Annotated in this window: 49 protein-coding genes and 1 pseudogene (2 of these 50 only partly in view); 32 read left to right on the top strand and 18 right to left on the bottom strand. The window is 65.5% G+C overall.

Annotation, left to right across the window (positions count from 1 at the left end):
• Positions 1-180, bottom strand: partial view of an IS1182 family transposase gene (locus ACVW17_RS35095; RefSeq protein ID WP_456756347.1) — the 5' end (the start) only. Its footprint begins 1,152 nt before the window's first position; the window shows 180 of its 1,332 coding nt (coding positions 1-180); it begins with the start codon at positions 178-180; the stop codon falls past the left edge of the window.
• A gap of 331 nt (positions 181-511) precedes the next feature.
• Here ACVW17_RS35095 and ACVW17_RS35090 point away from each other — a divergent pair, with 331 nt between their 5' ends.
• Positions 512-1,750 (top strand): ATP-binding protein, encoded by a 1,239-nt coding sequence (locus ACVW17_RS35090; protein WP_456798560.1) that lies wholly within the window; start codon positions 512-514, stop codon positions 1,748-1,750.
• Between the two features lie 142 nt (positions 1,751-1,892).
• Positions 1,893-2,114, top strand: coding sequence for a hypothetical protein (locus ACVW17_RS35085; protein ID WP_456756152.1), 222 nt, complete (start codon positions 1,893-1,895; stop codon positions 2,112-2,114).
• Here ACVW17_RS35085 and ACVW17_RS35080 read toward each other — a convergent pair.
• Positions 2,062-3,033: a LysR substrate-binding domain-containing protein gene (locus tag ACVW17_RS35080; protein ID WP_456798559.1), complete on the bottom strand. Its 972-nt coding sequence runs from the start codon at positions 3,031-3,033 to the stop codon at positions 2,062-2,064. The genes ACVW17_RS35085 and ACVW17_RS35080 overlap by 53 nt on opposite strands.
• 86 nt (positions 3,034-3,119) lie before the next feature.
• Between ACVW17_RS35080 and ACVW17_RS35075 the strand changes: the two genes are divergently transcribed.
• On the top strand, positions 3,120-4,172 hold the full coding sequence (locus ACVW17_RS35075; RefSeq protein ID WP_456798558.1) for a YeiH family protein: 1,053 nt from the start codon (positions 3,120-3,122) through the stop codon (positions 4,170-4,172).
• A gap of 13 nt (positions 4,173-4,185) precedes the next feature.
• On the opposite strand, the gene ACVW17_RS35070 is transcribed toward ACVW17_RS35075, so the two are convergent.
• The gene (locus tag ACVW17_RS35070) at positions 4,186-5,199 is read right to left on the bottom strand and encodes a formamidase (RefSeq protein WP_456798557.1); all 1,014 of its coding nucleotides are present in this window, start codon (positions 5,197-5,199) and stop codon (positions 4,186-4,188) included.
• A gap of 283 nt (positions 5,200-5,482) precedes the next feature.
• Here ACVW17_RS35070 and ACVW17_RS35065 point away from each other — a divergent pair, with 283 nt between their 5' ends.
• Positions 5,483-6,160 carry a cysteine hydrolase family protein gene (locus ACVW17_RS35065; RefSeq protein WP_456798556.1) on the top strand — a complete coding sequence of 226 codons (678 nt, stop codon included), beginning with the start codon at positions 5,483-5,485 and terminating at the stop codon, positions 6,158-6,160.
• A 188-nt stretch (positions 6,161-6,348) separates the two neighbouring features.
• Here ACVW17_RS35065 and ACVW17_RS35060 read toward each other — a convergent pair whose 3' ends face one another.
• From ACVW17_RS35060 to ACVW17_RS35045, 4 genes are all read right to left on the bottom strand, one after another.
• Positions 6,349-7,173: a carbohydrate ABC transporter permease gene (locus tag ACVW17_RS35060; protein ID WP_456798555.1), complete on the bottom strand. Its 825-nt coding sequence runs from the start codon at positions 7,171-7,173 to the stop codon at positions 6,349-6,351.
• Complete coding sequence (locus tag ACVW17_RS35055) at positions 7,170-8,108, bottom strand: carbohydrate ABC transporter permease (protein ID WP_456798554.1); 939 nt, start codon at positions 8,106-8,108, stop codon at positions 7,170-7,172. Before ACVW17_RS35055 ends, ACVW17_RS35060 begins: the two co-directional genes overlap by 4 nt.
• On the bottom strand, positions 8,105-9,427 hold the full coding sequence (locus tag ACVW17_RS35050; RefSeq protein WP_456798553.1) for an ABC transporter substrate-binding protein: 1,323 nt from the start codon (positions 9,425-9,427) through the stop codon (positions 8,105-8,107). Before ACVW17_RS35050 ends, ACVW17_RS35055 begins: the two co-directional genes overlap by 4 nt.
• Before the next feature lie 171 nt (positions 9,428-9,598).
• Positions 9,599-10,453, bottom strand: a complete 855-nt coding sequence (locus tag ACVW17_RS35045) for a VOC family protein (protein ID WP_456798552.1) — start codon at positions 10,451-10,453, stop codon at positions 9,599-9,601.
• Positions 10,454-10,583: 130 nt separating this feature from the next.
• Here ACVW17_RS35045 and ACVW17_RS35040 point away from each other — a divergent pair, with 130 nt between their 5' ends.
• The gene (locus ACVW17_RS35040; protein WP_456798551.1) at positions 10,584-11,951 is read left to right on the top strand and encodes an NAD(P)/FAD-dependent oxidoreductase; all 1,368 of its coding nucleotides are present in this window, start codon (positions 10,584-10,586) and stop codon (positions 11,949-11,951) included.
• 16 nt (positions 11,952-11,967) lie between these two features.
• Here the strand turns inward: ACVW17_RS35040 and ACVW17_RS35035 are convergent, their stop codons facing one another.
• From ACVW17_RS35035 to ACVW17_RS35020, 4 genes are all read right to left on the bottom strand, one after another.
• Entirely contained in the window at positions 11,968-13,593 is a 1,626-nt protein-coding gene (locus ACVW17_RS35035; RefSeq protein WP_456798550.1) for an ABC transporter ATP-binding protein, read from the bottom strand.
• Positions 13,590-14,420, bottom strand: coding sequence for an ABC transporter permease (locus ACVW17_RS35030; RefSeq protein WP_456756141.1), 831 nt, complete (start codon positions 14,418-14,420; stop codon positions 13,590-13,592). The genes ACVW17_RS35035 and ACVW17_RS35030 overlap by 4 nt, the downstream gene beginning before the upstream one ends.
• A 2-nt stretch (positions 14,421-14,422) precedes the next feature.
• Positions 14,423-15,400: an ABC transporter permease gene (locus ACVW17_RS35025; protein ID WP_456798549.1), complete on the bottom strand. Its 978-nt coding sequence runs from the start codon at positions 15,398-15,400 to the stop codon at positions 14,423-14,425.
• A 196-nt stretch (positions 15,401-15,596) separates the two neighbouring features.
• Positions 15,597-17,210 (bottom strand): ABC transporter substrate-binding protein, encoded by a 1,614-nt coding sequence (locus ACVW17_RS35020; protein ID WP_456798548.1) that lies wholly within the window; start codon positions 17,208-17,210, stop codon positions 15,597-15,599.
• A 445-nt stretch (positions 17,211-17,655) separates the two neighbouring features.
• Here ACVW17_RS35020 and ACVW17_RS35015 point away from each other — a divergent pair, with 445 nt between their 5' ends.
• Entirely contained in the window at positions 17,656-17,955 is a 300-nt protein-coding gene (locus tag ACVW17_RS35015) for an HU family DNA-binding protein (protein ID WP_021077434.1), read from the top strand.
• 180 nt (positions 17,956-18,135) lie between these two features.
• Here ACVW17_RS35015 and ACVW17_RS35010 read toward each other — a convergent pair whose 3' ends face one another.
• Together ACVW17_RS35010 and ACVW17_RS35005 are read right to left on the bottom strand one after the other, a co-directional pair.
• Positions 18,136-18,903: an SDR family oxidoreductase gene (locus ACVW17_RS35010; RefSeq protein ID WP_456798547.1), complete on the bottom strand. Its 768-nt coding sequence runs from the start codon at positions 18,901-18,903 to the stop codon at positions 18,136-18,138.
• A gap of 323 nt (positions 18,904-19,226) precedes the next feature.
• Positions 19,227-20,213: an ABC transporter substrate-binding protein gene (locus tag ACVW17_RS35005; protein WP_456798546.1), complete on the bottom strand. Its 987-nt coding sequence runs from the start codon at positions 20,211-20,213 to the stop codon at positions 19,227-19,229.
• 57 nt (positions 20,214-20,270) lie between these two features.
• Between ACVW17_RS35005 and ACVW17_RS35000 the strand changes: the two genes are divergently transcribed.
• From ACVW17_RS35000 to ACVW17_RS34945, 12 genes are all read left to right on the top strand, one after another.
• Positions 20,271-20,525, top strand: a complete 255-nt coding sequence (locus ACVW17_RS35000; RefSeq protein ID WP_456798545.1) for a hypothetical protein — start codon at positions 20,271-20,273, stop codon at positions 20,523-20,525.
• Positions 20,526-20,680: 155 nt separating this feature from the next.
• Positions 20,681-21,775: an ABC transporter substrate-binding protein gene (locus ACVW17_RS34995; protein ID WP_456798544.1), complete on the top strand. Its 1,095-nt coding sequence runs from the start codon at positions 20,681-20,683 to the stop codon at positions 21,773-21,775.
• Positions 21,753-22,769, top strand: coding sequence for an ABC transporter permease (locus ACVW17_RS34990; RefSeq protein WP_456798543.1), 1,017 nt, complete (start codon positions 21,753-21,755; stop codon positions 22,767-22,769). The genes ACVW17_RS34995 and ACVW17_RS34990 overlap by 23 nt, the downstream gene beginning before the upstream one ends.
• Entirely contained in the window at positions 22,763-23,560 is a 798-nt protein-coding gene (locus ACVW17_RS34985; RefSeq protein WP_456798542.1) for an ABC transporter ATP-binding protein, read from the top strand. The genes ACVW17_RS34990 and ACVW17_RS34985 overlap by 7 nt, the downstream gene beginning before the upstream one ends.
• A complete protein-coding gene (locus ACVW17_RS34980; protein ID WP_456798541.1) occupies positions 23,554-24,726 on the top strand; it encodes an acyl-CoA dehydrogenase family protein in 1,173 nt (390 codons plus the stop codon). The genes ACVW17_RS34985 and ACVW17_RS34980 overlap by 7 nt, the downstream gene beginning before the upstream one ends.
• 132 nt (positions 24,727-24,858) lie before the next feature.
• Entirely contained in the window at positions 24,859-25,953 is a 1,095-nt protein-coding gene (locus tag ACVW17_RS34975; RefSeq protein ID WP_456756131.1) for an LLM class flavin-dependent oxidoreductase, read from the top strand.
• The gene (locus ACVW17_RS34970) at positions 25,950-26,891 is read left to right on the top strand and encodes an ABC transporter substrate-binding protein (RefSeq protein WP_456798540.1); all 942 of its coding nucleotides are present in this window, start codon (positions 25,950-25,952) and stop codon (positions 26,889-26,891) included. The genes ACVW17_RS34975 and ACVW17_RS34970 overlap by 4 nt, the downstream gene beginning before the upstream one ends.
• 394 nt (positions 26,892-27,285) lie before the next feature.
• Complete coding sequence (locus ACVW17_RS34965) at positions 27,286-28,131, top strand: CmcJ/NvfI family oxidoreductase (protein ID WP_456756129.1); 846 nt, start codon at positions 27,286-27,288, stop codon at positions 28,129-28,131.
• A 216-nt stretch (positions 28,132-28,347) separates the two neighbouring features.
• Positions 28,348-29,598 carry an MFS transporter gene (locus ACVW17_RS34960; protein ID WP_456799007.1) on the top strand — a complete coding sequence of 417 codons (1,251 nt, stop codon included), beginning with the start codon at positions 28,348-28,350 and terminating at the stop codon, positions 29,596-29,598.
• A gap of 29 nt (positions 29,599-29,627) precedes the next feature.
• Positions 29,628-31,286, top strand: coding sequence for a hydantoinase B/oxoprolinase family protein (locus tag ACVW17_RS34955; RefSeq protein WP_456798539.1), 1,659 nt, complete (start codon positions 29,628-29,630; stop codon positions 31,284-31,286).
• Between the two features lie 7 nt (positions 31,287-31,293).
• Positions 31,294-33,333, top strand: coding sequence for a hydantoinase/oxoprolinase family protein (locus ACVW17_RS34950; RefSeq protein WP_456798538.1), 2,040 nt, complete (start codon positions 31,294-31,296; stop codon positions 33,331-33,333).
• 102 nt (positions 33,334-33,435) lie between these two features.
• Positions 33,436-34,659: an ABC transporter substrate-binding protein gene (locus ACVW17_RS34945; protein WP_456756126.1), complete on the top strand. Its 1,224-nt coding sequence runs from the start codon at positions 33,436-33,438 to the stop codon at positions 34,657-34,659.
• 166 nt (positions 34,660-34,825) lie between these two features.
• Here ACVW17_RS34945 and ACVW17_RS34940 read toward each other — a convergent pair whose 3' ends face one another.
• Together ACVW17_RS34940 and ACVW17_RS34935 are read right to left on the bottom strand one after the other, a co-directional pair.
• On the bottom strand, positions 34,826-36,040 hold the full coding sequence (locus ACVW17_RS34940) for a mandelate racemase/muconate lactonizing enzyme family protein (protein ID WP_456798537.1): 1,215 nt from the start codon (positions 36,038-36,040) through the stop codon (positions 34,826-34,828).
• Positions 36,041-36,353: 313 nt separating this feature from the next.
• The gene (locus ACVW17_RS34935) at positions 36,354-37,613 is read right to left on the bottom strand and encodes an amidohydrolase family protein (protein ID WP_456798536.1); all 1,260 of its coding nucleotides are present in this window, start codon (positions 37,611-37,613) and stop codon (positions 36,354-36,356) included.
• A 154-nt stretch (positions 37,614-37,767) separates the two neighbouring features.
• Between ACVW17_RS34935 and ACVW17_RS34930 the strand changes: the two are divergent.
• Positions 37,768-38,183, top strand: a pseudogene (locus ACVW17_RS34930) (nuclear transport factor 2 family protein).
• Between the two features lie 148 nt (positions 38,184-38,331).
• On the opposite strand, the gene ACVW17_RS34925 reads toward ACVW17_RS34930, so the two are convergent.
• Both ACVW17_RS34925 and ACVW17_RS34920 read right to left on the bottom strand, forming a co-directional pair.
• Positions 38,332-39,090 (bottom strand): GntR family transcriptional regulator, encoded by a 759-nt coding sequence (locus ACVW17_RS34925; protein ID WP_456756122.1) that lies wholly within the window; start codon positions 39,088-39,090, stop codon positions 38,332-38,334.
• Positions 39,091-39,132: 42 nt separating this feature from the next.
• A complete protein-coding gene (locus ACVW17_RS34920) occupies positions 39,133-39,294 on the bottom strand; it encodes a hypothetical protein (protein WP_456756121.1) in 162 nt (53 codons plus the stop codon).
• On the opposite strand from ACVW17_RS34920, the gene ACVW17_RS34915 reads away from it, so the two are divergent.
• The 7 genes from ACVW17_RS34915 to ACVW17_RS34885 all read left to right on the top strand — a co-directional run bounded on the left by ACVW17_RS34915 (position 39,293) and on the right by ACVW17_RS34885 (position 49,489).
• On the top strand, positions 39,293-40,147 hold the full coding sequence (locus ACVW17_RS34915) for an ABC transporter ATP-binding protein (RefSeq protein WP_456756120.1): 855 nt from the start codon (positions 39,293-39,295) through the stop codon (positions 40,145-40,147). The genes ACVW17_RS34920 and ACVW17_RS34915 overlap by 2 nt on opposite strands.
• 2 nt (positions 40,148-40,149) lie before the next feature.
• On the top strand, positions 40,150-40,926 hold the full coding sequence (locus ACVW17_RS34910; RefSeq protein WP_456756119.1) for an ABC transporter permease: 777 nt from the start codon (positions 40,150-40,152) through the stop codon (positions 40,924-40,926).
• A gap of 41 nt (positions 40,927-40,967) precedes the next feature.
• Positions 40,968-41,993 carry an ABC transporter substrate-binding protein gene (locus ACVW17_RS34905; RefSeq protein ID WP_456798535.1) on the top strand — a complete coding sequence of 342 codons (1,026 nt, stop codon included), beginning with the start codon at positions 40,968-40,970 and terminating at the stop codon, positions 41,991-41,993.
• A 136-nt stretch (positions 41,994-42,129) separates the two neighbouring features.
• Positions 42,130-43,128, top strand: coding sequence for an amidohydrolase family protein (locus ACVW17_RS34900; RefSeq protein ID WP_456798534.1), 999 nt, complete (start codon positions 42,130-42,132; stop codon positions 43,126-43,128).
• A complete protein-coding gene (locus tag ACVW17_RS34895; RefSeq protein ID WP_456799006.1) occupies positions 43,016-43,567 on the top strand; it encodes an amidohydrolase family protein in 552 nt (183 codons plus the stop codon). The genes ACVW17_RS34900 and ACVW17_RS34895 overlap by 113 nt, the downstream gene beginning before the upstream one ends.
• Positions 43,568-43,736: 169 nt before the next feature.
• A complete protein-coding gene (locus ACVW17_RS34890; RefSeq protein WP_456798533.1) occupies positions 43,737-46,160 on the top strand; it encodes a CaiB/BaiF CoA transferase family protein in 2,424 nt (807 codons plus the stop codon).
• 14 nt (positions 46,161-46,174) lie between these two features.
• Entirely contained in the window at positions 46,175-49,489 is a 3,315-nt protein-coding gene (locus ACVW17_RS34885; protein ID WP_456798532.1) for a carboxyl transferase domain-containing protein, read from the top strand.
• Between the two features lie 190 nt (positions 49,490-49,679).
• Here the strand turns inward: ACVW17_RS34885 and ACVW17_RS34880 are convergent, their stop codons facing one another.
• Complete coding sequence (locus ACVW17_RS34880; protein ID WP_456798531.1) at positions 49,680-51,314, bottom strand: flavin-containing monooxygenase; 1,635 nt, start codon at positions 51,312-51,314, stop codon at positions 49,680-49,682.
• 379 nt (positions 51,315-51,693) lie between these two features.
• Between ACVW17_RS34880 and ACVW17_RS34875 the strand changes: the two genes are divergently transcribed.
• From ACVW17_RS34875 to ACVW17_RS34850, 6 genes are all read left to right on the top strand, one after another.
• Positions 51,694-53,295: a GMC family oxidoreductase gene (locus ACVW17_RS34875; RefSeq protein ID WP_456756113.1), complete on the top strand. Its 1,602-nt coding sequence runs from the start codon at positions 51,694-51,696 to the stop codon at positions 53,293-53,295.
• Positions 53,296-53,302: 7 nt separating this feature from the next.
• The gene (locus ACVW17_RS34870) at positions 53,303-53,752 is read left to right on the top strand and encodes a hypothetical protein (RefSeq protein ID WP_456798530.1); all 450 of its coding nucleotides are present in this window, start codon (positions 53,303-53,305) and stop codon (positions 53,750-53,752) included.
• A 260-nt stretch (positions 53,753-54,012) separates the two neighbouring features.
• Complete coding sequence (locus ACVW17_RS34865; RefSeq protein WP_456798529.1) at positions 54,013-55,047, top strand: S1C family serine protease; 1,035 nt, start codon at positions 54,013-54,015, stop codon at positions 55,045-55,047.
• Positions 55,048-55,462: 415 nt separating this feature from the next.
• Complete coding sequence (locus tag ACVW17_RS34860; protein ID WP_456756110.1) at positions 55,463-55,933, top strand: DUF2147 domain-containing protein; 471 nt, start codon at positions 55,463-55,465, stop codon at positions 55,931-55,933.
• A 339-nt stretch (positions 55,934-56,272) separates the two neighbouring features.
• On the top strand, positions 56,273-57,103 hold the full coding sequence (locus tag ACVW17_RS34855; protein ID WP_456756109.1) for an oxidoreductase: 831 nt from the start codon (positions 56,273-56,275) through the stop codon (positions 57,101-57,103).
• A 9-nt stretch (positions 57,104-57,112) separates the two neighbouring features.
• Positions 57,113-57,429, top strand: the beginning of a protein-coding gene (locus ACVW17_RS34850) for an AraC family transcriptional regulator ligand-binding domain-containing protein (RefSeq protein WP_456756108.1). The gene runs 700 nt beyond the window's last position; 317 of the gene's 1,017 nt are visible here — the first part of the coding sequence; its start codon is at positions 57,113-57,115; the stop codon falls past the right edge of the window.

Raw genomic sequence — 57,429 nt, 5'->3', positions numbered from 1 at the left:
ATAAGACCAGATCAGCCGCACCGGATGGTCTTCCCCGATCAGGCTCTCAATATCAACCGCTCGCAGCGCAATCTGGTCGCGCTGGGGCTCACGCAGCCGCGGAGCGCCGGGCAAGCCCGCTTCGACTGATGGCTTCGCCTGCTCCGGCAGGTCCCCAAACAACTCATCGGCAGCCAACATCACCTCCCGCGAATCCATCATCGCCAGAGAATCACACCGCGCCGGCTTTCGGCTATAATGCTCGCTGAAACCCCAAAAAAATCACACCCTCTGAGGAGCGCGCCTTCGCGCGTCTCGAAGGGTCGACGGCCCGACTGTGGCCGTGCATCCTTCGAGGCTCGCTCCGCTCGCACCTCAGGATGACGGTCCAGATGGCGTTCCACCTTGCGTCAGCACGCCGCAGACCCGTGCCGAATCCGGACAGGTCAGACCGTCATTTCCGGCCCAGCTGCGGCTATTTGCGCCCCGGCCCTGAAGCGCTAGACTTGCCCCGATTGGGGAGGGGGAGGACATGCGGTCGTCCGTCGTCCAGGACGTTCAGTTCCCAAAGCAACCGGCGCTGCAGCTGATCTATGACACTGCACCGATCGGCCTTGCGTACCTCTCGCCCGATTGCCGTTACCTCCAGATCAATCAGCGCCTCACCGAGATCTGCGGCATCTCGGTCGAAGGTCATCTCGGACGCACGGTGCATGATTGCGTGCCTGCGCTGGCCACCGCGGTCGAAGACATCGTTCGCTCGATCATGGAGACCGGCGAACCCGTCACCGGCGTCGAGGTTTACGGCCAGCGCCCGGGCCACAATGACGAGCGCTGCTGGATCACGCACTGGCATCCGCAGCGCGGGGCGAACGGCAACATCGTCGGCGTCAACGTGGCGGCCGAAGAGATCACCGATCGCAAGCGCAGCGAGCGTGAGATCCGTGCCGCGCGCGATGCGGCCGAGAAGGCCTTGCATCATTTGCAGGAGACCCAGGCATCGCTGATCGAGGCGGAGAAGCTCGCGGCGCTCGGCCGGCTGGTGGCCGGCGTCGCGCACGAGATTAACAGCCCGGTCGGCACCAGCCTCACGGTCGCCTCGGTGCTGGAGCAGAAATGCGCGGACTTCGCTGCGGAAGCCGCGCGCGGCAAGCTGAAGCGCTCGACCCTGAGCGATTTCATCGAGGTCGTCGAAAGCGCGTCGTCGCTATTGGTCGGCAACCTCAAGCGCGCCGCGGATCTGGTGCAGTCATTCAAGCAGGTGGCCGTCGATCGCAGCTATTTCGACCGCAGCGCGTTCGATCTCGGCGAGGTGACCGAGCAGGTGCTTTCGAATCTGCGTCCGGTGCTGCCGAAGAACAACCTCGCACTCGCGGTCGATTGCCCGTCGGGTGTGGCGATGAACAGCTATCCCGGTCCCTGGGGGCAGGCACTGACCAATCTGTTCGTCAATGCGGTGGAGCATGCTTTTCCGGACGGCAAGGGCGGCACCATCACGATCCGGCTGCGCGCGTCAGGCGTGGACCGGGTGGAGATCCTGTTCGCCGACGATGGCTGCGGGATGGACCGCGACGTGCTGCGGCAGGCCTTCGACCCGTTCTTCACCACCCGCCGCGACATCGGCCGTATCGGGCTCGGCCTCCACATCGTGCACAACATCGTCACCAATCGGCTGGGCGGCGAGATCCATCTCGACAGCGCCCCGCGGATGGGGACCAGCGTGCGGATCACGCTGCCAAGGTTGGCGCCGCAGCGCGGGACCGATCATTGATAGGGGCCTGAGAAGGAAATCCTCCTCGGCCTCCGGCCCGGAAAACGTCCTTCCAAGGTACCGGCGCAAAAGGCATTCCACGACCCTTGCTTCCGCCCCCGTCGTCGCGACATTGTCACGGTAGTCCCTGATGGTCACGACGATGAGCCAATCCGCATTCGATCCCTTCGGTGAGCCGGTCCCCACGGTCGATTCGTCGGCCGCGAGCGAGGGCGTGTCGAAATGGCTGAAGACCGCGGGCACCAGCGTGTTCTGGGTGCTGGTGGTCGGCATCGTGCTGGCCCGCGCCGTCTATTTCGAGCCCGGCGTGTTCAGCTTCGAGCATGCCGTTGCCTGGGCGCAGGGTCTGTTCGCCGCGCTCTAGCCTCCGGCACCCGCGGTGCCGTCTTCGCAGTCGTCGTCTCCCGAATGATCCCCTCGAACGCGACCGCCGCCGGCACGTCGAGCCGGCCGGGCGATTTGAGCTGCCATAGCGTGCGTTCGATATGGACGCCCTTGATCGGGATCACCTTCAGCTTTCCGAGCTTCACCTGATCGTCGATGGTCGCGACCGATACGATGGCGACGCCGACGCCTGACGCCACCGCCTGCTTGATCGCCTCGGTGCTGCCGATTTCGAGCGTCCGTTGCGGCTCGACCCGGTGGGCGGCGAGCGCCTGCGCGACCACCTCGCGGGTGCCGGAGCCGGGCTCGCGCACGATCAGGATCTCGTCATTGAGGTGGCGGACATCGATTGGTCCCGTGGCGCTTGCGTAGCGGTGATCGGGCGCTGCGATCAAGACCATCGCGTCGGTGCGCCAGGCTGCGCTGGTCAGGGCCTCGTCCTCGACCGGCCCCTCGACCAGCGCGATCTCGATCTCATGCCCCAGCATCAACGCGGCGATATCAGAGGTGTTGGCGCTGACGACATGCAGGTCGATGCCGGGAAAGGCGCGGTGGAACACGCCGAGATATTGCGGGATCATGTAGGTCGCGATCGTGGTGCTGGCGCCGATCCGCAGCGAGCCGCTGTCGAGGTTGCGCAGCGCCTGCAACTCGTCCTCGGCGGCGCGCTCGGCCGCGAACAGCGTCTCGGCATGGCGGGCCAGCGCCGCGCCCTCGCGGGTCGGGCGCACGCCCTTCGGGGTGCGGTCGAGCAGCCGGCAGCCGACCTGCAGCTCGAAATCCCGCACTCCCTTGGAGATCGCCGGCTGGCTGATGTGCAGGAGGTCGGCTGCGCGGGAGAAACTTCCGGTTCTCGCCACGGCCGCGAACAGGCGGAGCAGGTGCAGGTTGAGGGACATAACTTCTCTCTATCGGGGCAGTCCGAAAAGATATTAGCCAAGAGACCCGCCCTGGCGCATAAAATCTTCTCCGAAAAGAGGATTTCGTGCCGGAACAACAACAAGACCAGGGCGAGAGGCCGGGGGCGCTGCGGCGCATTTTCCGGCTCATCCCCGGCATCCTGCTCTGCGGGGTGGTCACGATCATCTCGCTCGGCATCCAGGCCGCCGAGGAGCGCCTTTTCGACCATCCCTATATCGAGGCGCTGGTGGTCGCGATCCTGCTCGGGATGGCGGTGCGGACCCTCTGGGAGCCGTCGGAGCGCTGGCGCTCGGGCATCGCCTTCAGCGCCAAGCAGTTGCTCGAGGTCGCGGTGATGCTGCTCGGCGCCTCCATCAGCTTTGCCGCGATCGTGGCGTCGGGCGGGCTCTTGATCGGCGCCATCGCGGTGACCGTCGTGATCATGCTGGCGGTGAGCTATGGGCTGAGCCGGCTGCTCGGGCTGAAGACAAAGCTCGCGATCCTGATCGCCTGCGGCAATTCGATCTGCGGCAATTCCGCGATCGCGGCGGTGGCGCCGGTGATCGAGGCCGATGGCGACGACATCGCCTCATCGATCTCGTTCACTGCCATTCTCGGCGTGCTGATGGTGCTCGGCCTGCCGCTCCTGATTCCGCTGCTGCAGCTGACCGCGACGCAATACGGCATCCTCGCCGGGCTCACGGTCTATGCCGTGCCGCAGGTGCTGGCGGCGACCGTGCCGGCCGGCATCGTCTCGACCCAGATCGGCACGCTGGTGAAGCTGGTGCGGGTGTTAATGCTCGGCCCGATCGTGGTCGGCCTCTCGCTGCTCGTCGCGCGGCGGCGTAAGGGGGCTGCGAAAGCAGCCGCGATCAGCCCGTTCAAGCTGGTGCCCTGGTTCATCATCGGCTTCCTGGTGCTGGCCGCGCTGCGCTCGTTCCAGCTCGTGCCCGACATCGCGATCGCGCCGGTGACCAGGACGGCCGCGATCCTCACCGTGGTGTCGATGGCCGCCCTCGGGCTCGGCGTCGACGTGCGCGTGCTCTCCACCGTCGGTGGCCGGGTGACGGCCGCGGTCACGCTGTCGCTGCTGCTGCTGCTGGCCTTGAGCATCGGCCTCGTGCATTTCTTCAAGTAGCCAGCTGCGGCGGCTACTCGGCCGCCTTCGCGGTCTTGCCGAACATCCGTGTCGGTGCGGGGAAGCCGCAGGACGTGCCGTCGGTGATCTTGACCTGATCTTCCCAGGGCAGACGGAAGCGGCCCGACACCATGTCCTGCATGAAGGTGTAGGGGCAATCCATCGCGCCGCCTTTCACCGCGACATAGCCGCGGTGCCACAGCTGATAGATGTTGTTCTCGACGCCCCAGTTGATCCGCGCCTCGCGCACGAGGTCGGGCCGCACCTCGGCGGTGATGATCTCGTCGGCCCGTCCCGTGGTGCCGTGCGCGACGATGCTGCCGTCGAAATTGACGATCATGCCCTCGCCCATCGAGTCGAACGAGCCGTCCGAGCCGCACATGCAGACATTGGCGGTCACCATCAGGTTCTGGAACGCGTTGGCCTGGTTGGTGAAGCGCCAGCTGTCGCGGATCGGCGCGGTATAGCCCGCGGTGCGGATCATGATCTCGGCGCCCTTGTAGGCGCATTCGCGCGCCATTTCCGGGAACATGCCGTCGTGGCAGATGATCAGCGCGATCTTCGCGCCGTTCGGCCCGTCGATCACGGGAATCCCGACGTCGCCCGGCTCCCACGGCTCGACCGGAATCCAGGGATGGAATTTGCGGTAGTACAGCTTGATCTCGCCGTGATCGTCGATGATCAGCCCTGAATTGTAGGGATTGCCATGCGGGTTGAACTCCATGATGGAGAAACAGCCCCAGATCCTGTTGTCGATGCAGGCCTGTTTGAAGGCCGCGACTTCGGGGCCGTCGAGCCGGCACATGATCTCCGGATTGGTGTCCATCGAAAGCCCGTGCAGCGAATACTCGGGAAACACGACCAGGTCCATGGTGGCGAGATTGCGCCGTGCCTTGCCGACCATCCAGACGATGCGCTCGGTCTGCCGCGCCAGATCGGCCTTGGTCGCGACCACGGGCAGTTGCAGCTGCACCAGTCCGATCACCACGCCGTTGGGCGATTTGTTGAGGCCGCCAAGTCCATTCATGCCTGTCCTCCCGCTTGTTTGAAGCGTTGTCATTTCGCGAACATTCGTCGCCGCTCGTTCGGGCTCCCGGCCAGCTCTTAGCTAGCAACGATCATGCCAGCAGGATCAAGCGATGCGCAAATCAAGCGGATGAGAACCGGGCAGGGCGAACGGCCGCGCGCGAGTCTCAAGCAATTGAGATGCGGGGCATTTCGGGCAGTTGCGGGCGACCGCCACATCATTGCGCAATGGCACGCGGTTTGCTTAATCACGATAGGGCTTTCTCGCATTCGGGGTGTGCGTCATGGCAAATTCAAGCGGGATCATCGTGGCCGAGCCGGCGCCGATCACACTCGACTGGAGCAAGACCGCGCTCGTCATCATCGACATGCAGCGCGATTTCATGGAGCCGGGCGGCTTCGGCGAGACGCTCGGCAATGACGTCAGCCGGCTCGCCCGCGCGGTGCAGCCGATCGCAGCAGTGCTTGCGGCGGCGCGCGATGCCGGGCTGTTGGTGGTCCATACCCGCGAGGGTCATCTGCCCGATCTCTCCGACGCGCCGCTCGCCAAGGTCGAGCGCGGCGCGCCGTCGCTTCGGATCGGCGATCCCGGGCCGATGGGACGGATCCTGATCCGCGGCGAGGCCGGCCACGACATCATTCCCGAGCTCTACCCGCTCGAGAGCGAGATCGTGATCGACAAGCCGGGGAAGGGCGCGTTCTACGCCACCGAGCTCGGTGACATCCTCAGGAAATACGGCATCGAAAATCTCCTGGTCTGCGGCGTCACCACCGAAGTCTGCGTCAACACCACGGTGCGCGAGGCGAACGACCGCGGCTATCGCTGCATCGTGATCTCGGACGGCTGCGCGTCCTATTTCCCGGAATTCCACGAGATGGGCCTGAAGATGATCAAGGCCCAGGGCGGCATTTTCGGCTGGGTCACCGATTCAGCCGCGGTGCTGGAGGCACTGGCTGGCTAGCTTGCGAGATTTCGGAATTTTGGAAAAATACCCCTGAGTTGCCCGACGTGTCAAGTCGGCTGGTCGAGCGTGCCCTGGCCGAACGTCGCCGGCGCCTTTGCATGGGGTTGTTTTCGATGTTTTGGCAGGGCGCCGCTGCGACGGCCCCCCTGCTACCAAGCGCGCCTCTGTTATCCGCTTCTCGCGCCCTAACCGCCCTTGACCGCGCCCGCCGTCAGCCCGGCGACGATCTGCCGCTGCGCCATCACGGTGAGCAGCAGCACCGGTGCGGTCACGATCAATGCTGCGGCGGCGAGCGGGCCCCAGCTCAGCTGGTCGAACGAGATCATGTTGTAGACCGCGACCGGCAGCGTGCGCGTCTCGCGCCCGGCCAGCACGATGCCGAACACGAAATTGTTCCAGGAGAAGATCACCGCGAGGATGAAGGCGACCGCGAGCCCGGGTTTGGCGATCGGCAGCGCGACATGGCGGAACACCTGCCAGCGCGTCGCGCCGTCGATCAGCGCGGCCTCCTCCAATTCAAGCGGCGTGGTCTCGAAATAGCCGATCATGATCCAGATCACGATCGGCACCGTGACCACGAGGTGGATGATGATCTGCGGCACCAGCGTGCCGAGCAGGCCGAGCCACTGGAACAGCAGGAATAGCGGGATCAGATACGACAGGCCGGGCGTGATGCGCGCGATCAGGATCACGATCGCCGATTTGTGCGCGGCCATCCGCGCAATGCCGTAGCCGGCGGGCACGCCGACCAGCATCGCAAGCCCGGTGGCGCAGCCGGTGACGATCAGGCTGTTGCTGAAATAGGTCAGGAAGCGGTTGGAGGCGAACACGTCGGCATAGTTCTTCCAGGCGATGTGCTCCGGGAAGAACACCGGCGGGTAGGAGGCGTTGTCGATCTCGAATTTCAGCGACAGCGAGGCCATCCAGAGGAAGAACAGGATCGCCGGCGAGACGATCACCAACACCGACAGCCACAGCCCGATCCGGCCGAGAATCTGACGCGGGTTCATGCCTCGCTCCCGAGCTGCGACGTCCACAGCAGGCGCTTGCGCAAGTAAAGCAGCAGCGCCGCCAGCGCCACGATCAGCAGGAAGAACACCACCGCGATCGCCGAGCCGTAGCCGAGGTCGTAATAGACGAAGGCGACGCTGTAGAGATAGACGTTGATGGTCTCCGACGCCGAGCCCGGTCCGCCCTGGGTGATCGCGAAGATGATGTCGAAGCTTTTCACCGCGTCGATCATCCGGATCATGCCGGCGATGAACAGGAACGGCATGATCAAAGGCAGCGTGATGAAGCGGAACACCTGCCAGAAATTGGCGCCGTCGATCTGCGCGCTCTCATAGGGCTCGGTCGGGATCGCGGCGAGGCCGCCGAGCACGATCAGCATCACCAGCGGTGTCCATTGCCAGGTCTCGACCAGCACCAGCGACGGGATCACCGTGGTCGGGTTGAACACCCAGAGCTGCGGCGGCAGCCCGACCAGCGACAGCAGATAGTTCAGCACGCCGAGCTGCGGGTGGAACATCATGGTCCACACCAGCGCGATCGCCACTGGCGTTGCCATCATCGGCATGATGAAGATGCCGCGCAGAAAGCCGCGCGCGGCGAATTTCTGGTGAAACACCACCGCCGCCAGCGTGCCGAACAGCAGCGGCAGCACCACCGACAGCGCGGTGTAGGACAGCGTGTGCCCGACCGCCTCGACGAACCGCGGATCGGTCGGCAGCCGCAGATAGTTGGCGAGCCCGACGAAGACGGTGGGCGAGCCGACCTTCCACTCCTGCAGGCTCATCCAGATCGTGAACACCCAAGGAAAGATGATCACCGCCAGCACCACGACGAGCGCCGGGATCACGAACGGCCAGTAGGACGGCGGACGCCATTCACGCGCCGGCGCGGCCTGATCAGCCGCGGCCGGCGAAACTTGTGTCACGACGCTCACGCTTTTTCGCTACGCTCCAGGATGGGGCGGAATTGCTCGTGCGCCTTCTTCAGCTCGGTGGCGGGATCGGCGCCCGATAGCGTCGCGGTCAGCGCCGCACCGACAATGTCGCGGAATTCGGCGACCGGGATGATCACCGGCAGGCCGAGCTTGGATATCTTGGCGGACTCGACCACCGACTGCAGCCACTCCTTGGTCTTCACGCCCTTGGCGACCTCGGCATCGTCGACGATGGAGTTGCGGAACGGCACGCCGCCGCCGGCCTGCAGCAGGCGCGCGCCCTGTCCGCGCGAGACCACCCATTGGCAAAGCAGATAGGCGGCTTCCTTGTTCTTGCTGGCGGCGGCGATGCCGACGCCGTCGCCATAGGTCGAGGAGAACTTGCCCTTGGGACCGGCGGGCACCAGCGTGTAGCCGACCTTGCCGACGACGCGCGAGGCGGCGGGGTCCTCCAGCGGCGGGGCCCAGCCGTCGGCGTCGATCCACATCGCCGACCTGCCTTGCGTGAAGGAAGCCATCGACTCCATCCAGTTGAAGCCGGCGACGCCGGGCGGCGCGCATTTGGTCAGCAGCCGCTGATAGAGTTTGGTCGCCTCAATCGCCTCGGGGCCGTCGGTCAGGATGTTGCCCTTGGCGTCGAGGAATTCGCCGCCATAGTTCAGATAGAAATTGGTCCACATCGCCATGTTGGCGTTGCGCAGGCCGCGGCCGACGAAACCGTAGATGCCTTCCTTGGGATCGGTGAGCCTCTCGGCGGCGACCGCCATTTCGTCCAGCGTCTTCGGGACTTCGACGCCCTTCTTCTGGAACAGCTCCTTGTTGTAGTAGAGGATGAAATAGTCGACCGACCACGGCAGCGATAGCATCTGGCCCTTGTCGTTGCGCGCGTATTGCAGGCCGGCTGCGGAGAAATCGCTCTCGACGAGGTCCGGCAGCGTCATGCTCGGATCCTTCAGATAGCCCGACAGGTCGGCGAGCCAGCCGGCCTTCTCGAATTGCCGCTTCTGCACGTGATAGCTGAGATGCACGACGTCGAAGCTCGGCTTGCCCGAGGACAGCTCGATCACGCATTTCTGGCGCTGCTGCTGCTCGGGGACCTGCTCCGATTCCACCTTGATGCCGGTGAGCTCGGTGAATTCCTTGATGTATTTTTGCAGATTGTCGCCGCGCGGTCCCTTGGCGAGACTGACTTCGAGCGTGGTGCCGGAATATTTCTTCCAGTTGACCTCGGCGCGGGCCGGAAATCCGGTCAATCCAACCGCGCCGGCGGCAGCGGTGCCGGCCAGCATCTGCCGGCGCGAGATCAGGTGATGCGACATGTTTCTCTCCCAGGACTGCTTCTTGTTTGGGAGAGATACTAGCGTGTGAACGTCGTCTGCCTAGCCCCCACGAGCGCGGCGCCGCTGCATAACGTCGCGCCGCGCATCCTCCTAAGCCCGTAATCCCCGCGCAAAGGCGAAGCCTTTGCGCGGGATGACGGGAAGTGGCAGCTAGGCCTGGACGAAGGCGAGCAGGGTGCCGTTCGCTGCAGCCGGCGGCACGGTAATGCCGCTGCTGCTCTTCACGCCGGTCGCGCCCAGCGCCTTCTCGGTCGCGGCGAGATCGGCCGCGATCACGAGGCCGGCGCCGCCGCGATCGGACAGGCCATCCAGCGACACGCCGGGATAACGTTTACCGAGCTGATCCCTGGTCAGGAACACGAAGTCGGCGCGATCACCGCCTGAGGGTACCGCAACCGCGCCGTCGGGATCGTTCCTCACAGCGATATCGATCATCTTCGACAGATGCGCGGCGTCCGTTGCGGGATCGGGCGAGACGATCAACACCTGCTTGAGGCGTTTTGCCCCATTGGCGTGCGTCATCAGTTCGGGAATCCACACCGTCTCGCGGGTCTTGTGCTGGCAGGCGAAGATGCGGACCCCGCCGGGTGCTTCGGCGGTCGGCCACTGGAAGGTGCGGAATTTCGCCGCGGAGACCGTACCGTTCGGCAGCGTCACCGGGCGTTCGAAATCGGTCGGCCCGATCGGTGTGTAGCCGCGGGCGCGGATCTCCTCGGCACCTTCGGCGGAATCCACCGCGGTGAACGCGATGCGCTCGATGCCTTCGCCGCGCTTCTCCAGGAAGGCGCGCGCCGGCGCATTGTGTTCCGTCGGCGTCAGCACGCCGAGCAATTCCATGTAGTCGGGGTCGAACATGATGGTGTAATTGCCCGATCCCATATGCGCGCTATGGGTGCCGCGCGGCGACACGGTGAAGCCGAGCCGCTTGTAGTTCTCGGCCGCCTTGTCGAGGTCCTTCACCATGACCACGGCGTGATCGATTCCGATGACGTTTTTGAGTGCCACTTGTTGTCTTCCCGGCTTGAATAGGAGGCTTCACGTGAGCATGATCTTTTTCGGAAAACCGCTACGCACTTTTCCGGATCATGCTTTAAAGCTAACCAGAATGACCGGGCGCCCGCAAGAAAGGATGATGATGAGCAGCAATGCCGTGCGCTGGCCCAACTCGCTCTGGGCCGCAGCGACGCCACCTGGCCCCGATTGTCCCGAACTGTCCGGTGCGCAGCAGGCCGATGTCGTCATCATCGGCGGCGGCTTCACGGGCCTGTCGACCGCGCTGCACCTGCGTGAGGCCAATGTCGACGTCGCGATCGTCGAGGCTGCCGAGCCGGGCTGGGGCGCCTCGGGCCGCAACAACGGCCAGGTGATCCCGACGCTGTCGCGGCCTGATCCGGACGACATCATCAAGAGGCACGGCGCAGCCGGCGAGCGCTTCGTCGCGATGCTGCGCGACAGTGCGGCCATGCTGTTCGACGTCGTCAAGCGCTACAATATCGAGGCCGAGCAGGAGCAGGCCGGCTGGGTGCAGCCGGTGCATTCGCCGGGCCGCATCAAGATCGCGGAACGGCGGGTGCAGCAATGGTCGAAATTCGGCGCGCCGGTCGAATTGCTGTCGCGCGACCAGACCCGCGACATGCTCGGCTCGGATGCGTGGTACGGCGGCTTCTGGAACAGGACCGGCGGTCACATCAATCCGCTGGCGCTGGCACGCGGCCTTGCGCGCACTGTGCTGAACCTCGGCGCGCGGATCTACGCCCGCTCGCCCGCGCTCGCTTTCGAGCGCCGCGGCGATCGCTGGGTGGTGAAGACCGAAAAGGGTGAGATCTCCGGTCGCGCGCTTGTGGTCGCCACCAATGCCTATAGCGGCGAGTTCGCCAAATCGCTGGTGCCCGAGATCGCGGCCGAGGTGATGCCGGTACTGTCCTGGCAGATGGCGACGCAGCCGCTGTCGGACAATGTCCGCAAGACCGTCATCCCCGGCCGGCACGCGATGTCCGACACCCATGGCGAGCTGTACTTCGCGCGCTACGACGCGCGCAATCGTCTGGTCACCGGCGGCGCCGTGCTCGGCCCCGGCGACAAGACCGGGCGGCTGAAGGCGCGGGTGACCGAGCGGTTGCAGCGCTTGTGGCCGCAGATCGGCGACGTCTCGTTCGACTATGTCTGGAACGGCTATGTCGGCATGACCGCGGATTTCCTGCCGCGCATGCATCGCCTCGGACCGGACGCCTATGGCTGGACCGGCTGCAACGGCCGCGCCGTCGCGCTGACGATCCCGCTCGGCCGCGAACTGGCGAAGGCCGTGCAGGGCGTGCCGGAAAGCGAGCTGGCGCTGCCGTTCACCGAGCCGGTGCAGTACATGGCGCATGGCTTGTTGCGCAAGCTCGCGCCGTGGATGCTGGTGCTGTATCGGCAGCGCGACGCCCAGGAGCTGGCCGGAGGCGATCGCTTCGAGCTGCTGCGCTGGGCCGAGTACTTCCTCGCCTCGCGCCGGTCGCGGTAAAAGTCGAGCGGCCCGATCAGGCGATCAACGCATCGCGCTTGCGCGTGAAGTCGCCGCCGGGGATCGCCGACAGCAGCGCCTGCGTATAGGGATGCTGCGGCCTGCCGAATACCTCGGCGGTCAGCCCTTGTTCGACCACGGCGCCGTCCTTCATCACTGCAACGAGATCGCAGATTTGCGCCGCGACCCGCAGATCGTGGGTGATGAAGATGATGGAGAGGCCGAGCTGCTGGCGCAGCCCGGCGAGCAGCTTCAAGACCTGCGCCTGCACCGAGACGTCGAGCGCCGACACCGGTTCGTCGGCGACCAGCACGTCCGGCTTCAGCGCCAGCGCACGCGCCAGCCCGATGCGCTGCCGCTGGCCGCCGGAGAATTCGTGCGGGTAGCGGTCGCCGGCGGACGGGTCGAGCCCGACCAGCTCGAACAACCGTCGCGCCTCGGCGATCGCGGTCGCGCGGTCGGTGCCATGCACGATCGGGCCCTGCGCCACCAGCTCGGCCGCCTTGCGCCGCGGGTTGAGCGAGGCGAACGGATCCTGGAACACCATCTGGATGTGACGGGTCTCGCGCCTGATCTCGTCGCGGTTGAGCTTCGCCCAGTCCTTGCCGTTGAGCACGATCGACCCGGTATCGGGGTCGATCAGCCGCACGATGCAGCGCGCGAGCGTCGATTTGCCCGAACCGGACTCGCCGACGATGCCGAGCGTCGCGCCGCGCGGCAGCCGCAGCGAGACGTTCTTGACGGCGTCCGTAACCCGCGCGCCGCGGCCGAGGAAGCCCCCGGTACGGTAGGTTTTTGAAACGCCATCGATGGCCAGGATGTCCTTGCCGGAGAGGATGCGCGGCGGCGGCGCGTTCAGCGGCGGCACGGCTGCGATCAGCTGCCTGGTGTAAGTATGCTGCGGATCGTTCAACACCTCGTCGGCGGTGCCCTGCTCGACGATTGCGCCGTGCTGCATCACCACGACGCGGTCGGCGATCTCGGCGACCACGCCGAAATCATGGGTGATGAACAGCACCGCCGTCTTCTTGCGCTGCTGCAAATCGCGGATCAGCTTCAGGATCTGCGCCTGCGTCGTGACGTCGAGCGCGGTGGTCGGCTCGTCCGCGATCAGGAGTTTTGGATCCAGCGCCAGCGCCATCGCGATCATGGCGCGCTGGCGCTGGCCGCCGGAGAGCTCGTGCGGATAGGCTTTTGCGGCCGCTTTGGGATCAGGAATGCGCACGTCCTCGAGCAAAGCCTGCACCCGCGCATTGATCTCGGCCTTGGACAGGCCGGTGTGGATCGCAAACATCTCGCCGATCTGGTCGCCGATGGTGCGCAGCGGGTTGAGCGCCGTCATCGGCTCCTGGAAGATCATCGCAATGCCAGCACCGCGCACCTCGCGCATCGCGGTCGGGTCGGCGGCGCAGAGGTCGCGGCCGTCGAACATCATCCGGCCCCGTTCGATCGCCACCTCGTTCGGCAGCAGCCGCATGATGGCGTTCGCCATCATCGATTTGCCGGAACCGGACTCGCCGACCACGCAAAGGATCTCGTTCGATGCGACAGATAATGAGACATCGGACAGCGCATGCGGCCGGTCGGCGCCCTTGGGCAGGCGCACCGTCAGCCCATCGAGCGAAAGGACGATCTCGCTCATCGGCTCTTCAGCCGCGGATTGAGCGCATCGTTGAGGCCTTGGCCGACCAGCGACACCGCCAGCACGGTGACGAGGATCGCAATGCCGGGGATCGCCGAGACGTACCATTGCACCCGCAGCACGTCGCGGCCGAGCCCGATCAGATTGCCCCAGGAGGCGACGTTCGGATCGGACAGCCTGAGGAAAGCGAGCGCGCTTTCCAACAGGATCGCGACCGCCATCACCACGCTGGCATAGACGATCACCGGCGGCAGCGCGTTGGGCAGGATCTCGCCGAGGATGAGCTGGACGTCCTTCATGCCGAGCGTCTTGCCGGCCTGGACGAATTCGCGGCTGCGCAGCGACAGGAACTCGGCGCGGGTCAGCCGCGCCGGCGCCGGCCACGACACCACGCCGACCGCGATCGTCACCGTGGTCAGCGTCGAACCGAACACTGCGACCAGGACCAGCAGCAGCACGAAGTTCGGCAGCGTCTGGAACGCCTCGGTGATCCGCATCAGCACATTGTCGACCCAGCCGCCGTAATAGCCGGCGAAGGCGCCGACCAAAATGCCGATCAGGATCGCGATCACGGTGGCAACGCCGCCGATCAGGAGCGAGATCCGCGCGCCATAGAAAATCTGCGCGGCGATGTCGCGGCCGGAATTGTCGGTGCCGAGCAGGAAACGCGGGTTGGAGAACGGCCAGACCAGCGGCCGGCCCGCCAGCGCCAGCGGATCGCGCGGGTAGAGGAAGCCGGCGCTGACCGCCATCGCGATGACGAGCAGCAGCAGGATCAAGCCGATCACCGCGGCCGGGCTGCGGAAGTAGCGTTTCACCGCGTCCATCGTCAGCCCTCCGCCGCGATGCGCGGATCGAGCCGCGCGTAGAGCAGGTCGACGATGAAGTTCACTGTTATGACCAGCAGCGCCGAGACGAACACGATGCCGAGCAGGGTGTTGAGGTCGCGCTGCACCACAGATTCATAAGCAAGGCGGCCGAGGCCGGGCAGCGAGAACACGCTTTCCACCACCACAGAACCGCCGAGCATGGTGCCGGCCTGCAATCCGATCAGCGTCACCATCGGCAGCAGCGCGTTGCGCAGCACATGGCGGGTGATGACATGGGTTTCGTCCAGCCCCTTGGCGCGGGCGGTGCGGACGAAGTCGAGGTTGAGCACCTCCAGCATCGAGGCCCGCATGATCCGCAGATAGATCGCAAGGAAGATCAGCCCGAGCGTCAGCGTCGGCAGCACCAGATGCGCGGCGATATCGAGCACGCGCCAGATCCCGGTCTGGACGGTGCCGATGTCCTCGAAGCCACCCGGCGGCAGCCATTGCAGATAGACCGAGAACACCACGATCGCCATCAGCCCGAACCAGAACGAGGGGGTGGCGTAGAAGATCAGGCCGAGGGTCGAGATCAGCGTATCCGGCCAGCGGTTGACGCCGCGCGCGGCGATCACGCCGAATACCAGGCCGAAGAAGAACGCGAACGACAGCGACGCCGTCATCAGCAGGATGGTCGGCGGCAGCCGTTCCAGGATCACGGTCGCCACCGGCTTGCCGTAGATCGAGGAGAAGCCGAGGTCGAGCCGCACCAGGTGCCACAGATAATTGCCGAGCTGCGCCGGAACCGAGAGGTCGAGCCCGTAGAATTTGCGCAGCTCCTGCGCGGTCGCGGCATCGCCGCCGCCCATCTGCGCCATCAGCGCATCGACGGTGTCGCCCGGCGCGAGCTGCAGCAGCAGGAACACGCCGATCAGGATCAGGAATAAGGTCGGAATCGAGGCGGCAAGCCGCCGCCCCGCAAGGCTCAGGATACGCATGATTTATCTATAGCGTGTTCAGACGATGTGGACACTGGCCTCTCTTACCTCGCCCCGCTTGCGGGGAGAGGTCGGATCGCATCGCAAGATGCGATCCGGGTGAGGGGGTACAGGTCTGTCGATGGACCGATATTGCGGAGATAGCCCCTCACCCCAACCCTCTCCCCGTGAAGAACGGGGAGAGGGAGGCGCAGCCTCATGCGCTCAGCCAAAGATCGTGCCAGCTCGCCGAGCCCCAGCGCGGCGTGTTGGAGTGGTTACGCGCCTTGGCGGTGATCACGGTGACGAAGATCTGCTCGATCGGCATCCAGACCGGCAGCTCGGTGTTCACCTCCTTGACGAAATCGGCATAGAGCGCCTTGCGCTTGGCCGGATCGACTTCGGTGGCCGCATCGTCGATGGTCTTGTCGACGGTCTTGTCCTCCCACCCCCACTGGTTGGTCCACGGCGCGCCCTTGGGTTGGCCGGAGCGGTACCACACCGTGGTCGAGACCGCGGGGTCGTTGCGATACTGGTGCCAGCCGGTGGCGAGATCGAAGGCGTGGTCGTCATAGACCTGCTTGAGGAAGCCGCCGCCGTCGTTGCGCACGATGTCGACCTGGATGCCGACTTCGCCGAGCGACTGCTGGATGAAGGTCGACCACAGCGAGATGTCCTCGCCCCACGGCGCCGGCAGCAGTTTCAGCGCGAAGCGGTTGCCGCCACTAGCCTTGAAGCCGGCCTCGTCGAGCAGCGCGATCGCCTTGGCCTTGTCGTAAGGATATTGCGGCGTGTTCGGCCCGGGATAGAAGTCGGTCGAGGTCGAGGGGATCGGGCCGGTGCCGAGCTTGGCGAAATCACCCAGGAAATTGTCGATGAAGAACGGCACGTTGATCGCGTGCGCGATGGCGCGGCGGACCCGGATGTCGGACAATTCCTTGCGGCGGAAGTTGAACTCGATGGTGTTGGTGCGGGCGTTGCCCTCATTGCCCTTGGTCGAGACGATGAAGCGCTTGTCCTTGCCGAGCCGGGCCATGTCCGAGATCGTCAGCCCCGAGAACGGGCTGTAGTGCATCTCGCCGGCCTCCATCTGGGCGGCCGCGGCGGCGCGGTCGGTGATCACCTTCCAGACGATGCGGTCGAGATAGGGCGCGTTCGGCCGCCAGTAATCCGGATTGCGATCGGCGATGATGTATTGCCCGCGCTCATATTTGACGAATTTGAACGGGCCGGTGCCGACCGGCGCCAGGTTGGTCGGGTTCTGCCTGATGTCGCCGCTCTCATAGAGATGCTTGGCCGAGACGTAGCCGAGGTCGGGCAGGGCGCGCAGCAAGAGGTTCAGCGGCATCGGCCGCTCGTAGCGGAAGATCGCGGTTTGCGGATCGGGCGTGTCGACTGCGGTCAGGAACAGTTGCAACGTCGATCCGTAGTTCAGGATCTTCTTCCACATGTTCATCGCGGTGAAGGCGACGTCCTCCGAGGTGAACGGCTTGCCGTCGTGCCAGGTGATGCCCTTGCGCAGCTTGAAGGTGACGGTCTTGCCGTCGGGCGTCGCCTCCCAGCTCTCGGCGAGCACGCCGACCGGCTGGCCATTGGCATCGAGGTCGACCAGGTTCTCCTGGATCTTGCCGCCGATGATGTAGACACCGGTCGAGGCCTGAATGCTCGGGTTGAGCTGGCGCTGCTCGGCGCCGTAATGGACGTTGAACACGCCGCCCTTGCGCGGGGTCTCCTGCGCGAAGGCCCGCATCGGATTGATGACGTTGGCTGCGATCGCGGCCGAAGTCAGCAGGGCCGTGCGGCGGTTGATTTCGAGGCGGCTCAAATCCATACGCTACTCTCCAGCACTTACATCAGGGCTTACAATAAAGGCTTGCATCGGGCCGCCCGCCGGTCGGCGTGGCGCCCCGTCGCGATGTTAGCTTGGAATGGGAACCCGAGTCATTTTCTATTGCCTCGGCCTTTTGGAGGATCGTTTCCGAAACCTGAAGTGGCGGGCCGCAGTGCTTCGCAACCCCGATTGCGCGCGGTGGTGTCGCACGCCGACGGTGCGAGACGCGTCAGGTGATTCTCTCGCAGGCGGCGTTTCGGGAGCGCCGAAGCCGCGCAAACCCTGTAAATTTAGGGGTCGGAAGCGACTTGACTGGAAAAAACACTGGAAAAAACCCTGATTCGGGCGCTGTCCACAGCGATATTGCTGGGGTGAGTGCAGAAAACACTGTTTTTCTCGGCGTTTTCCGCCATATCGTGCCCACTCCAGAATCAATGGAGCAACCATGGCTACCCAACTGTCGAAGTCGCAAGTGATCGAGAAGATCGCGACCACCACCGAACTCTCCAAGCGCGACGTCAAGAACGTTTTGGACTCGCTCGTCGATGTCGGCCACAAGGAGCTGAAGAAGGCTGGGGTGTTCCTCGTCCCCGGCTTCGCGAAGTTCGTTGTGGTCAAGAAGCCTGCGACCAAGGCGCGCAAGGGCACCAACCCCTTCACCGGCGAAGAGATGATGTTCAAGGCCAAGCCGGCCCGGAAGATCGTCCGCGCACGGCCGGTCAAGGCCGCCAAGGACGCGGTTTAAGATGAAAGGCCTCCGGTGACGGAGGCCTTTTGCTTTTGAGCCGTTAGCCAGCCGCAGTAGGTTGCCTGCCCGCGAGAGTGTTCGAGCGCAATGGACACCGGCTCGCATGTGGAGACGTGCCGAAGCAAGCATCCGGAGCTCCGGTCCTGGCCGCGCCAGGGCCGGAGGATCGCGAGAGTTCTAGACCACCGGCGAGCGGCCACCATCGACATTGATGGCGGTGCCGGTGATGTAGGAGCCTTGCTCCGAGGCCAGGAAGCAAGCGAGGTTGGCGAATTCCTCCGCCGTGCCGATACGGCCAAGCGGCGTGCCCTTGGCAAGGCCCTTGGCGAATTCCTCGAAATCCGTGGTCGGCGCCTGGGCGGCATGCCGCTTGACCCATTGATCGCTCATGATCAGGCCGACTAACAGCGCATTGACCAGGATGTTGTGCTCGCCGCCTTCATTGGCCATCACCTTGGTCAGCGCCATGCCGGCCGCGCGCGATACCGAGGTCGGCGCGGAATGACCAGCCGGCGCCTTGGCGAAGGTGTTGAGCACGTTGATGATGCGGCCCCATTTGCGCTGCTTCATGCCCGGCCAGACCAGCCGGCTGAAGCGGATCGCAGCGAACAGCTTGAGGTCGAGGTCCTCCTGCCAGGCCTCGTCGCTGATGCTCTCGAAGGCCAGCGTACGCGCGGTGCCGGCGTTGTTGACCAGCACGTCGATCTTGCCGAAGTCGGCGACGATCTGGTCGTGAGCCTTGCTGATGTCGGCGGCCTTGGCGACGTCGCAGACGTAGTCGCGCACCACGAGGCCGTCCTTGGCGAGCGCCTCGCGCGCCGCTGCGAGATCGGCCGCGCCGCGGGCAAGGATCGCGACCTTGGCGCCGGATTCCGCAAATCGCCGCGCCACCGCGATCCCGATACCTTTGCTGCCGCCGGTGACCACCGCCACGCGGTCTTTCATTGATAGGTTCATTGTTGTTCTCCCTGGGGCTGGCCCGGAGAGAACGCTATCAAACCGACAGCGCGACCAACAAGGTCATGCAAAGCAGGTGTGCCGTGACGATCAGTGCGAGATGGAGCGGGCCGGGCATCGGATGTCTCCATGGCGGTGCGGTGCGATGTGAGGTGAGCACCGCCGTCAAGCTCCCTCACCCTGAAAGGGGGAGGGCGGGGTGGGGGTGCTCTCCGCGGGCGCCGGCGTCTGTGGAGAGAGCGGATCCCCACCCGGCTTGCGCTGACGCGCAATCCGACCTCCCCTTTTCAAGGGGAGGTGAAGAACCGCGGCTAGTTCGAGATCGCGCCGGCCGTAAAGCTGCGATCGACCGCCTTGCCGACATCCAGCGTCTTGCCGAGGATGCCGTAGCGCGTGGCGCGGTCGGAGGCGGCCTGCACCTCCTTCACCACGGCCTCGTCGATCGCGATCGGGCTCGTCTTCTGCGCGGTGTAGGCGGCGAGCAGCACATCCTCCGGCAGTTTTGTCAGCTCGGCCGTGCTCTTGGCATATTCGGCGAGATGGTCGAGCGACCACAGCCGCGCCTTGTTGAGCCGCTGCACCAGGTCCTGCACTGCCGCGCGCTTGGTCGCGATCGCGTTGTCGGAGGCGACGATGAAGGTGATGGTCGGTGTCAGGCCCTCGCCGTCGGCGACGACACGCGCGTTGTCCTTCAGCTTGGCATAGGAGACATAGGGCTCCCACACCGCCCAGGCGTCGATCGAGCCGGCAAGCAGCGCGATCTTGGCGTCGACCGGGCCGAGCGGCGCGAAGGTCGCGTCCTCGATCCTGCTGCCGGCCTTCTCCAGGGTCGCGTTGATCAGGAATTGGCCCCAGCCGCCGCGCGTGCCGGCGAGCCGCTTGCCCTTCAGGTCCGCCGCCGTCTTGATCGGCGAATCCCCGCGCACCAGGATGGCCTGCGTCCGCGCATCGGAGCGCGTGCCGCCGATCGCCTTGATCGGCGCGCCCGAGGCATAGACGGTGAGGAAGGACAGGTCGCCGGTGTAGCCGACGTCGAGCGCGCCGGCATTGATCGCCTCCAGGATCGGCGCCGCGGCGGGGAATTCCGACCACTCGATCTTGTAGGGCAGGTCCCGGGCGAGGCCGGAAATCTCCAGCAGCGAGCGGTTGCCGCCCTTCTGGTCGCCGACCCGCAGCACGACCGCGTCGGCCGCCAACGCTGCCGCCGATGTCGAGAGCGTGATCACTGCGGTGATCAGCGCAGCCGCGGTGCGGCGGGTGAGGGAATGGAAAGAACCCGAGCGGGTCTGTTTGCGCATATCGATTGTCTTTCTGATTCATTGCGGCGGAAAGCGCGGCAGCGTTCCATCGAGTCTATGAGCAAGCCGTTCGCCGTCAACGAAACGGAAATCTGTATTCGTCGGCTGTACGGCAAGGATGATTTCGTCGCGCATACCGAATGGAGAAGACATCGTGCCTGGCACCGCCAGTCGCTCAAATTCGATGCAGGTGCGGTCACGGCGTTGCACGTCTGTGTCGCGACGAAAGCGAAAATCCTTTCATCGTCGTGCGGCGCGATCGTGGAGAGTTCGACTGCGGTGCCTGTGACATTCGAAATTCCATTTCATTGACGGTGAACTTGTCGCGCCGCATCATTTGAACGTTGCTTTGAGTGCAATAGCGCCGGAGAAATCGGCTTTTTCTGAACCATGAGCTTCGACGACGGGGTGCGCTGGCGGAGACGTCCGCGCGCGGGGCGGAGCCTTGCTGAAATGCAGGAGTGAAAATGTCTGTCGATAACAAGAAGACGGTGATGGATCGCCGTACCTTGCTGCGTGCGGGCGCCGCCGCGGCCTTTGCCGGGCCGATCGGAGCCTATGGTGCGCAGGCCTTCGCGCCGCGCGCGATCACGCCGGCGATCGACTTTTCCGAATTCCCGGTCTGCAAGGCAGCCTCCGATGCGCCGCCGCTGGCAGGCAGCCCGCGCAAGCTGAAACTGTCCTGGAACGCCGGCGCGGTCTGCCTCGCGCCGCTGCCGGTCGCGATCGACCACGGCTTCTTCCAGAAGCAGAACCTCGACGTCGAGCTCGTCAATTATTCCGGCTCGACCGACCAGCTCTTGGAGGCGATCGCCACCGGCAAGAGCGATGCCGGGCTCGGCATGGCGCTGCGCTGGCTGAAGCCGCTGGAGCAGGGCTTTGACGTCAAGATCGCCGCCGGCACCCATGGCGGCTGCATGCGGGTGCTGACCCGCACCAATTCCGGTGTCGACAAGCTCGCCGACCTCAAGGGCAAGATCGTCGCGGTCGGCGATCTCGCCGGGCCCGACAAGAACTTCTTCTCGATCCAGCTCTCCAAGCTCGGCATCGATCCGGTCAAGGATGTCGACTGGCGCGCCTATCCCGGCAACCTCCTGAACGTCGCCGTCGAGAAGGGCGAGGTGCAGGCCTTCCTGTCGTCGGACCCGCTGGCCTATCTCTGGCTGAAGGATGCGCAGTACAAGGAGGTCGCCTCCAACCTCGACGGCGAATACCGCGACAAGAGCTGCTGCATCGTCGGCCTGCGCGGCAGTCTGGTCCGCGAAGAGCCGCATGTCGCGCGCGCCATCACGCAGGCGCTGCTCGATGCCGCGATGTTCACCTCGCAGAACCCGGACAAGGCGGCGAAATCGTTCCAGCCCTATGCGCCAAAGGCGGCGAGCCTCGCCGATCTCGAGGCGATGGCGCGCTACCACACCCACCACCACCATCCGACCGGCGAGGTGCTCAAGCGCGAGCTCAAGGGCTATGCCGACGACCTGAAATCGGTGCAGGTGTTCAAGCAGAGCACCGACACGGCCAAATTCGCGGAGCGGATCTATGTCGACGTATTCAGTGTCTGACACGACGGCCGCTGCGGCGCCGCGCGCCGCGGTCACGCTCTCGCATCTCTCCGGCAGCTACGGTGTCGGGCTCGCGGCGAGCCTCGCCTGGCTTGCGTTCGGGCTGTCATGCCTGTATTGGCCCGATGTCGGCGATTGGTCGCGCACGGAATCGCTCGGCATCGGTGCGATCGTGATCGCGGCCTTCATTCTGTTCGGCACATTCAGCGCGGATTACCTCGGCAGCGCCGGACAGGCGTTGCGCAAGCGCGCGCCGTGGCTGGTGGCGTTCGGCGCGTTTGTGACGCTGTGGGAAGTCGCCACCGCGAAATTCGCCTGGCTGCCGCTGCCGTTCTTCCCGCCGCCGCAATCGATCCTCGAGGTCTACACCGACGATCTGCCGAAGCTGCTCGACAGCGTGTTCGCCTCGATCAAGCTGCAACTCGGCGGTTACGTCATCGGCGCGACGGTCGGCTTCATCACCGGCGTCTCGATCGGCTGGTCGCAGAAGATCGGTTACTGGGTGCACCCGGTGCTGCGCTTCATCGGCCCGCTGCCGGCCACCGCCTGGCTGCCGATCGCGTTCTTCACCTTCCCGTCGAGCTGGAGCGCGTCGACCTTCCTGATCGCGCTCGCCACCGGCTTCCCGGTGACGGTCTTGACCTGGTCGGGCGTGGCCAGCGTCAGCAGCGCCTACTACGACGTGGCACGCACGCTCGGCGCCAAGCCGTCATTCCTGGTGTTGAAGGTCGCGATCCCCGCGGCGCTGCCGCATGTGTTCGTCGGCCTGTTCATGGGGCTCGGTTCGTCGTTTGCGGTGCTCGTCGTCGCCGAGATGATCGGCGTCAAGGCGGGCCTCGGCTGGTACCTGCAATGGGCGCAGGGCTGGGCGGCCTATGCCAACATGTATGCGGCGCTGATCGTGATGTCGCTGCTCTGCTCCGGCGCGATCACGCTCTTGTTCCGTACCCGCGATCGCCTGCTGGTCTGGCAGAAGGGCGTCGTCAAATGGTAGTGCAGTCCGCGGCTGAAGCGATCACCTATCCCGCCGTCGGCGCCGAGCTCGATATCGAGGGCGTCAGCCACGCCTTCGACATCGATGGCGCTCTTCTGCCGGTGCTCGACAATGTCAACCTTTCGATCGCGCCGGGCGAGTTCGTCGCGCTGCTCGGCCCGTCCGGCTGCGGCAAGTCGACCTTGCTGCGGCTGGTGGCCGGGCTGGAGAAGCCGCGGTCCGGCTCGCTGCGCGAGGATGAGGTCCGCATCGCCGGCCCGCATCCGTCGCGCGTCGTCGTGTTCCAGGATCCGACCCTGTTTCCCTGGCGCACGGTCTGGGACAATGTCGCGCTCGGGCTGGAAGCGCAGGGTATCCTGAAGACGCAACGGTACCGGGTCGATGAGGTCATCGAGCTGGTCGGCCTGTCCTCGTTCCACAATGCCTATCCGCACCAGCTCTCCGGCGGCATGGCGCAGCGCGTGGCGCTGGCGCGGGCGCTGGTCAACGATCCCAAAATCCTGGTGCTCGATGAGCCGCTCGGCAAGCTCGATTCGCTGACGAGGATTGCGATGCAGTCCGAGCTGGTGGCGCTGTGGCAGCGCAAGGGTTTTACCACGCTGCTCGTCACCCATGATGTCGAGGAGGCGCTGGTGCTCGCCAACCGCGTCATCGTGCTGTCCGACCGGCCGGCGCGGATCAAGGCGGATATCGCGGTACAGCGGCCGTACCCGCGGCATCGCGGCGATCCCCATCTCGCGGAGCTGCGCAAGCAGATCCTCGGCCTGCTCGGACTGGAGGCGACATGGTGACGTCTACGGCGAGGGAGCTGCCGCCGGCGAATGCGCCGGAATCCGTCGCGCGTGCGTTGCGGCTCGCCGAGCTGTTTGCGGCGCGCGCGCCCGCGCATGATCGCGACGCCAGCTTCCCGTTCGAGAATTTCGCCGATCTGTCGCGCGAAGGCCTGCTGGCATTGACCGTACCGGCGGCGCTCGGCGGCGGCGGGGCGGGCGCGTGTGAGGCCACGCGCGTGCTCGGTATCGTCGGCAAGGCCGATCCGTCGACCGCGCTGGTGCTGTCGATGCATTACATCCAGCACCTGGTGATGGCGCGCAGCACGCGCTGGCCGGCACGGCTGTCGCGCAAGCTCGCCAAGGAAACGGTCGAAGGCGTCGCGCTGATCAACGCGTTGCGAGTCGAGCCCGAGCTCGGCTCGCCGGCGCGCGGCGGCTTGCCGGCGACCACGGCGCGCCGTACCGAAACCGGCTGGCGGCTGACCGGCCGCAAGATCTATTCGACCGGCGCGCCGATCCTGAAATGGTACGCGGTCTGGGCCAAGACCGATGAAGCCGATACCCGCGTCGGGCAATTCCTGGTTCCCGCCGGCCTGCCGGGAACGCGGATCGAGGAGAGCTGGGATCATCTCGGCCTGCGCGCCAGCGGCAGCCATACCGTGGTGTTCGATGACGTGGTGTTCCCCCTGGACTACGAGATCGACGTCCGCAGGCCCGACGACTGGAAGGTTCCCGACGTCACCCAGGCGACCGTGCACGCGATCTTCGTCGCCGCGATCTATGACGGCATCGCCCGCGCCGCCCGCGACTGGCTGGTCAAATTCCTGAAGGAGCGGGTGCCCGCCAATCTCGGCGCGCCGCTGGCGACATTGCCGCGGATGCAGGAGGTCGTCGGCGGGATTGAGGCGCGGCTCGCGGTCAATGGCCGCCTGATCGACAGCTTCGCCGCCGATTTCGATAACGGCTTCCCGCTGTCCGCGATCGAGTCTAACATCGTCAAGCTGACGGTGACCAACAACGCCGCAGCAGCGGTGGAGGATGCCTTGTCGCTGACCAGCAATCACGGCCTGTCGCGAACCAATCCGCTGGAGCGGCATTACCGCGACGTGTTGTGCGGCCGCGTCCATACCCCGCAAGACGATGCCACCCGTGTCTCCGCCGGACGCTTCGCGCTGGGCGTCTGAAAGACAATGGAGCGTTTTCAAGCGAAGTGGATGCCGGTTCGCGTGAAGAAAACGCGTCAAAATAAGAATCTAGAGCCTCGTTCCGATTCTATCGGAACGGGGTTCTAGCCAACAACAACGGAGTTCCCAGTCATGCCGGTCGAGTTCATCGGCTTCATCACCAACAACAATGCCTCCGAAACGATCGTCCGCGCCGGGCCAGTGCTCGATCCGCCCTATATCGAGACCGTCGCCAAGGCCCATGAGCTGGCCGGTTTCGACCGTGCGCTGCTCGCGTTCCACTCGACCACCCCGGATGCATTGCAGGTCGCGCAGCATGTGCTGACCATCACCAAATCGCTGAAGGTGATGATCGCGCAGCGCCCGGGCTTCACCGCGCCGACGCTGCTGGCGCGCCAGCTCGCGACGCTGGACCAGTTCTATGGCGGCCGCGTCTCGTTGCATGTCATCACCGGCGGCAACGCCATCGAGCTGCGCCAGGACGGCAACACGCTCGACGACAAGGATGAGCGTTACGCCCGCACCAGCGAATTCCTCGACGTGGTGCGGCTGGAATGGACCAGCGAGAAGCCGTTCAACTACAGCGGCAAGTACTACAACGTCGAGAACGGCTTCTCGCAGGTGAAGCCGTTGCAGAAGGGCGGCATCTACACCTTTGTCGGCGGCGGCTCGGATGCCGCGGTCGAGGTCGCCGGCAAGCACGCCGATACGTTCGCGCTGTGGGGTGAATCCTATGCGCAGGTGCGCGACGTTACCGGGCGGGTACGCGCCGCGGCGGCCAAGCATGGCCGGCCGACGCCGCGCTTCAGCCTGTCGGTGCGGCCGATCCTGGCCGACACCGAGGAGAAGGCGTGGGCGAAGGCGGAGCATATACTCGAGCGCGCGACCGCCTTGCAGGACCAGACCGGTTATCGCCGGCCCAATCACGCGACCGATGGAGCCAAGCGGCTGCTGGCACTGGCCGATCAGGGCACGCGCATCGACAAGCGGCTGTGGACCGAAATCGCAAAGCTCACCGGCGCCAACAGCAACACGACGGCGCTGGTCGGTACGCCCGAGCAGGTCGCCGAGGTGTTCGCCGACTATTACGATCTCGGCGTCAGCCACTTCCTGATCCGCGGCTTCGATCCCTTGGTCGATGCGATCGATTATGGCCGCGCGCTGATTCCGCTGACCCGCAAGCTGATCGAAGCGCGCGACCAGCAGCGGGGGATCGCGGCCGAATGATCCGTCTCATTGTCGCGGCGGCGCTTGCGCTCGCCGCCATCGATGGGGCCTTCGCGCAGACCACGTTGCGCGTCGGCGACCAGAAGGGCAATTCGCAGGCCGTGATGGAAGCGGCCGGCGTGCTCAAGGACGTCCCCTACAAGATCGAGTGGAAGGAATTCGCCGCCGCGGCGCCGTTGCTCGAAGCGCTGGGCGCCGGTGCGATCGACACCGGCCTGGTCGGCGATGCGCCGTTCACCTTCGCGGCCGCCGCCAACGTCCCGGTCAAGGCGATTGCCGCGGTCAGGCAGTCCGGCGAGGGGCTTGCCATCGTGGTGCCGGAGAATTCCGCCATCAAGAGCTTCGACGATCTGCGCGGCAAGAAGATCGCGACCGGCCGCGGCTCGATCGGCCATCAGCTGATCCTGGCCGCGCTGGAATCCAGGGGCTGGAAGGCAAGCGACGTGCAGATCGTGTTCCTGGCGCCGTCGGACGCCAAGGTCGCCTACACGCAAGGCGCGGTCGACGCCTGGTCGACCTGGGAGCCGTATGTGAGCCAGGAAGAGGTGCTGTTCAAATCGCGCCGCGTCATCACGGCTGACGGTATCACGCCCGGCCTCGGGTTCCAGGTCGCAACGCCTGACGCGATCAAGGCCAAGCGCGCCGAGCTCGAGGATTTCGTGCGCCGGCTCGCGGCCGCGCGCGCCTGGTCGCAGAATAATGTCGCGGGTTACGCTGCAACCTGGGGCAGGCTGATGAACATCCCGCCCGCGGTGCCATTGAACTGGCTGGCGCGCGCAAAAATCCGCATCGCGCCGATCAACGACGGCGTGGTCGCCGACGAGCAGAGAACCATCGATCTCTACGACCGCTGGGGCCTGATCCGGCAGAAGATCAAAGCCGCTGACATCGTCGACCGGTCGTTTGGTGCGGCGGTGGAGAAGGGCGCGGGGCTGTAAGCGCAATCGCGCGACCTTTGGTGCTTGCGCCGCGCACGTTGAGAGAGCGCGACGTGTGGCACCCCTCTCCCTAGCCCTTCCCCGCAAGGGGGGAGGGAACCCATTCGTCGGTGGCTCCCTCACATCGGTGCGGTTTGCATAGGATATCTTCGTGAGGTGAGCACGCTCGTCGGGCTCCCTCTGCCCTTGCGGGGGAGGGAGAGGGGTAAGCCGCGAAGTCGGCCCGTTCGAATGACCGCGAAATAACCATCCACGTCGCGACGCCGCCGCCGGAAGGAATTTCCCCATTCCGCGTCCGCGAAAACCGCAACGTTGCTATTTTCGCCGCGCCCTTGCCGCATTCCCCGGCACCGCCAAGATCAAACAGACGAACAATCGAGTCCGGGAGATCACCATGGGCCTGCAACAAACTCGCATCGAGTCGCTGCCGTTTGTGACCGCTGAACTGAATTATCTCGCGCCGACGCCGGGCAAGCCCCGGACCTACGCTTTCGATCCGCCGCCCGGCGAACCCAAATCCACCGCGCTGCCCGAAGCCCACAACGTTCCGATCTTCGACGGACGCCTGATCGCAGACAGTTTCTCGCTCGACCGCGAGGGCTTTGCGCTGGTCAAGCATCCGACCAGCGTCAAGGACTATTACGACGACAACGAAGTCCGCAACGTCTACTACCCGGCTGTCGAGGCCTTCCTGAAGGCGACGCTGAAAGCGGATCGCGTCTTCATCTTCGATCACACCGTGCGCAAGCGCGTCGAGGGCGCGGCTGACATCCGCGGCGGCGGACCGCGTCAGCCGGCAACCCGGGTCCATGTCGACCAGACCGCGGTGTCCGGCCGTAACCGCGTGTTCGAGCATCTGCCCGACGAGGCCGAGCAACTGGTCAAGGGCCGCGTCCAGGTGATCAATCTGTGGCGCCCGATCCGCGGTCCGCTGCGCGATTCACCGCTGGCGATGGCCGACGGCACGACCATTGCGCCGGAGGACCTGATCGCCTCCGACCTGATCTACCCGAACCGCAGCGGCGAGACCTATTCGGTGAAGTACAATCCGAACCATCGCTGGTTCTACATTCCCGAGATGACGCCGGACGAGGCGATCCTGTTGAAATGCTACGACTCGGCGACTGACGGCCGCACCCGGTTCGGGCCGCATACAGCATTCGTCGATCCGACCACGCCGGCCGATGCCGCGCCGCGCGAGAGCATCGAGCTCAGGACGCTGGTGTTCCACAAGCAGTGAAGTCACCTCGCCCCGCTTGCGGGGAGAGGTCGCCGCGAAGCGGCGGGTGAGGGGGACCCTCCGCACATCCAATTGTCTCCGTGATGGTTGAGGCAGCCCCTCACCCAACCCTCTCCCCGTAAAGAACGGGGAGAGGGCTAATCGATTGGCACCGCCGTCCCAATAGTGTAACGCCCGTCCCCAAGACGCTCAGGGAAGAGGCGATTCGTGGACGGGGTGGTGACCAAGGACGAGGCGGGGATCGGGCTCCGCGCCCTGGTTCTGGCACTGTTGGCGTTGGCCTCGGGCCATATGCTGTCGACGCTGCTGCGGACGATCCCAGCGATCAGCCTCGATCTGATGGCGCGGGATTTCGGAACCTCGCCGCAGGCGCTGGCGAGCCTGACCTCGATCTATCATTTCTCCTTTGCCGCTTCGCAAATCCCGGTCGGCGCCGCGATGGACCGCTTTGGCGTGCGGCCGGTGTCGCTGAGCCTGCTCGCCGGTACGGTGGTCGGGACGCTGGTCTCGGCGCTTGCGACCGGACCCGCGAGCTTCGTGCTCGGGCAGTTGATGCTCGGCGTCGCCACTTCGGGCATGCTGATGTGCCCGATGACGCTGGCCGCCAAGCAGATGTCGGCGGCGAAGTTCGGCCTGTGGTCGGGGCTGATCCTCTCGATCGGCAATATCGGCATGCTGCTGTCGGCAAGTCCGCTGGCGTTCGTGGTCGATCAGTTCGGCTGGCGGGCCGGCTTCTGGGTCGCGGTCGGCTTCGGCATTGTGGTGCTGATCGCGGTGTTCGCCCTGGTGCCGCGGCAGCCCGCCGCGCATGCGGATGATTCATCGCCGCTGCGGCAGATGGCGGAGGTGCTGCGGCTCGGCCTGTCGCGCGCCCTGCGCGGGTTGATCGCGCTGTCGCTGGTGTCGCTCGGCGCCTCGCTGACCTTGCGCGGACTGTGGGGCGGGCCGTGGCTGATGGATGTCAAGGGGCTCAGCCGCATCGAGGCCGGCAATGTGCTCGGCCTGTTCACGCTGGCGATGATCATAGGCCCGGCCTGCATCGGCGCGTTCGATCGCAAGTTCGGGCATCGCCGCACCATGGTGGCGGCGACGCACGCGATCGCCGCGCTGCTGCTGGTGCTGATGGCGGCGGGCGCGCCGCATTTTCCGATTTCGAACCTGTTCGGCGTGGTCGTGATGCCGACACAATATGATCTCGTGCTGCTGATCCTGATCGGGCTCGTCACCTCGGCGCAGCCGCTGATCTATGGCATGACGCGGCAGCTGGTCGATGCCCAGAATACCGGCAAGGCGCTGTCGTCGGTCAACCTCGCGTTCTTCCTCGGCGCGGCGCTGCTGCAATCGAGCACCGCCGGCGTCGCGGCGCTGTTCGGGCTGCCCGCGGTGCTGCTGTTCATCGCCTTCGCGCTGGTGATCGGGACCGTGCTGTTTTGGCTCTATACCTCGACGACGGCGACGGTAAGATAGCGGCCTGTTCCATTGCTCACGGAAATCACGTGTCCGCGCCCGCCAAGATCGATCCGATCACCCGTTCCGTCGTTCAGCACCGCCTCTCGTCAATCGTGAAGGAGATGGGCGAAGCCATGCTTCGCACCTCCTATTCGCAGATCCTCAATTCCAGCCGCGATTTCTCGCTGGCGATCTGCGACACCGGCGGGCGGCTGATCGCGCAGGCCGACCACATCCCGGTGCATGTCGGCGCGCTGCCGTGGGCGACGCTGGCGGTCGAGGAGCGCTTCAAGGATGTCGCGCCCGGCGACGTCATCCTGCTCAACGATCCCTATCAGGGCGGCAGCCATCTGCCTGATCTCACGGCCTTCGTGCCGGTGTTCGACGGCGACAAGCGGCTGCTCTGGACCATCGTGCGCGCGCATCAGAGCGACATCGGCGGCGCCACCCATGGGGCCTACAATCCCGGCGCGACCGAGATCTACCAGGAAGGCATCCGCATTCCGCCGATCAAGCTGTACGAGGCCGGAAGACCGCGCGAGGACCTGCTTGATCTGCTGGCGCTGAACATCCGTAACCCCCGCGAATTCCGCGGCGACCTCGCCGCGATGCTCGGCGCCGCGCATCTCGGCGAGCGCCGGGTCGCAAAACTGTTCAGCGAGTTCGGCGCCGAGACGGTCGAAGCCGCGATCGAGGCCATTCTGGATGCCACCGAGCAGCAGACCCGCGCCGTGGTGTCGTCCTGGAAGGACGGCGTGTTCTACGGCGAAGCGCTGCTCGACGACGACGGCCACGGCCGCACCGACATCAAGATCGCCGCCAAGGTGACGAAGAAGGGCAGCGACATCGAGGTCGATCTCACCGGCTCCGATCCGCAGTCGACGAGCTTCGTGAATTCCTCGCATGCCAACATGCAGGCCGCGGTCGCGATGGCCTTTGCCTACCTGATCGACGCCGACATCCCAAAGAACACCGGCGCGCTGCGGCCGCTCAAGGTGGTGGCGAAGCAGGGCACCATCGTGTGGGCCGATCCCGGCCGTCCCGTGACCTTGTGCACCAGCCATCCTTCGAATGAGATCGTCGAAGCCATCATCAAGGCGATGTCGGCGTCCTGTCCGGATCGCGTGATGGGCGGCTGGGGCCGCAGATTCCGCATCGCGATCCAGGGCGAGGATCCGCGCAACGGGCGCAATTTCATCTGGCACATGTTCCAGGCGCGGCCCGGCGGCGGCGCGTCGCCCGGCGGCGACGGCTATTCCTCGATCGGCGAATGGCACTCGGTCGGCGGACTCAAGTTCGGCAGCATCGAGGTCGCCGAGGTGCGTTTTCCCCTGCATTTCCGCCAGCACGAATTCCGGCCGGATTCCGGTGGCGATGGCCAGCATCGCGGCGGCCTCGGCGTCGCGCTCGACATGGTGCTGGAGACGCAAAAGCCGGCCAGGGGCAACACCGCCGGCGACGGCGCGCGCCACGGCCCCTGCGGCATGCTCGGCGGCCAGGACGGCGAGCCGCATCACTATCGCCTGTTGTCGGAAGGCCGCGCGCCGCGCGTGCTGAAGACCAAGGAGGTCGGCATCGAGTTGCACCCCGGCGACTGCCTCGAGATCCGCTCCTCCGGCGGCGGCGGCTGGGGTCCGCCCGAGAAGCGCTCGGCGGAGGCGCGGACGCGCGATGCAGCTCAAGGTCTGGTTTCGAAGGCGGTGTAGCGCAGTGATGTACACGATTGGAGTCGACGTCGGTGGCACCTACACCGACCTGGTTGCAACTGACAAAACCGGACGCACGGTTTTCGCGAAATCACCGTCCACGCCCGCCGATCAGTCGATCGGCGTCATGACGGGACTGGAAGAGCTGGCGCGGCGTCTCGGCGTCACGCGCGCGGCGATGCTGGCCGCGACCGATCGCCTGGTGCATGGCACGACGGTTGCGACCAATGCGCTGCTGGAGCGCAAGGGCGCCAAAGTCGCGCTGCTGACCACCGAGGGCCATCGCGACGTGGTCGAGATGCGCGAGGGGTTGAAGCCGGATCGCTACGATCTGCGCACGCCGCCGCCCGAGCCCTTGGTGCCGCGCGAACGCCGCTTCGGCGTGCGCGAGCGGCTGAAGGCCGACGGCAGCGCCGCAATCGCACTCGATGCCACGGCGCTCGGCGACGTCATCGCCGAGGTGAAACGATCCGGTGCGAATTCGGTCGCGGTCTGCTTCCTGCACGGCTATCTCAACCCGGCGCATGAGCTTGCCGCTGTCGAGCGGCTGGCGAAGGAGATGCCCGATGTCAGCGTTTCGCGCTCCAGCGACGTGCTGCCGCAGATCAAGGAATATGAGCGCGTCTCGACCACGATCGTGAACGCCTATGTCGAGCCGACGGTGCGGCGCTATCTCACCAATCTGGAGCGCAGCCTGCATGAGGCCGGCTTCAAGGGCTCGCTGTTCGTCGTGCTGTCGCATGGCGGCATGGCGCCGGTGGAGGAAGCCTCGCGGCTTGCCGCGGGCACCGTGCTGTCGGGCCCGGCCGGCGGCATCTCCGGCAGCCGCCGCTGCGCCGAGATGCTTGGAATTCCCGATCTGGTGCCGTTCGACATGGGCGGCACCTCGACCGATATCTCGCTGATCGCGGACGGCCAGGCCTCGCTGTCGGCCGATGGCATGCTGGCCGGCCAGCGCATCGCGCTGCGCAGCCTCGACATCGCCAGCATCGCGGCCGGTGGCGGCTCGATCGCCAGCGTCGACGGCAGCCGCACGCTGCGCGTTGGGCCGGAGAGCGCGGGCTCGGTGCCGGGCCCGGCCTGTTACGGCAATGGCGGCCTGGCTGCCACCGTCACCGACGCCAATGTCGTGCTCGGCTATCTCGATGCGAGCGCCTTCATGGGCGGCGCCCGGCCGCTCGATCGCGCGGCGTCGGAAGCCGCGGTGGATCGGATCGCCGCGGCGCTCGAGCTGTCGCGGATCGAGGCCGCCGCAGGCATCGCCAAGATGATCAATCTGAAGATGGCCGACGGCATCCGCCTGATGACCCTGCGCCGTGGCGTCGATCCCCGCAAATTCGCGCTGCTCAGCTTCGGCGGCGCCGCCGGCATGCATGCCGCCGAGGTCGCGCGCGAGCTCGAGATCAAGCGGATCATCGTGCCGACGGTCGCCTCGGTGCTGTCGGCCTGGGGTATGCTCACCAGCGATCTGCGCTACGAGGTCAGCCGCACCCATTACGGCACCGGCCGGATTTCGGCCGACGAGGTGAGGGCGCTGTTCGCCGGGCTTGAGCAGCAGGCGGCCGGCCGCCTGCGCGACTGGTTCAAGGGCGACATCGCGATCGAGCGCTCGGCCGAGATGCGCTATGGCGAGCAGGTGTTCGAGATCGACGTGCCGCTCGGCGATCTCGATCTCGGCGTCGCCGATCTCGTCGCGCAGATCGAGGAGCGCTTTCATCGCCGCCATGAGGAGCTCTACACCTATGCCTCGCGCGGCCAGGAGGTGGTGTTCGTCAACGCCCGCGTCGCCGCGGTCGGCAAGGTTGCGACCGGCAGCGCTGATGCCGGAAAGGCAAGTTCGGCTGCGCCCACCGCGCCGCGCGGCAAGCGGCAGGTCTGGCTCGGCGCCTGGCGCGAGGTGCCGGTCTATGCCCTCGATGATCTCAAGCCGGGGCAATCGCTGGCCGGTCCCGCCATCATCGAGGCCGAAACCACCACGGTCCTGGTCGATGACGGCGATCGCGTTGCGGTCAACCCGCTGGGCTGGCTCGACATAACATTGCGCTGAGGCCCGCCTCCGCCATCAACATTTCATTTTTCCGGCGTTGGCTTGGGCGATAAGCTCCGCGGGAGGGAGCGCAGGCCTGTGCCGGCGTTTGTGGCGATGTTGATGCAAACAAAAAGACGAACTGCGCTTTCAATATCCCTCGTCCTCGCGGCAATGCTCGCGGCGGCGCCGTTGCGCGCGCAGACGGCGGTCGGCAGCGAGATCCGCGTCGGCAATGTGATGCCCTATACCGGGCCGCTCGCCGCGTTCGCGACCATCGGGCGGGCGGAAGCCGCCTATTTCGACATGGTCAACGAGCATGGCGGCATCAACGGCCGCAAGGTCAAATTCGTCTCGGTCGACGATAGCTCCAATCCGAAGACCGCGATGGAGCAGACCCGCGACCTCGTCGAGAAACAGGACGTGCTGCTGATGTTCGGCTCGTTCGGCACCCCGAGCAATCTCGCGGTCCGGAAGTATCTCAACGAGCGGAAGATCCCGCAGCTGTTCGTCGCTTCCGGCGACGAGGAATGGGCGCATCCGAAAAGCTTCCCCTGGACCATGGGCTGGCAGCCGACCTTCCGCGCCGAGGGGCAGATCTACGCCAACTACATCCAGGCCGCCTATCCCTCGCGCAAGATCGCCGTGCTCTGGCAGAACGACCAGTTCGGCCGCGATCTGTTCAGGGGATTGCAGGAGGGACTCGGCGACACCGCCGGGATGATCGTCGCCGACCTCGCCTTCGACGCGTCGGAGACCGCGATCCAGAACCAGATCGGAATCCTGAAGAACTCCGGCGCCGATATCCTGGTGTTCGACGGCGCGCCGGCGATCGCGGCGCGTGCGATCCGCGTCGCCGCCGACCTCGACTGGCATCCGGTGTTCATCCTCGACAATGCGTCGGCCTCGATCGCCAGCGCATTGCGGCCGGCGGGCCTGCAGAACTCGCTCGGCGTGATCTCGACTTCGTTCCTGAAGGACGCCGGCGATGCCGCCTGGAAGAACGATCCGCAGATCAAGGCGTGGGACGCCTTCATGGACAGATATTACCCCGACGGCGACAAGGACGACATCTACGCCGTGTTCGGCTATGCCGCCGCCGACACGCTGATGCAGGTGCTGCGCCAGTGCGGCGACGACCTGTCGCGCGACAACATCATGCGGCAGGCCGCCTCGCTGAAAGACTACCAGAGCCCGATCGCGCTGCCGGGGATCGTGATCAACACCGGCCCGAAGGATTTCCGCCCGATCAAGCAGATGCGCCTGGTGCAGTTCGACGGCAACGCCTGGCAGCCGATCGGCGACGTGATCGAGAGCGCATTCACGCCGGTGCGCGAGGATAATTGAAGCGAGCTTTTGTTTCGCTGTACGCGCAGCGCTTCGATCACCGTCACCCTGAGGTGGCCGCTTCTTCAGCGGCCCTCGAAGGATCGACGGCCCGACTGGTGGCCGTGCATCCTTCGAGGCTCGCTCCGCTCGCACCTCGGGATGACGGGTCGGTCAGCATGACCACCTACTTCTTCAGCCCGTAGTTCAACAGCCCGCCCTTGTTCTTCGGCGGATGCGCTCGCAGGCCTTCCTCGTTCGGTTCGGTGCCCCAGCCCGGACGATCCGGGATCACGAGATGGCCGTCGACGAACTCCGGCACATGGGTGAACAGCTCGTGGTCCCAGGCCAGCCGATCGATATCGGTCTCCATGATCCGCAAATTCGGCACAGCTGCGCAGAAATGCGCGTTCATCATGGTGCAGAGGTGGCCGTAGAAATTATGCGGCGCGACGTTGACCTCGAAATGTTCGGCGGCCGCGGCGATCTTCATCGACTGCCAGACCCCATTCCACGGCGTGTCGATGATCGCGACATCCATCGCCTGCTCGGTGAAGTAGGGCAGGAATTCGCGCAGGCCCAGCAGCGTCTCGCAGGACGAGATCGGATGCGGGCTCTGGCGGCGGATATAGCCAAGCGCCTGCGGGTTGAAGGTGTCGATCTCGACCCAGAACATGTCCATCTTCTCGATCGCGCGCAGGATCTTCAGATAGCCCTCGGTCTTGGCATTGAAATTGAGATCGAGCAGCAGATCGACATCCGGCCCCGCGCCGTCGCGGATCGCCTCCAGATGCATGCAGAGATTGCGCAGCACCGTGCGGTCGACATTGATCTCGGGCGCAAACGGCGAGCCGAAGCCGGGGCGCCAGCCCACTGGCTTGCCGTCGGTGTAGACGAAGATGTTGGTCTTCATCGCCGAGAATTTCTTCTCGCGCACCTCGGCGCCGATCTCCTTGACGCCGTCGAGATCGGTAATCGCCGGCTTGTACCAGTCGGGATGATTGATGCGCCAGGTCGCGCAATGCGACCAGTAGACCCGCACGCGGTCGCGGATCTTGCCGCCGAGCAGATCGTAGCAGGGCACGCCAAGCGCCTTGGCCTTGACGTCGAGCAGCGCGTTCTCGATGGCGCCTAACGCCAGCGCCACCACGCCGCCGGCGGCGGGGCGCGTCGCAGCGAACAGCTCGACATAGATCCGCTCGTGCTCGAATGCGTTCTTGCCGACCACCCGCGCCGACAGCCGCTCGATCGCCGCCGTCACGCCGGGCGCGCCGAAACCTTCGTCATATTCGCTCCAGCCGGTCAGCCCGTCCGTGGTGGTCACCTTGACGAAGTGATAATTCCGCCAGCCGGCATCGCAGGCGAGCGTTTCGACGCTTTTGATGGTGGTTGATTTGCTCATGGTTTCCGCCCGGCTTTTGTTGGTGTTGGGCGAGTTCAACAACGGATCGGCTGATGCGTCAATTCGCGCTGGGGCAAGGCGACAATGCAGCCCAGTCATTGCGCTCGAGCGGCGAAGCAATTCATCGCCGGACGTGTGGAAGGATGGATTGCTTCGCTCCGCTCGCAATGACGGGTGAGGGGGCGTGCGCACAATTCTTCCCCGTCACCCTGAGGAGGCCGCGCAGCGGCCGTCTCGAAGGGCCGACGGCCCGGCTTTCCCCGCACGGATAGAGCGGGGCCGTGCATCCTTCGAGACGCCGCTTCGCGGCTCCTCAGGATGACGGAGGGAGAGCGGTTGCCGGCCGGAACAGCGTCGGTCGCTGGCGCTCGAACGTCTTGCGGCCGCGCCTGAATCCCATCAGCACATCGGGCAGTTCGGCGATCGCGTTGGTTCCGCTGTCGGTGTCGAGCACGACGAGGTCGGCGGGGTTGCCGATCGCGATGCCGTAGTCTTTCAGGTTCATCAGCCGCGCCGGCAGCTCGGTGACCAGATCGAGGCAGGCGTCGAACTCGCCGATCCCGGCATGCGCTGTATTGGCGTAGAGATTGGCCATCCGCAGCAGTGACGCATCGCCGAACGGCGTGAAGGGATTTTGCACATTGTTGGTCGCGACCGAGCACAGCACGCCACTGGCGACCAGCCGGTGTGCCGCGGTCAGGCCGCGCGGCGCGTTATGGGTGGCATCACGCCCCATCAGATAGAGGTCGGTCGCCGGCAGCACGGTGACCGCGACGCCGGCCGCGGCGAGGCGGGCGCTCGCCGCCTTCAGCTCGTCAGGCGGCAGCGCCGAGAGCTTGGTCGCGTGCCCGATCGCGACACGGCCATGATAGTTGCGCCGCTCGGTCTGGCGGCAGACCTCCTCCATGTGCCACCAGGAGGGATCGAGGTCGAAATCGAGATGCAGGTCGACATCGATGTCGAATTGCTGTGCCAGATCGAAGATGCGCCCGATCTGCGCGTTCGGATCGCTGTCGACATAGGGGCAGCCGCCGATCGCCTCGGCGCCGTCATTGAGTGCCGAGACCAGCAGTTCATCTGTGCCGGGATCGTTCGTCAGACCTTCCTGCGGGAACACGCAAAGCGACAGCTCCAGCGCCCAGGCATAGTCGCGCTTCAGCGCCTTCACGGCCTCGAAGCCGCGCAGCCCGATCCGCGGGTCGATCTCGACATGGGTGCGCATCCGCGTCGTGCCCGCGCTGATCGCACGCTCGATCACCTTGGCGCCGCGCGCATAGACGTCCTCGACCGTGAAGTCGCGCTTCATCGCCGCCACCGCGCGAATGGCGTCCGCGACGCTGCCGTGGTCGTGGCCGCAGCGGCCGAGCAGGCAGGCCTTATCGAGATGGATATGGCTGTCGACGAAGCCGGGCAGCGCCAGCCGTCCGGCAAGGTCGACCTCGACGGCCTCGCAGGCGAGCTGCGGCGCGATCGCGGCGATGCGGCCGTCGGCGACGCCGATATCGACCGCGACGGCAGAGCTGCGCGTTACGGCATTGCGGAAGACCAGGTCGAAGGCAGGTTTCGCGATCATCGGGCAGGAAACGTCAGGTTGGTTTCAGCCTAGCGGAACGGCAGGGAACCGGCAGCACCACATTGTGTGCAATCTGCTCGCCGAATTGTTCAAAAAATGTGCATACACTTTTGCGTCTGGATTGTAGAGTCCTGATGTTCCCTGGAGGCCCGCCATGTCCGTGACCGCCACAGCCGATGCCCGCCCGCTGTCCGACGCCGAGATCGTCGAGGCTTATCTGACCGCGTCGATGATCCCCGATCCGGATGCGGCGGCGGCCTATATGAAGCCGGGCACGGTGATCACACCGGTGGCCGCGAATTCGACCATCCGCGCGGGCCGACCGGCTTCAACGCCAGGCGCTATCGCTGGGTGAAGAAAAAGATGGACCGCTTCGACGTCTGTCCCGGCGCATGCGAGACCGTGGTCTACAGCGTCGGCACGCTGTACGGCGAATGGATCGACGGCACGCCGTTCGAAGGCAATCGCTATGTCGATCGCTTTGTCGTGAAGGGTGGGCAGATCGTCAAGATGGACGTCTGGAACGACAGCGCCGAACGGATTCTGGTGCAGCGGGGGATTGAGGCTTAGGGAGCGCGTCGCTCCTTCCCCGTCATCCTGAGGAGCGGCCTCTTGGCCGCGTCTCGAAGGATGCGCGGCCACCGGCCGGGCCGTCGATCCTTCGAGACGGCCGCGTTGCGGCCTCCTCAGGATGACGGGGATAGAGTTGCAGCAACTGCTAACGCCGCACAGCCTTCGGCAGCTTCACTACCTTGTCGCCGCTTGCCTCATCGGCATAGGGCGCCAGGATATCCAGCAGATCCCGGCCGCGCTGCGGGCTCGGCGCGACCAGCGCGCGGGTCGCTACCGAATCCAGGTGGCTGTGCATCAGGCCCATCACCTTATCGACGTCGCCCTTCACCAGGGCTGCGATGATCGCGCGGTGCTCGTTGATCGCGCATTCCGATGAATGCGGCCGGCTGTACAGCGACAGCGTCAGGCAGCAGCGGTAGGCGACCTCGCTGACGTAGCGCACCAGGATCGGGCTGTTCGTCATGTGGGCGAGCAGGATGTGGAATTCGGTGGCGAGCCGGATCGACACCGCGTCGGTGCCGTCGCGGGCACGATCCTCGGCGTCGACATGGGCGGTCAGCTCGGCGACCTGTGCCTTGGTCAGCTTGCCGGCGAGCTGCCGCACCACCAGCCGCTCGAGCTCGATGCGGATGTCGAACGCATCGCGCGCCTCCTGCCAGCTCGGCGTCGCCACCACGGCGATACGGTTGCGGCGCAGCTCGACCAGGCCTTCGGCGGCCAATTGCCCGAGCGCATGCCGCGCGATGGTGCGGCTGACGCCGAATCGCTCGCCGAGTGAATCCTCCGGCAGCTTGGCGCCGGGCTCCAGCGCCTGCTCGATGATCGCGCGCCGCAGCGCGCGGCAGATCACGCTGACCTTGTCGGACGATTCAGCCGTCTTGCTGGTGTCGGCGCGTCCCGCCATTGCAGCGAATCCCTCTCCAAAGGTGCTTCGAACGCCTCTCTATCATACCGCAAAAGCAATCGAGCGCCCGAATTGCATGCAGTTTGCGCCGTGAATTGCCCAGATAAAACCCGGCTCCGCGCCGGCCGGTTTCGCGATCCCCTTGATTTTGAACGGGGCAGCGGCTGGCATCCAGCTTGCATGCACTTTGCTCGTGATGCGCATGCAGCCAAACTCCGAATTTGCCGGCGAGCCTGTGGCCGCCGGATCCGCGCCGACCGCGATCGAGCTGTCGGAGGCCTCCGTCACGTTCGGCCGCGGTGCCCGCGCCGTGCCGGCGCTGTCGACCACCACGCTGCGGATCGCCGACGGCGAGTTCGTGGCGCTGGTCGGGCCGTCCGGCTGCGGCAAGTCGACCATCCTGCGGCTGGTCTCCGGCCTGGCCCGGCCCACCACCGGTGTCGTCATCGTCGGCGGCCGCGAGGTCGCGGCGCGCGCGCTGCGGGTCGGCATGGCGTTCCAGAACCCGACCATGCTGCCGTGGATGACGATCGAAAAGAACATCATGCTGCCGCTCAAGATCGTCGAGCCGTTCCGCTCGCAATTCCGCAAGCTGCGCAAGACCGCGTTCCGCGACAAGGCCAACGCGCTGCTCGAGCAGGTCGGGCTGAAGGGCTTTGGCGGCCGCTATCCCTGGCAGCTCTCCGGCGGCATGCTCCAGCGCGCCAATCTGTGCCGCGCGCTGATCCACGAGCCGCGCATGCTGCTGCTCGACGAGCCGTTCGGCGCGCTCGATCAGTTCACCCGCGAGGAGCTGTGGGGAATTCTTCAGCAGCTCTGGATGACCCACAGGCCGACCGTGCTCTTGGTGACCCACGATCTGCGCGAAGCCGGCTTCCTCGCCAGCCGCATCTGCGTGATGAGCGCGCGGCCTGGCCGCATCCTCGACGACGCCAGCGTCGATTTCGCCCGCCCGCGCACCGTGGCGATGACCTTCGAGCCTGAGTTCGTGGCGCTGAACCAGAAGCTCCGCGCCTTCATCGTCGATGCGCGCACCGCGGCGCGCGAGGGAGCCTGACCATGTCCGTGTCGGATATCAGGCAGAAGGCCTGGTCGGTGGCGCTGATCGTGCTGTTCTTCGTGGCCTGGGAGCTGTTCTGCCTGATGACGGGGATGTCCGACCTCGTGCTGCCGCGGCCGTCGCAGATCTTCGTCACGCTGTTCGAGAAATTCCCGATCCTGTGGCCGCACATCGTGCAGACGCTGGTCACCACGATGATCGGCTTCGTGCTCGGCGTGGCGCTGGGCGTGGCGCTCGGTGCCGTGATCGGGGTGTCGAAGACCGCCTACGACACGTGCTATCCGCTGCTGGTCGGGTTCTCTTCGATTCCGAAGGTCGCGGTGGTGCCGATCTTCGTCCTGTGGTTCGGCTCCGGCACCGTGCCGGCGGTGCTGACATCGCTCTCGATCTGCTTCTTCCCGATCGTCGCCAACATCGCGACCGGCCTCGCCACCACCGAGCCCGAGCTCGAGGATGTGCTGAAGGCGCTCGGCGCCAGCAAATTCGACATCCTGTGGAATGTCGGGCTGCCGCGGACGATGCCGTTCTTCTTCGCCTCGCTGAAGGTCGCGGTGTCCTACGCCTTCGTCGGCGCGGTGCTGTCGGAGACGGTCGCCTCGAACCGCGGCATCGGCAACGTGATGATGACCGCGTCCTCCAATTTCAACGTGCCGCTGGTGTTCGCCGGGCTGTTCGTGCTCGCCGGTCTCGGCGTCGCGCTCTACGTGCTGTTCTCGCTGATCGAGGGCCGGGTCACGGGCTGGGCGACGCGCAAGGACAATGTCATCGCCACCTGAAGGTTACGTCCATCGCCGTTCACTGGAGTTGAGGAGTCGTCATGCTGAAGATACTAAGCGCTGCATTGCTGGGATTGGCCGTGGTCGCGGGCCCCGCCCGCGCCGAGGACACCACCATCAAGTTCACGCTGGGCTGGAAGACGCAGGGCTCCGATGCCGCGTTCTTCTACGCCAAGGACAACGGCTATTTCAAAGAAGAAGGCCTCAACGTCGTGATCGACCAGGGCGAGGGCTCCGGCGCGACGGTGACGCGCATCATGTCGGGCGCCTATGACGCGGGCTTCGGCGACGTCAATGCGATCATCCAGAACGCGGCGACCAAGCCGCAGGATGCGCCTGTCATGGTCTACATGATGTGGAACCAGCCGCCATTCGCGATCGTCGCCAAGAATTCGAGCGGCATCAAGACCATCAAGGATTTCGAAGGCCATACGCTCGGCGGCGCGCAGGGCACGCCGACCACGCGGCTGCTGCCGGTGTTCGTGCACAAGAACGGGCTCGACGGCGAGAAGATCAAGATCTCCAACATGGCGCCGAACCTGCAGGAGCCGATGCTGATCAAGGGCGACATCGATGCCGCGCTGGTGTTCAACATCACGAGCTATTTCAATCTGGTGCTGAACCGCCAGGATCCCGACAAGGACTTCAAATGGTTCTCGTTCGGCGATTACGGGCTCGACCTCTATTCCAACGGCGTGATGGTGTCGCGCAAGCTGATCGCTGCGAATCCGAAGGCGGTGGCCGGCCTGGTGCGTGCCATCAACAAGGGCGCGATCGCGGTCGCCAAGGACCAGAACGCCGCGATGAAGGCGGCGCTGAACTACGACAATCTGATCAATGTCGAGGTCGAAAAGCGCCGGCTGCAATATTCCTTCGAGAAGCTGATCGTCTCGCCGGAGATGAAGGACATCGGCATCGGCGACATCAAGGACGACCGCATGGCCCGCGCCATCGGCTTCATCGTCGAAGGCTACCAGCTCCCCCGCACGCCGATCCCGGCCGAAGTGTTTTCGCGGGACTTCCTGCCGCCGCGCACGGAGCGGGAGCTGGTGTATACGGCGAACTAAGTTCGTTCGTGATTGTGAGCGAAGGCGGAGGCTTTTTGCCGTCATTGCGAGCGAAGCGAAGCAATCCATGCCTCCGCTTGCGGCAACATGGATTGCTTCGTCGCTTCGCTCCTCGCAATGACGAAGGAGGGACGTGATGCTAGTCACGGCAACCCGTCTTTTCTCAGGCCCTGACCACGACATCCGCAACGACGTCGTGCTCCGCCACGACGCCGGCATCATCACCGGTATCTCCGAAGCCACAGCCCCGGCGCGAGGCCCGCGCTCCCTGATCCTGCCCGCCTTCATCAACGCCCACGATCACGCCCGCCCGCGGGCGTCGAGCTTCGGCGCTGTCGGCATGCCGCTCGAGAGCTGGCTCTTGCGCACGGTGCTCGGCACGCCGGTCGATCCGTATCTGACCGCGGCCTCCGCGCTTGCCCGCGCGGCGCAGGCCGGCTGTGCGGCGATGATGGTGCACTACGCGCGGCCGAGCGGCACCATGCCGCTGGTCGAGGAGGCCAGGGCGATCGGCCGCGCCGCCGCCGATGTCGGCCTCCGCATCGCCTTTGCCATCGCGGTGCGCGACCAGAACCCGATCGTCTATGGCGACGGCGAGCCGGTGCTGTCAGGCCTTGCCTCCGACGACCGCAGGACCATCGAGCAGTTGTTCGTGCGCGCGCCGATGTCGCCGAAGGCCTATATCGAGCTGACGGACGCGATTGCCGCGGCGATCGGCGGGCCGAAGGTCGACGTGCAGCTTGGGCCGGCCGGCGTGCAATGGTGCTCGAAGCCGCTGCTGGAGGCGGTCGCGGAGAATTCCGCGCAGGCCGGCCGCCGCATCCACATGCATCTGCTCGAGACGGTCTATCAGCGCGCCTGGGCCGACCGGCATTTTCCGGACGGCATCGTCCGCTATCTCCGCGACATCGGCTTCCTGTCGGAGCGGCTGACGCTCGCGCACTGCATCCACGCCCGGCCCCGACGAGCTCGAGATGATCGCGGCGTCAGGCGCGCGCATCGTCACCAATTTCTCCTCCAATCTGCATCTGCGCTCGGGGCTGGCGCCGATCGCGGCGGCGCAGGCTTGCGGCTGCGCGATTGCGGTCGGCGTCGACGGCCTGGCGCTCGACGAAGACGACGACGTGCTGCGTGAGATGCGGCTGGTGCAGATGATACACGGCGGCCTCGGCTTCAAACGGACCTGGACCCCGCCGGAGTTCTTCGCGCTCGCGATCCGCAATGGCCGCCGCGCCACCGGCGCACCGGGCACGGGCGAGCTTGCCGCCGGTGCGCCGGCTGATTTCGTCCGCATCGACCTCGACCGCCTGGAGCGCGACCAGATCATCGACGCCGATCCGCTCGATCTGCTGTTCGCACGTGGCAATGCCTCGCTGGTTTCCGAGCTCGTGGTCGATGGCCGCACCGTCGCCCGCGCCGGCCGCTGCCTCGGTGTCGATCTTCCCGCCATCGAGCAGGAATTGCGCGGCATCACCCGCGCCAGCACTGCCACATACGCGCATGTCTTGCGCGCATGGCCGCGGTTGGCGAACTCATTGCAGCATTGGTTCGAAGCGCAGCTCACCTGCGATTAGCTGCACATCTTCGCTTCACGCCAAGCAGCAACGACAATCGAATGCGGGCTAATTCCGTCAAGCGGAAGAAAATTCCACTTGCATCACACTCGCCACGCGGCTTCAAGTTCATCCAACAAGAAAATTGAATCAGCCGTTGTCACCGGCTGGTTGCTTGTGGGGAAGCCTGATGGGCGTGTTGTCGCATCTGCGGATTGTCGAGATCGGAAGTGCGGCGGCGACGAGCTATTGTGCGCGGCTGTTTGCCGATTTCGGCGCTGATGTGCAGAAGGTCGAGCCGCCGGCGGGCGATCCGCTTCGCCGCACCGCGCCGCTGACGCCGCAAGGACACAGCGCATGGTTTGCGTTTCTCAACTTCAACAAATCGAGCGTCGTTCTCGACGGGAATGATGCCTCGCGGTTGCGCGAGCTGGTCGCTGACTGCGACATCCTGCTCGATGGGCGCGGCATCGATGCGGCTGACTGTCCCGACATCGATCTCGCTGCGATCAAGCAGAGCAATCCGGGCCTGATCCATCTCGACCTCGCCTGGTTCGGCGATCGCGGTCCCTATGCCGATTTCGCCGCGACGGATTCCACGATCCGCGCGCTCACGGGGCTCGTGAAGCTGGTCGGACCGGAGCAGGGACCGCCAATGCATGCGCCGGATTTCCAGACCGGGATCCTGGGCGGGCTGTGGGGCTTTATCGCCGCCGCCGCGTCGTTGCTCGGCCGCATGCAGGACGGGCGCGGGCGCGAAAGCCATCTCAGCCTGTTCGAGGCCTCTATCGCCGTCACCGAATACATCATGTTCGAGGCGTTCCAGCGCGGCGACATCATGCGGCGGATCGGCGTCAACCGGTTCTGGCCGACCTTTCCGGTCGGCATCTATGAGACCAGGCAAGGCTGGCTCGGCGTCACCACGGTGACCCCGGCGCAATGGCGTTCGTTCTGCGAGATGCTCGGGCTGAACGATTTGCGCGACGATCCGGCGTTGGTGATGGGTGTCGACCGGTTGCGCCATGTCGCCGAGATCGAGGCCAAGATCCTGCCGAGGCTGAAGCAGCGCACCGCGCAGGAATGGTTCGCCGAGGGCCTCAAGCGCAAGATTCCGATCGTGCCGGTGCCGGAGATCGCGGACCTCATCGCCGACGACGAGAAGCGTGCGCGGGGCGCGATCGTGCCGATCACGGTCGGCGACGAGGCCGGCTTTTCCGCCGGCACGATGCAACGATTGACCGCAACGCCGCCGCTGCGGGGCGGCCGCGTGCCCGATATCGGCGAGCAGCAGGCCGCGCGCGTCGCCGTGCCGTGCGTGCCGGTGCCCGCGGCGTCTGCGGCCAACCGCCTGCCGCTCGATGGCATCCGCGTCGTCGACTTCTCAATGGGCTGGGCCGGGCCGATCTGCACCCGCACGCTGGCCGATCTCGGCGCCGACGTCATCAAGATCGAGGCGACGCAATATCCGGATTGGTGGCGCGGCGTCGATCGCCGGCCGGCCTATGTGCTGGAGCAGATGTACGAGAAGTCGGTGCGCTACTGCATCATGAACCGCAACAAGCGCGGCATCACGCTCGACCTGACCCGGCCGAAGGGGCTTGCGCTGGCCAAGCGCCTGCTCGCCGATGCCGACCTCGTGGTCGACAATTACTCGGTCGAGGTGCTGCCCAAGCTCGGCCTCGGCTACGAGGTACTGAGCAAGCTCAACCCGAAGCTCGTGATGATGTCGATGTCGGCGTTCGGCGCCGGCAGCGTGCACCGCGACTGCCGCGCCTATGGCTCGACGCTGGAGCAGGGCTCCGGCCTGCCCAGCGTGGTCGGCGATCCCGGCGGTCCGCCGGTGATGAGCCACACCGCGTTCGGCGATGCCGTCGGCGGCCTCAACGGCGCCGCCGCGGTGCTGACCGCGCTGATCCACGCCAGGTTGACCGGGCAGGGCCAGTTCATCGATCTCGCGCAGATCGAGTGCATGATGCCGTTCGCCGCGCCCTGGATCGTCGCGCATTCGACCAGTGGCAAGGAGCCTGCGAAATACGGCAACCGCCATCCGGATTTCGTGCCGCATGGCTGCTTTCGCTGCGGCGGCGAGGACAATTGGATCGTGGTCGCGGTGTCCAATGATGCGATGTGGCCCAAGCTTGCGCGGCTGCTCGGCCGCGCGGACTGGGGGGCGGACGACGCGCTTAAGACCGCCGTCGGCCGCCGCGCCATCGAGGCCGAGATCGAGGCGGCGATCACGGCGTGGACCTCGGCCCGCGATGCGGACATGGCGATGACCGAGCTGCAAGCCCAAGGTGTCGCGTCCGGCGTGGCGCGGCTGCCGGTCGATTTGCTGCAAGACCCGCAGCTGCATGCCCGCGGCTTCATCCAGCAGGTCGACCGCGCCTTCATCGGACGGCATCCGCAGCCGTCGATGCCGTTCCGCGAAGGCGATGCGCCGTTTGCGATCCGCTCGGTGCCGCCGACGCTCGGCGAGCACAACCGCGAAATCCTCGGCGGCCAGCTCGGCCTCTCCGAGGCCGAGCTCGAGGAGCTTAGCCGCGAAGGCATCATCGGCACCGAGATGCTGATGGAGGAACAGTTGGTGAAAGCGAAGCAGCGGGCGGCGGGTTGACAGGTGGAATTGGGATGTCATTCAAGAAACTGTTGATTGCCAACCGCGGCGAGATCGCGATCCGGATTGCCCGCGCCGCCGGCGAAAGCGGCCTTGCCACGGTTGCGATCTATCCCGCCGACGACGCGGCCTCGCTGCATGTCCGCTCAGCCGATGAGGCGCGCGAGATTCCCGGCCATGGCGCGCGGGCGTATCTGGACATCGAGGCGGTCATCGCTGCGGCCAGGGCCGCCGGCTGCGACGCGCTGCATCCGGGCTATGGCTTCCTCAGCGAGAACACGGAGCTGGCGCGGCGCTGCGCCGAGGAGAAGATCGTCTTCGTCGGCCCGTCGCCGGAGGCGCTCGATCTGTTCGGCGATAAGGCCAGGGCAAAGGCGCTGGCGAAGACATGCAATGTGCCGATCATTGCCGGCACATCGGGTGCGACGTCGCTCGACGAGGCCAGGGCGTTCTTCGCCTCGCTCGGCGCCAATGCCGCCGTGATGATCAAGGCGATCGCCGGCGGCGGCGGGCGCGGCATGCGCGTAGTGGAGGACGCGGCGAAGCTCGATGAGGCCTATGCGCGCTGCCAGTCCGAGGCCAAGGCGGCGTTCGGCAGCGATGCCGTCTATGTCGAGCGGCTCATTCGGAAAGCCCGCCATATCGAGGTGCAGATCATCGGCGATCGTCATGGCGCGATCAGCCATCTCTGGGAGCGCGAATGCACCATCCAGCGCCGCAACCAGAAGCTGATCGAGGTGGCGCCGAGTCCGTCGCTGAGCGAGAGCCTGCGCGCGCGCATCATCGAGACGGCCAAACAACTCGCGACCGCCGCGCGCTACGACAATCTCGGCACCTTCGAATTCCTGGTCGATGACGAGGCAGAGGAAGGCAAAAGCGAAGGCGAGGGCGCCTTTGCCTTCATCGAGGCCAATCCGCGGCTTCAGGTCGAGCACACCGTCACCGAAGAGGTGCTCGGCATCGACCTGGTGCGGTCGCAGCTTGCGGTCGCCGCCGGCGCCACGCTGGCCTCGCTCGGGCTGGCGCAGTCAGCGGTGCCGCTGCCGCGCGGCTATGCGATGCAGCTCCGCGTCAACATGGAGGTGATGGACGAGAAGGGGCTGACAAAACCGACCGGCGGCACGCTCAGTGTGTTCGACCTGCCGTCGGGCCCCGGCGTCCGCGTCGATACGTTCGGCTATTCCGGCTACCGGACCAGCGCGGCGTTCGACTCGCTGCTGGCCAAGGTCATCGTGCATTCGCCGAGCCCGAAATGGTCTGACGTGGTGCACAAGGCGTCGCGCAGCTTGCGCGAATTCCGGATCGGCGGCGTCGCCACCAATATTCCGCTGCTCGGCGCCATCCTGGCGCACCAGAGCTTTGCGCGGAACAAGATCAGCACCAACTTCATCGACTCGCATGTCGCGGCGCTGGTCGGCGCGGCCGGCGATCTCACCGTACCATTGATCGAAGTAAGTGAAGCGGCTGCGACCAAGACCGTCACGGTCGAGGTTGCGCCCGAAGGCTCGCTTCCGGTACCGGCACCGCTACAGGGCACGATCGTGGCGATCGAGGTTGCGGAGGGCGATCTGGTTCGTCCCGGCCAGCAGATCGCGGTGCTGGAATCGATGAAGATGGAGCATCTCGTCACCGCGCCGCATGGCGGCCGGGTGACGAAGATCGCCGGCGGCCCCGGCGTCACTCTGATGCATGGCGAGCCGATCCTGTTCCTGGAGCCGGCCGAGGTCGATGGTCATCATGCAGCGGAGGAAACCGCGATCGATCTCGATCACATCCGTCCTGACCTCGCCGAGCTGATCGCACGCAAGGCGATCACGCTGGACGAGAACCGCCCGGCCTCGGTGGAGCGGCGGCGCAAGACCAACCAGCGCACCGCGCGCGAGAACATCGCGCAGCTGGTCGATGAGGGCTCGTTCGTCGAATACGGCTCGCTCGCGATCGCGGCGCAGCGCCGCCGCCGCAAGGTCGAGGACCTGATCAAGAATACGCCGGCCGACGGCCTGATCGCGGGTGTCGCGACCGTCAACGCGAAAGACTTCGGCGCCGACGGCGCGCGCTGCATGGTGATCTCCTACGACTACACCGTGCTCGCCGGCACGCAAGGCCACATGAACCACAAGAAGATCGACCGCATGCTCGGGCTTGCCGAGCAGTGGCGGATGCCGCTGGTGTTCTACGCCGAAGGCGGCGGCGGCCGTCCCGGCGATACCGACCGGCTCGGCATGACCGGGCTCGACGGCCCGTCCTTCGTGCAGTTCGCAAAACTCTCCGGCCTCGTGCCGGTGGTCGGCGTGGTCTCGGGCTATTGCTTCGCCGGCAACGCCGCGATGCTCGGCGTGTGCGACGTCATCATCGCCACCAAAAATGCCTCGATCGGCATGGGTGGCCCCGCGATGATCGAAGGCGGCGGGCTCGGCGTCTATCATCCGGCCGAGGTCGGCCCGGTCTCGTTCCAGTCGCCGAACGGCGTGATCGACATCCTGGTCGAGGACGAGGAAGCGGCCACCACGGTGGCGCAGAAATATTTGTCCTACTTCCAGGGCGCGGTGGCCGATTGGAAGGCGCCGGACCAGCGGCTGCTGCGCCGCGCGATCCCCGAAAATCGGCTACGGGTCTACGACATCCGCAACGTGATCGACCTGATCGCCGACGAGGGCTCGGTGCTGGAGATCCGCAGGGATTTCGGCGTCGGCATGATCACGGCGTTCATCCGCATCGAGGGCAGGCCGTTCGGCCTGATCGCCAACAATCCGAAGCACCTCGGCGGCGCGATCGACGCCCCCGCGGGCGACAAGGCCGCACGCTTCATGCAGCTGTGCGACGCCTTCGACATCCCGATCGTGTCGCTGTGCGACACGCCGGGCTTCATGGTCGGCCCCGAGGCCGAGAAGACCGCGATCGTGCGCCATGTCGCGCGGATGTTCGTCACCGGCGCCAGCATCACGGTGCCGCTGTTCGGTGTGGTGCTGCGCAAGGGCTACGGTCTCGGCGCGCAATCGATGATCGGCGGCGGCTTCCATGCCTCGTTCTTCACGGTGGCCTGGCCGACCGGTGAATTCGGCGGCATGGGCCTCGAAGGCTATGTCCGGCTCGGCTTCCGCAAGGAGATGGAGGCGATCGCGGATCCGGTCGAGCGCGAGAAATATTTCCAGACCAAGGTCGCCGAGCTCTACGCCAACGGCAAGGCGGTCTCGATCGCTTCGGTGCTGGAGATCGACGAGGTGATCGATCCCGCCGACACGCGGCACTGGATCATGGCGGGCTTGCGCTCGGTGCCGAAGGTAGAGCCGCGGACGACGCGGAAGCGCCCGTGTATCGATGCGTGGTGATGATCTCTTCGCACCGTCATTCCGGGGCTCGCCGCAGGCGAGAGCCCGGAATCCATCGGGCCGCACAACTTGTGGAGGAAAGATTCCGGGCTCGTGCTTCGCACGCCCCGGAATGACGAGTCAAACTCAGTACGTCGCCCCGGCCAAGGCCGGGGGTGGGTGTGGCTCGCGCTTCGCGTCAATACGCGCGCTACCCCAACCGCAACTCCGCATATCCCGCCGCCGCCACCGCATCGCATCGCGCGCGATAGGCCGGCGCGCTGCCGCTGTAGCGGGCGACGATGCGCCTCTGCTTGCCGTCGACGTTGCGGTTGATGCCGGTCATCCAGGAATCGACCTCGTTGGAGAGCAGGCCGACCCCAAGCGCCTTGACGTGATCGGTCCAGGCGAGAGTCCCCTCCGGCGTCGCATCGAGGAAGGTCAGGCCTTTTTCCTGGGCGAAGCGGAGCAGGCCGGTGACCCAGTCGACGCTGTATTCGATGCTGCGCGGAATGTTGCCGAGCGCGGTGTGCGGGCCCATCAGCATCATCATGTTGGGGAAGCCGTCGACCATCAGCCCGAGATAGGTTTCCGGCCCGTGGGTCCATTTTTCTTTCAACCGGGCGCCGTGCGCGCCGCGGATATCGATCCTATCGAAGCTGCCGGTGATGGCATCGAAGCCGGTGGCGTAGATGATGATGTCGAAGGCGTAGTCCTTGTCGGTGGTGCGGATGCCCTCAAGCGTGATCCGCTCGATCGGCGTCGCCTTGAGATCGACCAGCTCGACATTGTCGCGGTTGTAGACCTCGTAATAGAAAGTCTCGAGCGGCAGCCGCCGCGTGCCAAAACCGTGGTTGGTCGGGATCAGCATCTCCGCGACCTTCGGGTCCCTGACGCGCTCGCGGATCTTGCGCGCGACGAAATCGCTGATCGTCGCGTTCGCCGCGCGGTCGGTCAGGATATCCTTGAAATTGCCCTGCCAGATGCCGAAGCCGCGCTCGCCATAGAGCTTTTCGTAAAACGCCTCGCGCTCGGCGTCGCTGACCTCGAACGCGCCGCGCGGATCGGGCGTATGCACGAAGCAGGCAAAGGTCTCCTTGCAGCGCGCGAAGATCTCGCCATAGCCGGCCTTGATCTTCGCCTGCGTTTCCGCGTCGATCTTGCCGTTGTGCAGCGGTGCTGCCCAGTTGGCGGTGCGCTGGAATACGGTGAGGTGGCCGACTTCGCCGGCGATGGTCTGGATGGTCTGGATGCCGGTCGCGCCGGTGCCGATCACGGCGACCCGCTTGCCGGTGAAATCGACCTTCCCTTTTGGCCAACGCGCGGTGTGAAACGATTGTCCCTTGAAATCGTCGATGCCCTCGACGCGGGGCAGGGTCGGCGTCGACAAGGGTCCGATCGCGGTGATCAGGAAGCGGCAGCTATGCTGCGCACCGCCCTCCAGCGTAACCTGCCAGCTCCGCGCCTCGTCCTGGTAGATCGCGGATACGACGCGACTCTCGAACTGGATGTCGCGGCGCAGGTCGAACTTGTCGGCGACATGGTTGCAGTAGCGCAAGGTCTCGGGCTGGCCGGCAAAATGCTCCGACCATTCCCATTCCTCGAGCAGCTCCTTCGAAAACGAGTAGCCGTAGGAATAGCTTTCGGAATCGAAGCGCGCGCCGGGATACCGGTTCCAGTACCAGGTGCCCCCGACGCCGGTGCCGGCCTCGAACACGCGCGCCGAAAGACCGAGCTCGCGCAGCCGGTACAGCTGATACATGCCGGACAGGCCGGCGCCGATGATGATGACGTCGTAGTCCAGCGCAGCCGTCTGGGCGGTTTCGTCCTGGCGCGATGCGGCCACCTGTCGTTGCTCCCCGATCGGTTGATCGCCGCCAAGGCTAGCCGGACTTTCCGCTGCGGACAAACATCGAAGCGCGGGGCAGCCATCGCGATTTGCCGGGGTGCGGGCGCGCGGTTCGCGCGCGGCATTCCGTGCCGCGGACGTCCGCCGCATGGCTTTACTCGGCCGCGGAATTGCCTCTATCGTCGGCTCAACACCAAAAGGCTCTATTCCAATTTCATCCGCGGTATACGAAGCTTGCCGGTGAGAATCGTCGATTGAGGCATTACCTCCATCTCCGTCATTGCGAGCGAAGCGAAGCAATCCATTTCACCGCTTGCGGAGGCATGGATTGCTTCGTCGCTTCGCTCCTCGCAATGACGAAAGGGGCCACCAAGGAATGAAGAACGATCCCGTTGACGTCCTGATCATCGGTGCCGGCGCCTCCGGCGCCGCGGTGGCCTGGAGCCTCGCCGATACCAGGATGCATATCCTCTGCCTCGATCAGGGCGGCTGGATGAATCCATCCGAATATCCCAGCACCGGGCGCGACTGGGAGGCGAAATTTTTCGGCGAGTGGTCGTCCAGCCCCAACATCCGCAAGCGGCCCGAAGACTACCCGATCAACGACGACGATTCGCCGATCAAGGTCGTCAATTTCAACGCGGTCGGCGGCTCGACGGTGATGTACACCGCGCACTGGCCGCGGCTGCATCCGTCCGACTTCAAGGTCAGGACACTGGACGGCGTCGCCGACGACTGGCCGATCGATTACGACGCGCTGACGCCGTTCTTCGAGGAGAACGATCGCATGATGGGCACCTCGGGCCTGTCGGGCGATCCGCTGTCGCCGCTGTCGCATCCGCCGATGCCGCCGCAGCCGCTCGGCCTGTCCGGCCCGTTGATCGGCAAGGCCATGAACAAGCTCGGCTGGCACTGGTGGCCGTCCGACACGACGGTGGCGACGACGGATTACGAGGGCAGGGCGCGCTGCATCAATCTCGGCCATTGCACGCCGGCCTGCGCGCAGGGCGCCAAATCCTCGACCGACATCACCTACTGGCCGCACGCGATCCGCGCCGGGGTCGAGGTCAAGACCCATTGCCGGGTGCGCGAGATCCTGACCAATGAGCACGGCATGGCCTCCGGTGTTGTCTATTACGACAAGGACGGCGTCGAGCAATTCCAGCCGGCCGAGGTCGTGATCGTCGCCTGCAACGGCGTCGGCACGCCGCGGCTGCTGCTCAACTCGGTCTCGGGAAAATTCCCCAATGGCTTGGCCAATTCGTCCGGCCTGGTCGGCAAGAACCTGATGTTCCATCCCTATGCGCAGATCTACGGCTATGTCGCCGAGCCGACCGACAGCAACCGCGCGCCGCCGACCTGCCTGTGGAGCAAGGAGTGGTATGACACCGATCTGTCGCGCGGCTTCGTCCGCGGCTACGGCGTCCAGTTCGTCCGCGGTGCCGGCCCGGTGTTCGAGGCGGTGACGAGCGAGCAGAAGGGCATCCTGCCCTGGGGCAGGGATCATCATCGCGCCTTCCGCAAGCTGAATGGCCACCGGCTCGGCTTCTCGGCGATCTGCGAGGATCTCCCCGAGGAGCACAACCGCGTCACGCTCGATCCCGTGCTGAAGGACGGCCACGGCATTCCGGCGCCGAAGATCGACTACACGATCAGCGAGAACAGCCGGAAGATGATGGACCACGCGCTGGCGCGCGGCCGCGAATTCCTCGAAGCTGCCGGCGCGACCGATCTCTGCGTCAATGCGCCGATCCCCTGGGGCGGCTGGCATCTGCTCGGCACCGCGCGGATGGGCACCGATCCGGCGCGCTCCGTGGTCAATGAATGGGGCCGCTCGCACGACGTGAAGAACCTGTTCATCGTCGACGGCAGCATCTTCGTCACCTCGGGCGGCGTGAACCCGACCTCGACCATCCAGGCCCTTGCGCTCTACATCGCCGACCAGATGAAGCAGCGCCTCGCCAACCTGTTCGATTGAGACCGTCATGTCCGATGCAAAACAACTGACCGCAGCCCAGCGCGCCGATCTCCGCACCGTCGCCGCGATGATCGTGCCCGAAAGCGACGAGTACATGGTGCCGGGCGCTGACGATGCCGCGATCCAGGCCGACCTGCTGGCCACGCTCGGCCGCGACACCGCGCTGGTCGCGCAGGCGCTGGACCATCTGGCAACGCTTGCGGGCCAGCCGCTCGCGGAGCTCGACGAGGCCAGGCGCAATGCGGTGGCGCAGGAGTTTCGTAAGCTCGGCGGCGCAGCCGCCGCGACGCTCGTCCGCGTCGTGCTGCAATGCTACTACCGCGACGACCGGGTGCTGCGCGCGCTCGGGCTTGAGCTGCGCGCGCCGTTTCCAAAAGGCCATGTGCTGCCGGACGGCGACTGGTCGCTGCTCGATCCGGTCAGGGCACGCGGCGGGGTGCTGCGGCGGGCGGTCTAGTGTTGCGTCCTTGACGGTCCATTCCGTCACTCCGGGGCGCGACGAAGTCGCGAACCTCAGATGCGCAATCGCGCATCGGGGAATCCAGAGGTCGTACATCGAGATTCCGGGTTCTCGCTTCGCGAGCCCCGGAATGGCACTGAGGGCAATCGCGCGTCAGAGACGCAGCCCTAGCCAGCCGGGCAGGGTTGCGCGGGGGACGTAACCACTTGCGGCGCGGGGAGCCGGTCACCATCTGAGGTGACCAAAGGATTCTCGCCATGCTGGATTTTACCTCGGATGCCGCCGCTGACACGCCGTCGGCGGCGCCGGCCGATGCTGCCCAAGATGCTGCTCAAGCCAACGACCGGGCCTTGCTGGATGCCTATTCCAATGCCGTGATCGACGTCACCGACCGCGTCGGCCCGGCCGTGGTCCGGGTCGAAACCGGGCCGAAACTGCGCAATGCGCGCGAGCGCGGCGGGCTCGGCTCGGGCATCGTGATCTCGCCCGACGGCTTCGTGCTGACCAACAGCCACGTCGTTGGATCCTCGAAGGAGATCCGGCTGCGCGACACCGAGGGCTTCGTCACCGATGCCCATGTGCTCGGCGTCGATCCCGACACCGACCTCGCGCTGCTGCGCGCCGATGGCGCGCGCGATCTGCCCTACGCCTCGCTCGGCAATTCCAAGACCTTGCGGCGCGGCCAGCTCGTGGTCGCGATCGGCAATCCGCTCGGCTTCGAATCGACGGTGACCGCCGGCGTGGTGTCGGCGCTCGGCCGCTCGATCCGCTCGGTCAGCGGGCGCACCATCGAGGACGTGATCCAGACCGACGCCGCGCTCAATCCCGGCAATTCCGGCGGGCCGCTGGTGTCGTCGAACGGCGAGGTGATCGGCATCAACACCGCGATCATCAGCGGCGCGCAGGGCATCTGCTTTGCGGTCGCCAGCAACACCGCGCAGTTCGTGCTGTCGGAAATCATCCGCCACGGCTATGTCCGCCGCGCCTATATCGGCGTCGCGGGGCAAACCGCGCCGGTGCCGCGGCGCCATGCGGTGCTCGCCGGCGTCGAGAACAAGATGGGCGCGCTGCTGATGCAGATCGAGCCCGACAGCCCGGCCTCGCGCGCGAGCCTGCTGCCGGGCGACGTGGTCATCAAGCTCGACGGCATCGAGATCAACGGCGTCGACGACCTGATCCGCGCGCTCGATCACAGCCGGATCGACCGCACCCTCTCGATGGACGTGCTCCGCCTCGGCCGCCTCCGCGCGATCGAGATCCATCCGATCGGAAGGAAGCCTGCGAAGCAGTGACGATGGCGTTGTTCGCCGCGCGCGTGATGCACTCTCTCCCTCATGTCCGCCATAGCCTTCGAAGGCGTGTGGGAGAGCGTGGCGAAATCGAGCGGGGCGAGATGAAGCCGGGTGAGGGGTTCTATCCGCGAGCTCATTTGCGGAGAGAACCCCTCATCCGGCGCTGCGCGCCACCTTCTCCCATGCAGCCTGCTCTGATGGCGTCACGCGCGATTCGATTGGCGCGATTTGTCACTGCCCCACCTTCTGAGAAAATCTAGATTCAGCGCGCTCGCAGCGAAACAACCTTGAAACTGTGGGCAGACTGATCGGACGAAGTTCGCTCCGTCGGCTTTTTGTCGTGGCTTCGCATGATAGCCCTTTGCTCGCTCATGCAAGCCATTCCGCAACGGTCCCTCAAAGTCAAAGGACGCCTATGCAAGCATCCCGGTATACCCGTCGCGCCGCGCTGGCGCTGGCACTTGCTACCTCAACCCTGTTCCTGACGCCCGCAGCCGATGCCGAACCGTCGCCGGCCGATGCGCTGGTCGGGATCTGGGAGGCTGACGACGGCACAGTGAAGCTCGATATGTTCAAGGCCGGATCGGAATTCCAGGCGCGCATGCTCTACGGCAACGAGATCGTGGAGGCCGACAACGTCACCTTCAAGAAGGACACGCAGAACCCGGACCCTGCGCTGCGTTCGCGCTCGCTCAAGAACATCGTGTTCATCACGGGCCTGCGCTGGAGTGACGGCGAGTGGAGCGGCGGGACGATCTACGATGCCTCTTCCGGTCGTACCTACAACTGCAAGGCTGAGATCAAGGATGGGAAGATGGGCTTGCGGGGCTATCTCGGCATTCCGGCGATGGGGCAGACGCGTACGTTTCATCGGGTTCGCAGCTAACCCGATGAAAACACCAATCACGCAATTGATCCGGGGCGGCGCCTAGCGGCTCCGGCACGGGCTCCGTGAGAGCGTTGGGCGCATGCACAATATGCTGTTCGCGGTCTTGCTCGATCTCGGCCCGATCGGCGGATCGGCTTGTCGTGCCTTGGCGCGAAATCGCTGCGCGCCCAGTCGGCTGAGTCGCGCAACCATTGGCTAATCATATGATTTAATTGACGGTTTCCTGCTGGGCGTCGCTGGCAACAAATGGCGTGATGTGCAAGTCTATTGGCGGGCTTCGACAGTGTGTGGCGACCCGAAAGCCCTAAGTTGGGCTGCACACTGTGAGAGGTTACGATGAACGATAGACGGAAAAGGACAGCGCTTGTGACCGGGGCATCTTCCGGCATGGGCAAGGAAATTGCAAAGCGCCTGATCAAGGATGGCTTCCACGTCTTTGTCGCGGCGCGACACACCGACAAGATGAACGATCTCGTCAAGCTCGGCGCGCGCGCGTTGCGCATGGACATTTCCAACGAGGAAGAAATCAAGGCGACGGTCGACACCATCCTGAATGAGGCTGGTGGCGTTGACGTGCTCGTCAACAATGCCGGCTTTGGGCTCTACGGCCCGGTCGAGGAAATCGGTATCGAAGAAGCGCGCTACCAGTTCGAGGTGAACCTGTTCGGCGCGGCGCGCTTGACGCAGCTTCTGCTCCCGAGCATGCGGGCCAAGCGTTCCGGAACAATCGTCAACATCACTTCCATGGGCGGCAAGATTTATACGCTGCTCGGGGCCTGGTATCACGCGACGAAGCACGCACTTGAAGGATGGTCCGATTGTCTTCGGCTCGAACTTGCTCCCTTCGGCATCAAGGTGGTCATCATCGAGCCCGGCCTGATCGAGACAGGCTTCGGCAACGTGGTCGCCAACGGCTTGCTGAAACGTTCTGGCTCGGGACCGTATGCCAGGCAGACCGAAGCGGTCGCGAAGTCGACGGTTGACGCCTATGGTCAGGGCCGCGGCACGAATCCGACCGTGATTGCCGACGTCGTGTCCAAAGCCGTGAAGGCGCCGAAACCGCGTACGCGCTATGTCGCCGGCAAGTACGCCCTGCCCATGATCAAGATCCGCGAATGGTTCGGCGACCGCATGTTCGATCGCGTGATCATGAGCCAGATGCGCTAGGACGGGGCAATGAGCGCAGCGACAGCAGATCGGTGCAAAGTGCCAAAGGCCTTCTGGCAGAGCGTCGAGCATATCGGCGTGTCGCCAGCCGCGCTGTTGAGGCAAGCGCGCCTTCCAGCTACTTTGCACTTGAGCGAACAAGCACAGGTCACGACGGCGCAATACTTCACGTTGTGGCGGGCGTTGGAGGAATTGAAGCCGGAGCCGGGCCTTGGCCTTACGCTCGTCCAGCAAACGGATACGGCCGTGCACCCGCCATCGAGCCTCGCTGCGTTCTATGCGCGGGACTACCGCGACGGTTTGCTCCGCATCGCGCGATTTAAGCG

The organism is Bradyrhizobium sp. USDA 4473, assembly GCF_054063335.1.
The sequence above is the reverse complement of the archived record's forward strand: the minus strand, read 5'-3'. Positions and strand labels throughout refer to the sequence as shown.

Excerpts from the sequence above, each read along its gene's own strand:
- ACVW17_RS35090 (WP_456798560.1), top strand. The coding sequence starts at position 512 with ATGCGGTCGTCCGTCGTCCAGGACGTTCAGTTCCCAAAGCAACCGGCG.
- ACVW17_RS35085 (WP_456756152.1), top strand. The coding sequence starts at position 1,893 with ATGAGCCAATCCGCATTCGATCCCTTCGGTGAGCCGGTCCCCACGGTC.
- ACVW17_RS35080 (WP_456798559.1), bottom strand. The coding sequence starts at position 3,033 with ATGTCCCTCAACCTGCACCTGCTCCGCCTGTTCGCGGCCGTGGCGAGA.
- ACVW17_RS35070 (WP_456798557.1), bottom strand. The coding sequence starts at position 5,199 with ATGAATGGACTTGGCGGCCTCAACAAATCGCCCAACGGCGTGGTGATC.
- ACVW17_RS35065 (WP_456798556.1), top strand. The coding sequence starts at position 5,483 with ATGGCAAATTCAAGCGGGATCATCGTGGCCGAGCCGGCGCCGATCACA.
- ACVW17_RS35060 (WP_456798555.1), bottom strand. The coding sequence starts at position 7,173 with ATGAACCCGCGTCAGATTCTCGGCCGGATCGGGCTGTGGCTGTCGGTG.
- ACVW17_RS35050 (WP_456798553.1), bottom strand. The coding sequence starts at position 9,427 with ATGTCGCATCACCTGATCTCGCGCCGGCAGATGCTGGCCGGCACCGCT.
- ACVW17_RS35040 (WP_456798551.1), top strand. The coding sequence starts at position 10,584 with ATGAGCAGCAATGCCGTGCGCTGGCCCAACTCGCTCTGGGCCGCAGCG.
- ACVW17_RS35035 (WP_456798550.1), bottom strand. The coding sequence starts at position 13,593 with ATGAGCGAGATCGTCCTTTCGCTCGATGGGCTGACGGTGCGCCTGCCC.
- ACVW17_RS35030 (WP_456756141.1), bottom strand. The coding sequence starts at position 14,420 with ATGGACGCGGTGAAACGCTACTTCCGCAGCCCGGCCGCGGTGATCGGC.
- ACVW17_RS35025 (WP_456798549.1), bottom strand. The coding sequence starts at position 15,400 with ATGCGTATCCTGAGCCTTGCGGGGCGGCGGCTTGCCGCCTCGATTCCG.
- ACVW17_RS35020 (WP_456798548.1), bottom strand. The coding sequence starts at position 17,210 with ATGGATTTGAGCCGCCTCGAAATCAACCGCCGCACGGCCCTGCTGACT.
- ACVW17_RS35015 (WP_021077434.1), top strand. The coding sequence starts at position 17,656 with ATGGCTACCCAACTGTCGAAGTCGCAAGTGATCGAGAAGATCGCGACC.
- ACVW17_RS35010 (WP_456798547.1), bottom strand. The coding sequence starts at position 18,903 with ATGAAAGACCGCGTGGCGGTGGTCACCGGCGGCAGCAAAGGTATCGGG.
- ACVW17_RS35005 (WP_456798546.1), bottom strand. The coding sequence starts at position 20,213 with ATGCGCAAACAGACCCGCTCGGGTTCTTTCCATTCCCTCACCCGCCGC.
- ACVW17_RS35000 (WP_456798545.1), top strand. The coding sequence starts at position 20,271 with ATGAGCAAGCCGTTCGCCGTCAACGAAACGGAAATCTGTATTCGTCGG.
- ACVW17_RS34995 (WP_456798544.1), top strand. The coding sequence starts at position 20,681 with ATGTCTGTCGATAACAAGAAGACGGTGATGGATCGCCGTACCTTGCTG.
- ACVW17_RS34990 (WP_456798543.1), top strand. The coding sequence starts at position 21,753 with ATGTCGACGTATTCAGTGTCTGACACGACGGCCGCTGCGGCGCCGCGC.
- ACVW17_RS34985 (WP_456798542.1), top strand. The coding sequence starts at position 22,763 with ATGGTAGTGCAGTCCGCGGCTGAAGCGATCACCTATCCCGCCGTCGGC.
- ACVW17_RS34980 (WP_456798541.1), top strand. The coding sequence starts at position 23,554 with ATGGTGACGTCTACGGCGAGGGAGCTGCCGCCGGCGAATGCGCCGGAA.
- ACVW17_RS34975 (WP_456756131.1), top strand. The coding sequence starts at position 24,859 with ATGCCGGTCGAGTTCATCGGCTTCATCACCAACAACAATGCCTCCGAA.
- ACVW17_RS34970 (WP_456798540.1), top strand. The coding sequence starts at position 25,950 with ATGATCCGTCTCATTGTCGCGGCGGCGCTTGCGCTCGCCGCCATCGAT.
- ACVW17_RS34965 (WP_456756129.1), top strand. The coding sequence starts at position 27,286 with ATGGGCCTGCAACAAACTCGCATCGAGTCGCTGCCGTTTGTGACCGCT.
- ACVW17_RS34950 (WP_456798538.1), top strand. The coding sequence starts at position 31,294 with ATGTACACGATTGGAGTCGACGTCGGTGGCACCTACACCGACCTGGTT.
- ACVW17_RS34945 (WP_456756126.1), top strand. The coding sequence starts at position 33,436 with ATGCAAACAAAAAGACGAACTGCGCTTTCAATATCCCTCGTCCTCGCG.
- ACVW17_RS34940 (WP_456798537.1), bottom strand. The coding sequence starts at position 36,040 with ATGAGCAAATCAACCACCATCAAAAGCGTCGAAACGCTCGCCTGCGAT.
- ACVW17_RS34935 (WP_456798536.1), bottom strand. The coding sequence starts at position 37,613 with ATGATCGCGAAACCTGCCTTCGACCTGGTCTTCCGCAATGCCGTAACG.
- ACVW17_RS34925 (WP_456756122.1), bottom strand. The coding sequence starts at position 39,090 with ATGGCGGGACGCGCCGACACCAGCAAGACGGCTGAATCGTCCGACAAG.
- ACVW17_RS34915 (WP_456756120.1), top strand. The coding sequence starts at position 39,293 with ATGCAGCCAAACTCCGAATTTGCCGGCGAGCCTGTGGCCGCCGGATCC.
- ACVW17_RS34920 (WP_456756121.1), bottom strand. The coding sequence starts at position 39,294 with ATGCGCATCACGAGCAAAGTGCATGCAAGCTGGATGCCAGCCGCTGCC.
- ACVW17_RS34910 (WP_456756119.1), top strand. The coding sequence starts at position 40,150 with ATGTCCGTGTCGGATATCAGGCAGAAGGCCTGGTCGGTGGCGCTGATC.
- ACVW17_RS34905 (WP_456798535.1), top strand. The coding sequence starts at position 40,968 with ATGCTGAAGATACTAAGCGCTGCATTGCTGGGATTGGCCGTGGTCGCG.
- ACVW17_RS34900 (WP_456798534.1), top strand. The coding sequence starts at position 42,130 with ATGCTAGTCACGGCAACCCGTCTTTTCTCAGGCCCTGACCACGACATC.
- ACVW17_RS34890 (WP_456798533.1), top strand. The coding sequence starts at position 43,737 with ATGGGCGTGTTGTCGCATCTGCGGATTGTCGAGATCGGAAGTGCGGCG.
- ACVW17_RS34885 (WP_456798532.1), top strand. The coding sequence starts at position 46,175 with ATGTCATTCAAGAAACTGTTGATTGCCAACCGCGGCGAGATCGCGATC.
- ACVW17_RS34875 (WP_456756113.1), top strand. The coding sequence starts at position 51,694 with ATGAAGAACGATCCCGTTGACGTCCTGATCATCGGTGCCGGCGCCTCC.
- ACVW17_RS34870 (WP_456798530.1), top strand. The coding sequence starts at position 53,303 with ATGTCCGATGCAAAACAACTGACCGCAGCCCAGCGCGCCGATCTCCGC.
- ACVW17_RS34865 (WP_456798529.1), top strand. The coding sequence starts at position 54,013 with ATGCTGGATTTTACCTCGGATGCCGCCGCTGACACGCCGTCGGCGGCG.
- ACVW17_RS34860 (WP_456756110.1), top strand. The coding sequence starts at position 55,463 with ATGCAAGCATCCCGGTATACCCGTCGCGCCGCGCTGGCGCTGGCACTT.
- ACVW17_RS34855 (WP_456756109.1), top strand. The coding sequence starts at position 56,273 with ATGAACGATAGACGGAAAAGGACAGCGCTTGTGACCGGGGCATCTTCC.